The organism is Ureibacillus acetophenoni (genome assembly GCF_900220965.1).
In the GTDB taxonomy this organism is placed as follows: domain Bacteria; phylum Bacillota; class Bacilli; order Bacillales_A; family Planococcaceae; genus Ureibacillus; species Ureibacillus acetophenoni.
Genome location: NZ_OBQC01000017.1, coordinates 1 through 55,756 on the forward strand (window position 1 = coordinate 1; position 55,756 = coordinate 55,756).

A 55,756-nucleotide genomic window follows, 5' to 3' on the forward strand; every position below is an offset into this window, starting at 1 on the left:
TAATATATATTAAATTACATTTTTTTAAAAGACCTATGCGTTAGCATGTAGTCTATGAAAATTAATATCTAGAAGTTAATGCCTTACAGAAACTAACGGAGGCAATTCTTCAATAAGAAAGATCGTCCTTTTTATTGAACAAAGGGAGTTTAGTTGAACTAATCTTTTTGTATATTGTTACTGTGATTATTGAAAGCAAAGTATTAAATTTAACATAGAATAAGTATTAAAAGAGAAAAAATAGATCGTCTAGATATTTTATTCCTTGTTTTCGTTTTACATCCAAGTTCCTAAATGAGCGAAGGTGAGTGAACATGAAAAATAGAATAAAAACAAAAAGGATAAAAATACTCAGCGGAAACAGGGTAACTGGATTAACCGTTCAAGTTGCAGATACTCAAGAAGAAAGAGAAAAGGGCTTAATGTTTGTTGAGCATTTACCCGAAAATGAGGGAATGTTATTTGTGTTTTCAAGAAAAACATACGGTGGCTTTTGGATGAAAAACACATTAATTCCTTTATCGATTGCTTTTCTTGATTCCGACGGGGAAATTCTAAAAATACTTGATATGGAGCCTTGTATAGGGAATGAATGCCCTACCTATAATCCCAAACTTTCTTATCATTATGCAATCGAAGTGAACCTTGGATGGTTTGATAAGAATCAAATCAAAGAAGGGGATTATGTAAAGTTTGATTGAATACATCTCACCTCTAAAAACTAGGACCATTTCTATTAGGTTTTTTGTTAAGTTAAAAGTGGCTATTCTTCAATAAGAAGAGTAGCTTTTTTGTTGTAAACTAACGAGCAAAATACTTTAAGAAAGATTCTTGAATTTTATGGTATTCTTTAGGGGAGATAGATTAGGGGGATGCCAAATGGACAAGTTCACGAAATGGTTTATAGCATCATTTATATTAGGGAGTGTAGGGCTAATAGCAGTATTTTTCGTGGAAGATATTGCAAGAGTAACGGGTGAATTGAATCGAAGCATTTTGTTAGTTAGCACTATAACAATATTCTTTTTAATTCTATCTTCTATATTTAGTATTGTTAAAGCGAATTCAAATAGAATACAAGGGGAATTAGTTCTCTCTGCCCTTATTTCCATAATTCCTCTATCAGCTTTAGTCATAAATGGGTTAATTTTTACGATTTATTTTGTAGGTAAGTAATGTGGCTATTGTGAAGAAAAGTGCTTAAAGTAACGAGGCGTTTCAGGAATAAGCAGGAGGCAGTTTATTAGAAGGTTTGGTCAGGAGGCACTAAAGTTTGAAAAAAATTATTTTATTTTTAAGCGTGTTATTTTTAGTTGCTTGTTCTAGTGAAGAAGTGAAATATGATGGAGCTCCACTAAATATTGCAGTATTTGGTGATCTTCCAGAAGTTAAAAATAAAAATATCCATTTTGAATTATTAACACTAGAAACGCTAAGCGAGGATACATCAAATATTGCTTTAAACTTTAATGCAATTATGATAACACCTTCAGTATTTGAAGAAGCATCAGACGATAGATTTGTAGAAGTATATAAAAGTTTAGAAACCCCAATTATATTTTTTGATACAAATAAAAGGCATTATCCTTTTGTAAATGAAAGTATTACTTATGAATCCGCGTATTTTGATGTTTTAGATAATGGTTCCCACACTACAATTTACATAGCTGATACCAAACTGAATAGAGAAGATGCTTGGTATTTTTATTTAGAAGATAAAAAAGACGTTAATGTACTATACTCAGAAATCTTTAAAAAGATTGAGAATTTATAGCGAATAAATCATTCCTTATAACACAACAGGATTAGAAAACAACGATTTGAAGACTGCTGAAGTCAAAAGCAATTAAATAAGTAACAGGGGGATTTTACAATGAATACGATGTGAAATCCCTTTTTTCATTTTCATTTCATTTATTGATGGTATGACTTGCCACACATATTAGAGTGCTCAAAGATACATGGCGCTAGCTTCTTATTCAAGTAAAGCGAGCGTAGACTAACGAGGTAAGTCATTTCAATAAGAACTTTGAATAATTTATATAAAGATTGCAGTTTAAATCGGTAAAGGGGGTTTGCTTTGTTTAGAAAAAACATTATTCCGTTATTAGTTATTCTCCTTTTATTAAGTGCTTGTTCAAATTACAAAACGCGTGTTTATAAAGGCGAAACAAGTGATTGGAAGGCTGACTATGTTTATAAAGAGACTTCTACCAAAGGATATGAATATATATTTCAATTAACTTACAAAAATGATGTTAGTGGACTTTCAGAGTTAAAAGATTTTACGATCAAATTTAAGGCTGGTTCTGGTGAAACCGGTGGCACTTTACCTATTAGTATTTTAAAAAATGGGGCATTTACAAGCAGTGGTGCATACGAGGGGACTAGTTTATTACGAGAGGATTCTCAAATTAAAGTGTATGTTAATTGGGGGACCAACGAAGATTCGTTTGTATTAGAATATAACGATTAAAAGCTATAAACACTTATCCACATAGGTTATTCGGATAACGGGGGCGTTGATCCGAGAAGGGGTTAATGCCTTTTATATTGAATTTTTTTACTAACGGGGCAGGTTAATTCCACAGTAACTAATAGGTATTATTATAAAATAATTGAAATAGGGGTTTATGGAGGGGAAATATGAATAAAAATTTTGTATCTTTTGCTTTTATTTTCTTTGGATTATGTATTGTTTTCAGCGCCTTTTATATTTCTTCAGCATTAAAAGAAATTGCGTATAATCAAAATCCTGATAATATTTCAGTAACACAAGATAATAATGACTGGGAACTAATAGTGGTTAATGAAAATAACATCATTCTTTTTAACAGTTATACTGGTGAGTATTGGCGTAAATCTATTGAAACTAATGAAGGAGAATCTTATTGGGAAAGAGGAATTTTACCTGGTGAATAAATAGATATCGCATATACGTGATGAACTCTAAATAAAAGGTTTATCGAAGTAACTGGGCTTAAATTGAATAACAAATTCAGCAATCAAGCGCTTTTCCAGAGGGGAAATGCGCTTTTTCTTTATGTATCAAGGTATACTTAAAGGGTTGACTAATAGAGAGTATTTGCAATGGGGAAATCAATACACATAGTGATGAGGCCCACAAATCTAGTAAAGGGGAAGGTTTTCATAAAAATAGTAGAAGTAGATGACAAAGTAACTATTGATGGCTTTGGATTTTATGGTCATGTTGACCGACAACGTTGTTCAACCTGTAAGTGTAATTTAGTTTATTATGAGGAATTTGATGCGTATTTTTGCCCTAAATGTAATAATTGGACTGAATCCAAATGCAGTGACCCTAACTGCAAGTATTGTCCGAATCGACCACAAAATCCATTGCCTAATAAATAGCTTAGTTGAAGAACAGACCGATATTATCTCTACCTATCTTGGAGTATATAAAGGGGATTTAATGAAGAAGTTAAAACGAATTTATAATGGATAATGACCGATCTACAAATTCTAGTAGCGTTTATATATATATATATAGTACATACTTATCCACAAAAGACGGCGGATTTGCGGTCTTTCATGACTTGGGATTACTGATAATATACAGGTGTTATTTGGACAAATCACATTGATATCATTGCTCCATTTCTAAAAGAAAAATAATTGAAACTGTCCAAAACAAAGTAACTACTGGTAAAAAGTACTTCTTGGAATGAACTATTATCAATAGGTGAACTATGTTAATCTATGTAAGCGTGCCAAGATTTTTAGATTGAACAACATGAAACTACTAGGAGAATACTAAAATGAAAAAGAAAATGAATTATTTATTGTTCCTTTTAATGACGATCTTTATGGTTGGTTGTACCGACGTTGAAGATGTATCAAATACAGATGTAAAAACAGATTCACAAGAAGAAGTAACAACAGAAAATACTATTGAAAATAGTGAAACAGAAGAAACAATTCCTACGACTGTTGAAGAACCAGTAGAAGAGGAAGCACAAACCCAACCAAATACTGAATTATTCGCAGGATACAAACTGATTGAAGTTGATGGTGGAGATTTATCAGGATATCGTGAAGCTAACGTTGTCGTTAACATTGGTTTTGGGGAACGTGATTATTGGGCATTTACAAATGAACACGGCCAACTAGTACGTGTCATTGCTGACGAAATCATTCTACAAGACGACAGTAACGAACCTGTATTATCGACTGGAAGATACTATTCTGATGAGGCGAAGGTTCCAGGTGTGGAAAGTAAAGATTTAGATGAAGGACATGTTATCGCGGATTCTCTTGGGGGAGTATCAAATGCATACAATATTACACCGCAAGAAAGTACGTTAAATCGCCATGGTGACCAAGCCTATATGGAAGACGCAATTCGTAAAGCTGGTGGAGCGACTAATTTCGAAGCAATTATCACATATCCAAATACGCAAACACAGATTCCTTCAAGCTATAAATATACCTATACTATAAAAGGTAACAAAGTCGTTGATACATTTGACAATGTAAACCCTGATAAAGTAAACGAATCACTTGGCTTAACAGGCAGTAAGCCATCTAATTCAACTGGCTCGAATTCAGGTTCAAACACAAACACAAACACAAACACAAACACAACAGGTTCAACTACTAACCATGATATTTCTTCAGTTGATACAAACGGTAATGGCCAAGTAACTATTAAAGAAGCAAAAGCAGCAGGTTACAAAATGCCAATAACAAGAGATCATTGGTTATACCCTTATATGGACGACCGTGATAACGACGGGATGGTAGGCGAGTAAACCCGTAAAACAAATAGCCGATAGCATTTTACAAGGGTAGATGCTATCGGCTAATTTTTTTCATTTCTAGGATAAGCCATGCTTCTATGTTAATTTCTAGTCTGAAGAATAAGAAATAGGGGGAAAAATTACGCTTATCTCCAAAATAAAATAGAAAATAGCCAAAATAGATGGAGAAATCCCCGTTATTCCCCTTAAAAATGAGAAAATGTGGTGTTATATTTCGCATAGAGGGAAATTTTACCCTTATTTGCCCTTAAATCGAGCATCATTACACCTATAAAGGGAAAATCTCCACTTATTTATCTAAGCTAGTTTGTCCCAGTTGCCTCATTCTCATTTCTTTCTGAAAATTCTACCATTTGATATGATGGGATTGGAATAAATAGAATTGTTAGAGGGAGTGGTTAAGAATATGGAATACATAACACTTAATAATGGGTTGAAAATGCCAATAGTAGGTACAGGGACAAATACTTATGGAAAAGAAAATAACGATTATAACGGCGAGGTGAAAAATGAAATTCCTGAACTCGTATCAGCACTTGAGTTGGGATACCGCTCAATAGACGCAGCGATTTCTTATAGAAACGAAGAACTTGTCGGAAGAGTTTTAGCAGAAAGCACAGTGCCTCGAGAAGAGTTATTTATTACAACAAAAATTCCAGCCAACGAAGAATATATTTCTTCAAAGGAAGCTACTCGAGCAGCAATCGATAACAGTCTTAAAAATTTCCGAACAGACTATCTCGACCTACTTCTTATTCACCACCCAATCGAAGACAAAGAACAACTGAAAAACACTTGGGAAGTCTTTGAAGAGTATTACGAAGCTGGGAAACTAAAAGCAATCGGCGTTTCAAACTTTGGAAAAAATCAACTAGATGATCTGAAAAAATTCGCTAAAGTAAAGCCAGCTGTGAATCAAATACAAATTAACTTAAAAGAACCGAACAAAGAGCTCCTTGCAATCTTAGAAGAAGAGGGCATTACACCAGTTGCATGGGGACCTATGAAAACCGAAGCTCATCAACAAGAAGCATTAGATGAAATAGGTAAATCTTATAAAAAGTATGGTGCACAAGTCTTATTAAAATACCAAATCCAGCGCGGTGTGGTTGTGATTCCTAAATCACACAACCGTGAAAATCAAGCAGCGAATATCGATCTTTTCGATTTCGAATTATCTGCAGAAGATGTAGAAAAAGTTGAAAACTTATAATTAGTTGGTCCTTCATCCTAGAGATACGAATAATGTCAATAGGATGAAGGATTTTTTCAAAACAATGAGATTGGAGAAGTGCTGTTTTATATTGAACTAACGGGGCAGATAAGTTTAATAAGAAATGGTATAATTTTCAAAAAAAGATAAGGCAAAGGGGAAGAGAAAAATGATAGATTATAACGGTCGTAGCTTTGTATCAATTGAAAATACAGATAATGGCGAAGTTTCTTCAAAAACTATTTTTGATTACAAACAAGAGGGGCAGATCATCTCAGCAACATACAGTGGCGGAGAAATTGTACAAGGGACATTAATTGGAATAGTCAGAGAAGACGGTTGCTTAGAGTTTAGATATAACCACGTTAACAACAAAAATGAAATTAGAGGTGGACAGTGTATTTCTACTCCTAAAATCTTACCAGATGGGAGAATTAGGTTATATGAAAATTGGAAATGGCTTGATTCTGAAGCTACTGAGGGAAATTCAGTTATTGAGGAAATTAGTAGATAAAACTAACGAACGTACTATATTATCCTTATTGTGCTAACGGAGGTGTTTCTTAAAGATATTAAAATGCCTTTTTTTATTGAACTAACGGGGCAGGATAGTTGAAGAAGCACTTTGATTAATATTATTAAGGTAAGGTGAATAAGAACAATGGTACGCTTAAAAATTGGAGATGTATTTGGGATAGAAACTTCAAAAGGGTTAGCATATTTTCACTCTGTTCATAAGGATGAGACCATTGGTTCGCTAATACGAATATTACCGAGTTTACATGAAGGTACTCAAAATGAGTTTTTAAATGACTTAGTTAAACAGAAAGAGTTATTTTTCATTCAATTTACTTTAGGTCCAGCATTAAGTAGAGGAATTGAAGCCGGACAGGACGCGCCGCTTGTCGGCGCTGCGCTTTGCCCTTGGGGACGGGAACGGCGTTACGGGGGCAAAGCGCAGCGAATTTATATTTTCGGAAGTAGGGAAGAAAAATGATTGAATTAAGAAAAATTACCCACGATAATTTTGAGGCAGTGTTGAAGTTAAGCATAACAGACGAGCAGAAAGGAAATGTGGATTCCAGCATATATTGTTTGGCTAAAGCCTATGTAAAGATACTCAACGACGAAAAACCTCCTATGATCTTCGCTATATGCAACAATGATGAAGTCATAGGATATGTCGATATTGGATTTTACGAACTGGCAGAAAGTGCATTTTTATGTGAAAAATATGGAGATAAATCTACTTATGGACTTAATCGCTTTATGATTGATAAAAAGCATCAAGGCAAAGGATTTGGCAAACAAGCAATGATGAAAGTTATTGATTATATAAAGTCGTTTCCACAAGGAAAAGCCGATGCAGTTTCTACATCATATTGGATGGTAAATGAAGCCGTTCGGAAGTTGTTTGCGTCTGTCGGTTTCGTTGAAACAGGAGCGATATGGGACGGACAAACAGGGGATAATTGGAATGCAGAAAGAAAAGATATAGAGTATGCAGAAGTAGGTGCCAGACTCGGATTATAAAGCTAACAATTTGAATAGTGCATCGTACAGTATAAGACCAACTATGCGAAGTCAATAGCAAAAATGCAAAAAGAAAGCACAACATTAGCCGTGCAAAAAAGTGCACGCTTCCGCGAACCGTAATGTAGAGCAGTTTACTTCAATAACAATCTTCAACAATCGGGCGCGATTGTGGAGAAACATATTTTCTTTATTGAAGTAACGGAGGCTTACCTTTTAGAAGGTGAAGTCCTCTATTTTGTTGAAGTTATTGTACTAACGGGGCAGTTTAGTTGAAAAAGGTGATAGATAAAATATTATTAGAACAAACTTGAAATGGGGTGAAAATATGAAGTTAACATTGGCAACAAATGTTGAGATCGATACACTTCATTCAAAGTTTAAAAAGTTTAATGTTCATCTTCTTGAAGAGCCAAGTAATCTATACAATTATATCGGTATTATGGATGTATTTAATCGTGTGCTTAATGAAGAAGAGGCAAGTGAGTTGTTAGGGATAAGCCATAATATAAAGCACAGTGCTAAATTTGTTAGTACCTTTACAAATCTTTTTCATATTGAAAAAGAGGTATATGTACACATTAATAAAAAGGCTGTTAGAAAAGAAGAGTTGAAGTATATATTGAGCTGTTTAAATCGAAATGAAGCAAGTTTTTTTCGGAAGCTGTTTTCCAATAACAAGGGAATTTATAAAATCGGTGACGTTGAAACTCTTGTCTTTTTAACGAAACTCTCAGTGAATGAACTGTATTTTGCAGATTTTTTCTTTCCATCTCTTGAAACAGTGATAATTGGGAATTATGATATGTCTTTTCCTGTTTATTCTAAGACGGCAATAGGATTTAAAGAATGCAAGAAAATTATAGAAGAGAACGGCTTATTTATAAGACAGTCTATGAAGTAACAATTTTCTTGTTCAACTAACGAAGGCTTTAGTTTAACAAGAAATACTTAAATGATGTAAAAGAAAGTTAAAATTAAAGTAAAAGAGCGCAACTCAAATTGCACTCTTTGTTTTGTAGGATGTCTTTTTCTTACTCTTAACAGAAATGTTAACAGTAATTAAAGATAAGGTGATTAATATTCCGCCTGCAAATGGATTTACCTTGACTGAAAGTGTATCTACGATTCCAGCTCCAATAATTGAACCAACAGCAACACCTAAATGAAGAGCAGAATTATTCAAGCTTTGCTGAATTTCAGATGATTCAGGCGCTATTTCAATTAAATAAATTTGCATTGCCGGCGAAATTGCCCAACTGAGTATCCCCCATACGATAATGATGATGAAATAAACTGGTAAGAAATCTGTTGAATATGGGAATACAAAGAATAAAGCACTAAAAATAATTAGAGCAATAACCATTGTTTTTCTAGAGCCTAATTTGTCTGCCAATACACCGCCAATTCCTCCGCCGAATACAGCAGCAATACCAAAAATTAAATAGATGATACTAATCCAATTAGCATTAAAATCAGTGGTTACTTCTAAATATGGTTTAAAATATGCATACATAATAGTATGCCCTGTTATATACAGGAATGTCGTTGTTAACCCTAATGTGATTTTGTGATTTTTAAATGCTGAAAGCTGTTGCTTTAAGGGAATTTGAGGCTTTGGCTCTATACGTCCCATAAATAAATGAACACCAATTATTGATAATGCGGTCAATACAGTTATTAGAACGAATGGTGCTCTCCAGCCAAAACTATTTCCTAGGAGTAGCCCGATCGGTACCCCTAAAACTAATGAAGCACTTACTCCCATAGAGACAATCCCAATGGCTCTACCTTTATACTGTTCTCCTGCTAAGCTAGGTGCCATAACTAAACACAATATGATTAATAGAGCACCGCTTAATGCTAAAATAATTCTTCCAATAAACAATATAGTGAAAGTAGGTGCAAATACTGTTACGATACAACCGCTAAAAAATATGTATAAACAAACTAATTGTAACTTTTTCCTCTCTACTTTAGCTGTCATAACAAGTAAAATTGGCGATGCAATTGCAAAAATTAACGCAAAAACAGTGATCAACAAACCAGCTTGTCCGATGCTTACATTAAAATCTTCTGCAATTAAATCTAAAATGCCGCCAATGATCAGTTCAACCATCCCTATTACAAAGGATATAATCATTAAAAAATAAATACGCTTATCCATGTTTAACCTCATTTCTAACTATATCCCAACCTAAATACTATCTCTTAATGAAAGTTTGCTCAAGAATAAGATAACATTTTCATAAGAAAAAAATAATTACGTAAATCCACAAGAATTGAAAAATATATACAATTAAATTTGCCAGTAAGGGCGAAATATTAAGCATTTTAAATTTGTGGGATATCTTCCTATCTAATCTAATTGGTAGAAAAACGAATAAATCTTTATTTGAGTTAATTCTTATTCAACTAACGAGGGCGTTTCTTCAAGAAAGAGAAATGCTTTTTCTTACTGAAGTAAAGGGGCAGGTTAGTTGGAGAAGGAGTTTCTTTTGGTGTTGGGGAATGGTTATGTGTAGACGATTATTAGGAGTGATAGATGAATGAATAACAAAATAATCCAGCTAATCTATAGATGTTACTGGATAGGATTGTTGTTAGGCACGGTAATCTTTACTGCTGGATGTCAAATGGTAGAAGAAATCGGTTATAAAGATAAAGTTGAAGATAAAGAGATGAATTCTACTGAACAAAAGTCTATTGAAATTTCAGAAGATAACGGAAAGTTTTACTTAAATGGTATTACACTAGGAGATACTAGGGATCAAGTAATTGAATTATTAGGAACAGATTATCTTGAAACTAACAAATCTCAAGAAGTAATAACTAACAAATCTCAAGAAATGCTTCATGAATCGATGCTTGATTATGGACATCTAATTGTTAATATCCAGAACGATGCAGTTAACCATATCACTGTTCCAAATATGAATGAGAAGTATTACGAAGAAATGTTCAATTTATACATTGAAGATGGGATTGTTTATACAAATGGTAAGGACTTAAACACTCATAGCGGTGCTAGAATTTTCTACTCTGAAGGGCATTCCCCAATATTACTAGCTAAGTATAACAATGATATGAAGTTATTTTTATATTTATATTATCCAGAAGGGAATTTTTTAGAGTCTATCGAATCCGGTGATATAAAAAAAATCTCTATCAACGAATAGACTCATAGAACCAGTTGGTGGAGGGTACTCCCTTGATGGAAAAACTCCTTAATGAAATATGGGATTAATGATTGGTTATTCAACTAACGAAGGCGTTGATCCAAGAAGGATTAATGTCTTTTTTTATTGAACTTAATGTACTAACAGGGCAGTAGATTTGAAGAAAGAATTTCTAATTTATAGTCTAATTATTTTATAGGGATGTATAGGGGGGCTTTAGATGAATATTACCATTCGTAAGATGCACTACCAAGATACAAAACAAGTTCAAAACATAGCGAAAACAACTTGGAATGCTACATATGAGGGCATAATTCCATTGGAAGTACAAAATAAATTCTTAAGTTTAAATTACAATGATGAAAGTATGAAACAACGTATAGAACGTTCTATTGTTTATGTCGATGGGAAATTTGTAGTAATTGGAGACTCATTTGACCCTAGTAATCTTTGCCAACCCATAGTTTTCAATAAACTTACATATGATTTTCTTCAAAAGGCAAGATAACTAAAAGAGGGGGGAAATTATGCATTGGGGAGATATGGTTATTGAGTCCAAAATTTTTAGGCTAATTATTAAAGGAGCCTTTTGGACTTCTATTGCCCTAGCTATACTTATTTTACTTATGATAAGTAATTTCTTTTTCAAAATCATATTTTTAGATTATCGATTCGATGATGGCGAACTACATCCACCCATTGAGGTTTCGATAAGTAATGGCTACCTAACTAACATTGACATTGATCCAAAGAGGGATTGATGTCTTTTTCGTTGAAGTTATTAATGCAATGAGTATTAAATTAATTAGAATTTCCCTAACATGTAACTTTGCATTTTCTTAAACTACATAAGTTGTATGTGTAAAATATCGCTTAAAAAAGTGCAAAATACCTCTTGAAGCAACCCGTCCTAGTAAGAACGGGTTAGCTTTACTCAGATCATAAAATTAAAGAACTAGGATTGTAATTCTATATTCCTTCATCCCTGGCTAGGTTGAGTCTTTCTCCACCCATAAAATTGCATAACGTCTTTGGATCATATAAATCATCTCAATCTCCACCTTTCATGTTTTTTTATGAACAAAATTAAAATTGACGGAAATAATTTTCTACTTTGCTTCGGTTCTCTTCAAAGATTTTTTTCACACGTTCATTATGAAGTGCTTTCTCAAGAGAAATTTCACGTTTTGTAATAGTGATTGTTAAAGAAAAAATGTGCAATGTCATATAGTATCACCTCCTAAAAATACCCCCAAAATGGAAAAAACCGTAGAGAGAATCCCCCTACGGTTAAAAAAAGGCACAAAAATACCGTAGGGACACAATTCTCCCTACAGTATGGGTATGCTTAATGATAAAAAAAGTCTTAAGCGATCCATTCCGATCTGGTCGAATTTGTGATTTTCACTTTTGATGAAGTTGTATCTGCTAATGAATGTAATTTAACGATAACGATCATTTTATTCGACCTCCTTAAGAATTTTTTATTTACTTTGTAATTATATCCATCTTTAAGTTGTTTGTAAACATTTTTTGCCAATTTTCCTGAAATATGCTAATGGTTGGAGAAATTGTTAGGTGATTAGTGAATACAATGTATTAAATTTAAAACTAAAGAATAGGTATTAAAAGTGAAAAACAGATTACCTAGTTATTTTTTCTTCATGTTTTCGTTTTATATCCAAATTTCTTTCCTGCTTATTATATGAGCGAAGGTGAGTGAACATGAAAGATAGAATAAAAACAAAAAGGATAAAAATACTCAGCGGAAACAGGGAAACTGGATTAACCGTTCAAGTTGCAGATACTCAAGAAGAAAGAGAAAAGGGCTTAATGTTTGTTGAGCAATTACCCGAAAATGAGGGGATGTTATTTGTGTTTTCAAGAAAAGTATATGGTGGCTTTTGGATGAAAAACACATTAATTCCTTTATCGATTGCTTTTCTTGATTCAGATGGGGAAATTCTAAAAATACTTGATATGGAGCCTTGTAAAGGGAATGAATGTCCTACCTATGATCCCAAACTTTCTTATCATTATGCAATCGAAGTGAACCTTGGATGGTTTAATAAGAATCAGATCAAGGAAGGGGATTATGTAAAGTTTGATTGATTTGTCTCACCTCTAAAACTAGGGGTGAGGTGGTATTAAAGGCTTTCACTAACTATAAATGAAATCAGAGCTTCCTCAATTGAGGAAGCTCTTTAATGCTCTAATAGGTGTTATGAATATGCTAGTCTAATATTTTGACCTTTAATTGTTTTACTCCGAAATTAATTGCATCTTGTTTAGATGGAACAAAGACATCAATTCGATTGCCTTTAATCGCCCCGCCAGTATCCCCAGCGATGGCTTCACCATAGCCTTCAACATATACTTTACTACCAAGTGGAATGATAGACGGATCAACTGATATTACTTTTGCATCCGGATTTTCTTTTAGGTTAATTCCAGTAGCAGTAATACCTGAACATCCCTCACATGTAGCGGTATAGGCTGTAGCCTCCACTGTTATTTCCTTTACATCAGCTTTAGTTGTTGATGGAGCAGATGGTTCAGTTTCTGCTTTATTAGTAGATGGAGTTGCTTCAGCTTCCGCTTTATTTGTTGGCGGAGCAGTTACCTCAGTTTGTACTTTATTTGAAGATGGTGTAGTCTCCACTTTTTTTTCTTTATTTGTTGACTGAGCGCTTACATCAGGAGTAGTTTCCTTTGATTTTGATGCTACAAGTACTACCTGCTTTTCAGCATTACTATTCTTTATACCTTCAAAGATTACTAGGTTTAACCCAGGTTTTATGAGATCCGTCTGTAATTGGTTCCATTCTTTAATTTGCGAAACTCTCACTTGATGATCTCGGGCTATTTCCCACAATGTGTCACCATTTTTAACTGTATACTGTTTTTCCGTTACAATCGCTAGGACATCCCCAGGGTGTATAAGGTCTGTAGTAAGGTTATTAAATTTCTGTAAATTTTCTACAGTTGTATTATTAGCACGAGATAAATCCCATAGGGTATCTCCTTTTTCTACTGTAACCGTTTCAGCTTGTGCACTAGTACCTAAAGTTAACGTAAGTGCAGCTACTGGAATAATTGAAATCATTTTTTTAAACATCATTTTGCCTCCATCTTCTTAGGTTGCGATTCTATAATAATCGTAGCATAGAATTTTCTGAGAAAAAGAACAGGGAGGTGTTAATTCGTTTACGTCCATGGCAGTTATATTGCAAGACCATGTCCATGTTACAAGATATAAGTAATGCAAGGCATTAATCAAGAAGGATTAATGCCTTTTATGTGGAAGTTACTGAACTAACGGGGCAGGTTAAGATTTTAAGATTGTTAGTTATTATTAAATTAAAAAAGGGGAGTGTAAGAAATTAAAATTAGGTTTATTCAATTTTTATTTCTTAGTTTGATATTTTTAGTTGCTTGTTCAGAACAGACATACGATAAAAATGAGGTTATAGCAACTTTAAAAGGTGAAGATATAAAAGTAAGCGATATACTTACACAGTATCCGATTGAGGATGAATATATAGAAAACTTCTTAAAAGAAGAAATCGTAATACACGAAGCTAAAAATATGGGTATTACAGTATCAGACGAAAAGATAGAAGAACTAAAACAAACGTATTACCCAAGAGGTGAATTTACTATAATAGAAGATTTTCATAAAGAACAAGCTGAAGTCTTAGGTATCACAGCAGAAGAATACTTTGAAATTTGGTCTTTAACGTACCTTAAAAGAAATGAATATATTCAAGAATATATAAAAGCCAAATTTAATGAACCATCTTCTATTGAAGAAGGTGAAAAATGGGGTGAAGAGATTGAGGCGCATATTAACAATCTATTTACCCATTATAAAGAAAACAGAGATTTGATAATAAAGTAAAAAGTGGAACATAATATCTTCTTTTAACTAATAGGGATGTTTCTTTGTGAAAGTGAAATGCCTTTTTTATTTGAGTATCAGGGTAGCCCATTGAAGAATAAATAGATTTGTTCCACAATCGGGCCGATTGTGGAAAAGTTTTTGTAGAGGATTCGATATTTTATGTTAGAGTAAAGGTCATGGAGGTAGTTATCAATTCATGTCAAAACCAAACAAACCATCAATTGTACAAGAAAGTATTTTTTTAGTCGTCACAATACTTATAAATATACTTGCCCTTCCAGCTGCTTTAGTCATTGGAGTCATGGCTACTGATTCACCAGGTAGTGGCATGAAAGAACTGGTAATGGGTTTTCTATTTGTTCAGGCAGTGCCTTTAATCCTATTTGCAGGCAGTTTAATTCTGTTCATTATCAAGATTCGAGAAATCAGAAATAATAATGAAATTTCTACATAAGGAAATGGTGAACTAATAAAGTTCTATAAACGGTTCTTAACGAGGGCATTGATCCAAGAAGGATTAATGCTTTTTTGTTGAAGTGAAGGGATAGCTTAGATCAAAATCAATTTAAACTAATGTATAATTAAAAAATAATATTTATCTGAAATTCAGGAGATGTAGCAATTTGGATATTTTTGGTTTTATCGCACTCGTAATAGCAGGCTTTACTGCTTGTGCTGAGTTTACTTCTTACGCTTTAGTACATCCAGTTATCCGTCAATTACCTCAAAAGGAACATATACGTTTTGAACAAGGTTCACTGAAATCATATGGCCTGATTATGCCAATATTTATGCCTCTAAGTGTTATCCTAACCTTGTCCACGCATTATTCTCTTATGAAATTGGTGGTATTGAATTGATTAGTCGTTTTTCCTCCGCCGTAATGTTTATATTAGCAACAATAATAACTATTAGATATAACGTTCCTATTAACAAAGCAATGAAACAGTGGGATGCGGACAATCCACCCACTGATTGGAAGGAAATAAGAAAACGATGGATGTTCTTTCAATCTATTCGTTCTTGGATCCTTCTTGCTGGCTTTGTGTTACTTTGTTTCACAGTCACAATTTGATTAATATTGAATTCTTTATTACATTATTGTGCTAACAAGGCTATTCTTGGGGTAAAGAATAGCCTTTACTATTTGATGTATTAAGTAAGAGACAAAAAAGAGTAACGATCCTTTTTAATTTACGTCAAATAAGCTAAGGGAGATTTTTTATGTTCAAAAGAGCACTTTTATCAGCCATTTCATTATTGTTAGTTTCGATTACACTAGTTGGATGTAGTTCTTCATCAAACGGATCATATCAAGGGATTCTGTCGGTGAATGGAGAAAAGTATTTCTTACGAGGTGAAATGAAGGATGCTGAATTTACCCTCGGCGAAAAACTAGGCAAAGTACAAAAAAAGGTAAATCCAAAGATCAATCCGAATGAGCATTTGTCATCGAACTACCTTGAAATAGGTGAAGAAATTTACACTTCGAACGAAGATAGTGAGGTGCTTATTGTAAAGCGGGAAAATGGGGAATTGGAAATAATGGTAAATGAAAGCTACTATAATATTGAAGAAGGTAACTGAGATTAGTAGCGTTATCAATAAAATCTAGGTGAGGGGAAGTTAGTTATGAAGTTTTTTAATACATTGGATATAATATATTTTTTTGTGATGTCGCTTTTACTAGTTTATGATTTTTTCCCTAACTTCCCATTTGCTGACTCTGTTCCAACAAATGTTTTAATCCCACTGATTTTAGTGTTAATGGTGTTGAGTATTTTATTAAAACAATATAATGACAAAAGCAAAAAGGATTTATTAAAAGCGCAAATATTTTGGACCATTTATCTACTTCTATTGATAGTAATCTTGACTGTATTAGGTGGTCAATCTAAGACTGGTATAGCGTTAGATAATGGAGTTTTGTGGATTGCCGTTTTAATTTCATTAGTAGGACCATTGTCTCGATGGAGAAAGTTAAAGAATTCAGAAGAATAGATTTTAAGAGGTAGGCATTTCTTTTTGAAGGAGAAATGCTTTTTCTTATTGAAGTAAAGAAGCAGAAGTATTTTATTAACACATTTAAATCGAGGAGCTTAACTCATATGTGGACTAAAAACAGATTTTCAATTTCTACGAATAAAGATGATTTAGATTTAACAACGATTCATCAATTTTTAAGTGAAGAAGCTTATTGGTCAAAAGGGATCCCTAAGGAAACCGTGAAAAAGGCAATTAAAAATACAACTTTTTGTTTCGGTGTCTATAAAGGGGAAGTAGGTAAGGAAGACGTTGTTCAAGTTGGTTTTGCAAGGGTAATTACGGATTTAACGAGGTTCGCATATCTTTGTGATGTATTTATTTTACCGGAATATCGAAAGTTAGGATTATCTAAATGGTTAATGGAAGTAATTACAAACCATCCTGACTTAAAGGAAGTTCGTAGATTTATGTTAGCTACGAATGATGCACATACCTTATATTCAAAATACGGTTTTGAAAGCATTGATCATCCAGAACGCTTTATGCAGAAGGTGCGTCAAGACCCTTTTTAAGACAAATAATCATTGCAGCAAAGGAGCGCGGCAAAATTGAAATTAAAAATGTTAGATTCAACGTTTTCTGTAGTGAAAGTTCCACCAACTGAAACCATTCCATTGTGGGCAATAAATGCCGATATGTTTTCTATTACCAAAACTGATGAAGAACTATCCATCGTTTGTCCTTCCGAATGTTTACCGTCGAATGAGGAATATAAGTATGTTGAAAACGATTGGATGTGTATCAAGGTTGAGGGAATCTTAGACTTTAGTTTAACGGGAATCTTATCTTCATTAGCCAACACATTAGCTAAAAATCAAATAAGTATTTTCGCCATATCAACCTATAATACGGATTACCTTCTTATTAAAAGCCATTCAATTGAAAAGGCAAAAGTCGTTTTAGAGAATGAAGGACACACTTTCTCGTGAAAAAAAGTGTGTTCTTTCAAATAGAGGGGTTATCCCAAAATGGAATTTAATATGAAGCTTTAAGTAATTTAAGTTTATTTTTAATACAATGTTTTATATAATTGATATTGATTGATTAATCAATCAATCAATCAATCAATATAATGTTGAGGATGAACTTTAATGTCTGGTGAAAATCAAAGTAGATCAATTGAACAGAAGAAAGAAAACGTATTACAATGTGCCATTAAACTTTTTGCTGAAAAGGGGTATGATGCCACAACCATTGGAGAAATCGCTAAAGCAGCAAATGTAAGTTTTGGCCTTGTTTCAACATATTACGGAAATAAGGAACAGCTTTTTACTGCATGTATCTCGATTCCAGCCGAAACATACTTAGCGGAGATGTTGATGTTCGAAACAGAACCTCTTTCATTCAAAGAGGAGATCACACAAATGATAAAAAACCATATCCATATCATTTCTAATAGGAAAGACTATTTACAATTGTTTGTCCAGGTGAATAGTCAGTATGAACGTTTTCCAAAAGCCTTTGAAGTCGCAAATATCTATACACAAAAACTAACTAGAAATATTGAGGAACTCATCAAGAACGGAAAGTTGAAGGATCAATTAATCACAGGAAATGCAGAAAAAATTGCAATTGCCTATGTTAGTTTGCTATTTGGTCTGCGATTATCCTATTCCGATGATCCAACAACAGAAGATTGGAATCAGTTTGTTGATATCGCCTTACGTTTATTTGGACCGAAATAATTGGTCCATTTATTTTTAGTTTTTATTGATTGATTAATCAATCAATTCTAAGTTAATGAAATTATTGTCGCTTAACAAAGGGGAAATGTTATGAAAATACTATTCACATTTAACAAAACGATTCAGATTCGAATGATACTAAACTTTATCTCAATCACTGGTTCAGCTATGGTAATGCCTTATGCAGTTGTATATTTTACAAATAAGATTGGTGCAGCATTAACTACCATTACAATATTAGTGATTGGGATTCTTAGTTTGTTAGGATATTTAATCGGGGGCCGATTTACAGATCGTATCGGTAGGAAGAAAGTGATACTAGTGAGTGAAGTAGTTTCAGGTATTTGCTTTCTGATCATCAGTTATTTTGATTCATTCGATTATTTCTATGCTCTTCCAATAATCATTGCATTTATGATTATGTATATTTTTGAAAGTGCTGCTAATCCGGCATACTCTGCACTAATCATTGATGCAAGTGATGAGAAAAATAGAAGTGTAATTTATACATGTTTTATGTGGATTTCCAATATTGCATTTGCTGTTGGAAGTGTATTAGGGGGATTCTATTTTGAAAAGTATTCAGCAGTTTTATTTTTTATAGTTGGTGTCTCGTCTATTCTTTCAGCTATATGTACTTATTATTTTATAGTAGATATGTATGTTAATAAAATCGCGACAAAAACATCTAAAGAGAACTCAATAATTAATAAAGCTCCATTTAGCATATCGGCTACATTTGCTTCACGAATTTTTCTTTTCTTATGTGTAGGTATTTTATTATTGAATTTATTAAGTGAACAATTTCCAAACTACTTATCCATCCGGGTTGTATCAAATTATCCAATAGGAAATATCTCTGGGTTTAATATGATTGGCTATCTACATTTAGTAGATACTCTAATAACAGTCTTCGCAGTTGGAGTCATTTTGAAAGTTACAACTAAGCTATCTGAAAAAGGAAAATTAATGATAGGTTTAGCATTGTTTAGCCTTGGATATATTTGTTTAAGTTACTTTATACAGCCGTATTTCCTACTTTTAGGGATGATACTTATATCTATAGGAAGATTAATCTACTACCCAACTTTACAATCCATTACTGCAAAAGTAATTCCGGAAGAAATGAGAGGATCCCATCTATCAATATTAGGTTTACTGTCTGCGATGGGAGGGATGTTATCTAGCTTATTTATTTTAGGTATGGAATACATCTCTGAATCTAGTATTACCATTATTTTCATTTGTATAGGGATTTGTATAATATTAAATTACTATTCTGCTTATAAATTTATAAATTAGTAGAATGGAAAAATAAAATAATTCTTCTGATATTTATTATGTCTGAATATTTGAAAATTAATTATTAAATGTTAAAATAAACCATAATATTAGATGCGAAAAAAACTGAGATTTGATAGGTGGTTGTACATATGAATGATAGGAAAATGGGGAAATTTCAAGTCTTTGTAATTGTTTTACTGGTATTACTATTGGCCGCAGCGTTCGGTTCATTGTTCTTAGGTGAATATGGTGTGGCGTTAGTTTTAATTGGAGTTTGGATGGCATTTGTAAGTTCTATTTGGATGGGAACTACGAATGAGGTTTATTAATAAAAAGTGTGAACAGAGGCGTTGATCCCAAAAGGATTAATGCCTTTTTTGTTAAATTAGTTTAGAAGACATGTGCTTTTGGCATCCTAATAAGATATATCAATATAAGGGATGGAAAAAATGATATTAAATATAATTCTGGTATTTGCATTGCCCTGGATTGTATGTCTGTTTCATATTTTTAAGCATGATAAAAGGCTTGTTGTTACAATCAGTACATTTTCAAGTGTAATAGGATTCACGGTAAATGAAATTGGAGAATACTTCGGCTTTTGGCGTGTCTACCCATTCCATAAAAGCCATATATCAACACTACCGTTTATTTTGGGTGTTTATTCAGTCTTAGGAGTATATTTAATATATTTTTTGAGAAAATACAAACGTCCGTATTTTGTCATTTTTCTTTTCACTTTATGTACAACTATTTTAGAGGGTATCTGGTTCCTAATGGGTAGGGTTATGTTTGGAAATGGTTGGAATATCGGCTGGACATTTGTATCTTATTTATTTCCGTACATCTTTGTCTATTTATATTATTTAGGTTTAAAAGGATTAAAAATCTTAGAATAATTTAGGGCATTTCTTTTTGAAGGAGAAATGCCTTTTCTTATTGAAGTAAACGAGCATGGGATTAATACATTAAAAGTGGTGATAATATGACGCTGAAGTTAGAACTAAAAAACTTAGATAAAACTTTACACCAAGGTAATCTAGACAAATTAATCGATAGCATGGTAGATCATATTGGATCAGTTGACCCTGAACTTAGGGATACTCTGATTTATAATTCCTTTGGAAAATTGATTCTAGAAGATTATTTAACCAAAGATCAGCTTACTCATATCTTTGAAGTTTGTCTTGAAAAGTTATTCATGGGTATTGGTCAAAAAGAAGATGACTCCGTTTTTACACGAACTTTTTCCGCATTAGTGCTAGTTTTAATATTACAAAAAGATAGGGAAACGAGGTTTTTATCACAGAATCAATTGACTCAAGGGTTTGAGGGAAGTATTAACTATTTGAAACAAGAAGTAGATATTCGTGGCCATGTAGATGGAAAGGGTTGGGCTCATAGCATAGCGCATGGAGCCGATTTATTAACAGCAGCTATCAGCCATCCGGATTTTGATCTGACATTATTCCATGAATGTCTCCATACTATTAAGCTTTGCTTATTTAAAGAGAGTACCAGAGATATACCTTATGTCGATGAAGAAGAGGAAAGATTGATCTTCGCAGTAGAAGCCCTTCAAGAAAAGGGTATCACTGATCAAGAAATCGAATCCTTGTTATTAACGATTTCTAATCAGCTCATTGAACTACTAGAAAAAGAAGACTATAGCTTAAATTTCTTCTGGAAGAAATCTAATGTGATCAACTTTTTACGAGGTTATTATTTCAGACTCTTGTTTAAAAATGAAGGCGTAAAATTACGAGAAACAATCGCCATGATTTTAGAACAATGGCATAAAAGAATGTACAGGTAGCATGTAAAGGAAATAAGGGAAATACATAAATCACGACCATGATAGGCATAAATAGGGGGTGATTTTCTAGTGCGAAAATGGGGGATCTTAATCATCATCATTATTTTAGGGGGAGCAATATATATTGATTGGCTTTCAAAAAAAGAATTTGAGGTTATTGGATATATTTTAAATACGAGCCCCGATATTGATTCGATTTCTATTAGGGATGGTAAAACAAAAGAAGAACTCTTAGCATTTTCAAAGTCAGATTCTGCTTTTTCAGAATTAGGGCTTTTTTACAGAAGTATTCTTCATCTAAATGGAACCGAGAAAGATATATTGAATGGAGAAACTTTAGCTGAAATCGACTACTATGAAAACGGCGAAGTAAGATATACTGTGAGTATTTATCAGCTGGAAGATGATATCACGGTGAACCGACCTGTTTCGAATTTATATACTTACCAATATACTCCGAAAGGAATAACTAGCCCTTTTGTCTTTGCACTTAAAGATAACTATATTCTCTTTGGTGTAAATCGAGGAATGAAAGATCTAGTGAATCTATTAATTCAAGAGAAAGCCTTGTATAAGTAAGGGGGAGAACTTTATATGGTAAATGAACCTACAGAAAAAGATATAGCAGATATGGCAGTGAAATTAGGATTAAATAAAACTGAACCTTTAAAGAATCCTCTGTTCCATGGTGACTTTGGACACACTATTAACCTTCCTTTACTTATCTCAACGATTATCCTAACTTTAGCGGGGTTTGTTCTGATTTTTTATTGGAAGATAAAAAGAAATTAAATTCAGATTATTATGATTCCTTCGCAACATTTAACTAATGAAAGCGTTTCTGTAATATACAGGAACGCTTTTTCACTAAGTGCAGCGAAATATGGAGTTTTTAAATTATACGAAGGGGGAAGAAAGTGAGGAACCTATTCTTAGTAGTCATTTCGTTACTTTTATTAGCTGGTTGTTCAAATGAAATAATGAATGATGACCAATTTATAAAAGTTCAACTATGGGATGAAGACGAAAACCAATATGAAGATTTCAAAGAAATTACAAATAATGAAGAAGTACAAAAAGTGAAAGAGATCGTATTTGATATTGAATGGGAAAAAGCAAAGGTACAGATGGAACACCCTGCTGATTATAGATTTATATTTCAGTATAAAAACCCTAATATAGAAGCGAAAGCAGTAACTTATAAACTCTGGATTAGTTCTAATAATGATCTAGTCGAAATTGTAATGGAAGATAATGCATACGCTAAACTGAATAAGGAAAATTCAAGAACTTTAATTGATGTATTAACTGTTGAAAACTCTGCGAATTAAAAGAATCTTCTTCAACAAACGGCGTAGGGGCAGTTTAGTTGCACAAGAGTGTTAATTATAAACGGTAAAGGATGATTAAGTTTGGAAAGTATTAAACGAACTTTCCCATTAATTTTAATATTTTTGTTGATAGGATGTTCTAAAGAACTTTCTCTTGAGGATGAAATCTTAAAAATTCTTGAAAGCAGTGAAGGTAAAGATTATGAAAGAGTGATTGACTATGACATTAAAGACGATTATATAGTTGTCATTTATAAGAGTAAAAAAAATGAACAGTTAAATATAGGATTTATCAAATTGAACGATGGTAAATTAAATTGGGAGATTGGTATAGGGGGACCAGAATTAAGTGGTGGCGATAGTTTTATTTCTGACCCATTGTATGTGAATGTTATGATCCCAAAAGAGTCTGGCGTAAAGCATGTAAAAGTTTTTGGTGAATATGCAAGACAAGTAATGTATTCTAATGAAATTAATTATTGGATTTCATATACGAATAAATCACCAAACAGCTTAGATGTTGAATACATCAAATAACTACAGTCTTATTAAAAAGGATTGATGGAGGGATAGTTATGTGGATCATATTTGGGGTAATTGCAATAGTAATAACTTTTATAAATCTTTATTTGTATATAGTAGGTAAGGATTATAAGATTGCTATGGCGTTAGGATTATCATTTACAGCATTAACACTATGTGCAGAATACAGTCTTATATCGATGTGGGTAGAAGCAGAAGATTGGGCTGCTTTAATGGATGTAGTACCTGGTATGGAAAGGGCATTATGGTTTTTAACAATAGTTTCTATTTTACTAAATATAGCACCTATATTTTTAGAACGTAGACGTAAGAAAAAATGACTTATTGTTTTATTCAATAGGCCTAACTAACGGAGGTTTTAATTATTACTAAAACTGATCCACCTAAAAGTGGATCTTTTTTTATTATTCTCAAATATAAAATGATGAGTATTAATGTTACTAAATTAGGCAGTGCCGGTTCAAGAAGGAGTAACGTCCCTTTGTGTTGAAGTATTTGTAATTCCTGTTATTACTTGCAATGGGAATTAGTGAACCATAAAAACAGACTCAACTTCAACGATAGAGGGTGTTTCATAAAGGAGAAGAAATGCCTATTCTTATTGAAGTAAGTGAATCACTAACGGCGGAAGCATAGTTTCATAGAAATTGTGTTTACATTAAGTATTGATTTTGGAGGAATTATTATGGAGATTGAGAGAATTTATAGCGAATTACCAATATTAGAAACTGAACGACTTATTCTTAGAAAGGTTACATTAGAAGACGTTGAAGATATGTATTTATACGGTTCTGATGATGAAGTAACAAGATATGTCACTTGGGATACACATAAATCCATTAACGACTCAAAAGGATTTATTCAATTCATTTTAAACAGGTATGAAAATCAGCAAGTCGCTCCGTGGGGAATTGAATATAAGGAAAATGGAAAATTCATTGGAACGATTGATTTTGTTTGGTGGCAACCAAATCATAAAACTGCTGAAATCGGTTATGTTCTAGCAAAAGAGTATTGGGGAAAGGGTTTAACTACAGAAGCGGTAAAGGAAATCATAAGATTTGGTTTTAATGAAATGGATTTAGTTCGCATTCAAGCAAGATGTTTAGTAGAAAACATCGGTTCATCCCGCGTAATGGAAAAGTCGGGAATGCAATTCGAAGGAACCATTAGAAAAGGGATGTTTATTAAAGGAAAACATCAAGATTTAAAAATGTATTCGATATTAAAAGAAGACTTTTAAATATCTATATATAAAACCACTAACTGATTTGACTAACTAGGGCGTTGATCTAAGAAGGATTAATGTCCTTTTTTGTTGAAGTGATTGTAAAGAGAAGGTGATTAAATTGAAGATAACGATTAAGAAATATGAGAGCAAAGATGAAGGTAAGTTTATAAATTTAATAAGTCTATGTCATGAAGATGAGTATTTAATAAATATTGTTAATAGTCCAAAGTTGAAATTTGCATACTCTGCTTTTTTTGAAAATGAATTAATAGGTATTATATTCGGATGGACAAGTAGTTTTCATCCTTACTGTACATATTTCAGGATTTTATAGAGGGATTAGAATCGAAGGAAAATTGTTAGCTGAAGTTGAAAAAATGGAGACCATAAATCTTCCTCTCCAAACTTCTATTTGGGAAACTTCGGTTAACTTAAAAAAGTTTTATGAGGACAATGGTTTTATTGAAATTCGAAGAACCTATATGCCGCTGTTAAAGGTATCTGATGCTAAGAAAGTATTATCTAATACTAGCAATAATGTTGCAATAAAATCTTTAAAAGAAGTTATGTCTAATGATTTGTTAGTTGAAAGTCTAACGCATAATGTGAAAAGAAACTATGAAAATACACACCTAGTAAATCCAGTAGCAACAATGGGAATAGATGAATGGAAGGATTTGATTTTTGCAGATGATCTAGTACTCAGTGGAAGTTACGTTTATTTGGATAACGATGAAAAGCAGATTTTAGCATATTCTTTTTTACATGATTCAGAAAAAGAAAGTACCTTAGAATTAGGTTGGTGTGGCACAGCAGGAAGTGAAAATATTGAGTTGATTCCGCAATTAGTATATCAACAAATAAGATATGCATATAAACATGATATTCAATTTATTTTGGGAGAATTCGATACAACTGACAAATATGGTATGGAGGTTCTAAATTACTTACTATTTGCTCCATGTCCAACTTGGATTACTTATCAAAAGAAGTAAAACAATAAGGGATTTGATCTGTTACGGGGCAATTAGTATATTAAGAAATGCAGAATATTGGGGTGAATATATGAATATAGAAATCCATACTGATTTTAATAATGCAGATGTCGATGAAATGAAAGAAGTTTATGTGTCAGTTGGGTGGAAGAAGCATACAAATGAGATTATTCAACAAGTATTCGAAGCGAGTAATGTCATAGCGATACTAAAAATAGATGGTAGAATTGTAGGTTTCGGTAGAGGAATGACAGATGGTATTTTTAATGCTGCAATTTATGATGTAGTGGTACATAAGGATTTCCAAGGGCAAGGAATAGCGAAAAAGATTATGGAGTTTTTGCTTGAGAAACTAAGCAATGTTTCTTGTGTTCATTTAATATCAACAACTGGTAACGAAAGATTTTATAGTAAACTAGGATTTAAACAATTGAAAACTGGTATGGCAAGGTATTTAAATCAGAGTCTAAGTGATGAGTATTTAGAGTGATGCACTTTATGTTGAAGATATTGAATTAACAAGGTAGTTAATTGGAGGGGAAACAAAATGGATTTCTCTGAAATAATTATGATTATGCTTGTTTATGGCGGTCTTTTTTTATATGCATTACAAATGGTTTCTTCTAAAAACAAAATGGTAGGTTTTGTAAAATCAGCAATCCTAATAATTTTGTTTGGTTTTATTTCTACTACGATCTGGCTAACTTATAAAGCAGAAGAATACCATATCAATAACCATAGCGGATATGAACCAATTAGTTTTACACATCATGCAATTCTTATGATAGTTGGTTTAAGCATTTATAGTGTAGTTTTGTTTTCGTTAAGTATTCTTTTGAAAAAGAGTAGGTATTCTTAAAGTATACGAAAAACTAATTCTTTATAAGAATGATAGAAAGTCTTAAATAATAATATTCAACTAACTAGGGTGTTAATCCAAGAAGGATTAATGCCTTTTCTTATTGAAGTAAACCTACAATGGAGTTAAATTCTGTAAAAAGGGCGCTACGATTTTAGAACAATGGCATAAACAAATACACATAGAATATGTTTTCTACAAGGAGGTTTTTCCGTGAAAAAAGTAATTTTGATTTTATTAGGATTTATTCCGTTACCTATAGGGTTTTTAATGAATTCATGGTTGATGGAAAATCAAGATAGTATATTACCGTTTCTATATATAGGAATACTCTTTCTTGCATTCTGGGCATTGCTTGGATTCATCACTTGTAAGTCTGAAAAGACACCATATCATTCGGCACTCTTTATTCATACACCTGCAATAATCGCATTTTTATTATTATCTTATCAAGATAGGGTGTTAGAACAAATTTGGCCCAATATGATTGGAATCGCTACCCAAAATTTTTACTTACCTTTGATTAACCTTTCTAGCATTATTATTGGTGGAGGATTATATGTTGAGATGTGGTTAGCAAGCGGAATCGCTTTTTTACTAATGTATGGTTCATATTATTTAGGGTGTTATTTGAATATGATCCTTAGCAAACAGTGAAGTGTGTCTAGCATGACAGTTTAATTGAATAGAAGAAGACAGAAAGGTTGAAGGATTGAAGAAAATTTACTTTTTCATCTTTTGTTGTAGTCTGCTTTTGATCGGTTTGTCTGCTTGTCAGGTGGATAGAGGTGAAATAAAAGGTGTTTTTATTGAAAGTTCCTCAGTTGAATTTGGCTCATTACAAGATCCTGATGATAGGGCATTACATTTCCGTGTGCAAATTAGTGACTATGGCAATGATCCAGAACTTGAATATAAAGTTAGATTCCTTATTCAGGATCCGTACATTAGTGACCTAATTGGGGAGGGGAAAATTGAAAATAATGTGCCCTATAAAACACAACCGTTGCCTAATGATGGGGAAGTGGGAATGGTTATAGGGAGTTCAAGGGAAATCATAAAAGAATTTGATATAGATGAAATCAGAAAATCAATAGAAAACGAAAAAGCAGTAATTGTCGAACTCTATCATCTTGATAAAACAATTGATAGAGAAGAAATTACGATTTTTAAAGCAAACATAGAGCCGTTGGTAAAGATTAATCCAAATTCAAGAATAGAAAACATTAATTTAAACGAAACAAATAAGATATCCATCTTTAGAAGAGTAGTCAGTGATTCAACAAAACAGCAAAGTATTTCTTATATTATTCAACCCAAATATACTTTCAAGCTTGATAATGAATCATATTTTCTTTGGATTACTGAAGATGAAGGGTACATTATGAACATAAAAGACACTTTTGCAATTTACAAACTTTCGAAAAGTTCGCTAAAAGAAGTGAAAGAAGTAATTCAAGAAGATTAACAAGGGCAATCTACTATAACACGGATTGCCCTTTGCTTTTTGAAATGAATAACTAACGGAGGGGTATTTCCAACAAGGATTTACTCCTTTTCTGAACAGGGAAGTAATGTTTGAAAGGGGTAAAAACATGGGATACATACAAGAGTTAAGGAAAATTGTTGGCCATGTGGCAACCAAATCACAATATTACTGAGATTGGTTATGTTTCTATCTAAAGAGTATTGGGGAATGGGTTTAACTACTGAAGCGGTAAAGGGAAATAATAAGATTTGGTTTTAATGAAATGGATTTAGTTCCCATTCAAGCGAGATGTTTTGTAGAAAATATTGGTTCATACAGCGTAATGGAAAAGTAGAGAATGCAATTTGAAGGGATTATTAGAAAAGGGATGTTTGTTAAAGGAAAACATCAAGATTTAAAAATGTATTCTATATTAAGAGAAGATTTTAATTAACACTTAGGCGCGTATTCTTTGGTAGGCATTACATAAGGCATTAAGTCGGGGCTGTTAATTTAATAAGAGTAAAGAACTAACTGATATAATACATATAAAAAAACAGACAGAATGAGATAATTCTGTCTGACTTTAGCTTTAAAATGAATATGATTCGCCATCATTTGGTACTAACACATTAGACGTAATTTTTTTTTCTTTAATAAAGTTCTTTAATTCTTCCCTTGATAATGTCCAATGATTTACAGCTTCCATGTGGACAGCAATGACTTTCGCCTCTGGTGCAGCCTTAACTACCTCATTGACATCATCTTTCCCCATTACAAGAGAACCACCCACTAGGAATTGATTATCACCAGCATTAACAACAATGATTTCTGGTTTATGTGTTTCAATAACTTCTTGTACCGCATCATACCAAACTGTATCGCCAGCAACGTATAATGTTTTCTCATTTACATGCTTAAAGACAACACCACAAGTGTGACCAGCATGCTCTAAGATTTCTCCTCTGCCATGCTCGGCTTTTGTTTTAATTAATTGAATCCCTTCATAAATTGTATCCTCTTGTAACACTACTACATTTCGAAAACCAGTGTTTCTGATTACTGTTGCATCTTCTTCATTTTGTGCAAATAATTTGATGTCTTTTGACAATGCTTCAATTGCGGCTTCATCCCAGTGGTCAGGATGTAAATGAGTAACAATAACAGCATCAATATTAGATATAATATTGTCAATGCTTGTTGGTAAACTCACTAAAGGATTATTTTGATCTTCTCTTGGTGCTGGGGGTAAACCAACACCTGTTCCAAATGGTGGCATAGTTCCTTTTTCTGCTAACATTGGGTCAATCAAAAACTTTTTCCCTGCGTATTCAACAACGATTGTTGCATTACGAATGTGGTGTATATTCATCTATATAAACTCCTTTTTTTACGATTTACTTTGAACAATGTATAGTCTAAACTATGACCTCCAGTGGAATACATAGACTAAATAAAGTTTTTTGACCGTTTGACTTTAATAATGAAAGGAGTTAGCGAATGCTAGATCATACAGACATGAAAATCATAGAAGAACTCTCTAAGAACAGTCGAATTACAATGAAAGAATTGGGAAAGATAGTTCATTTAACAGGTCCAGCTACATCAGCTAGAGTTGCAAAATTAGAAGAAAGTGGAGTTATTGAAGGTTATACCATTAATGTAAATCAAGAAAAATTAGGATATCATATACATGCTTTTATTACCATTATTACAGAAAGCATATTTCATCAGCCATATCTGTCATTCATCAAAACACAAGAGAAGTATCTAGTAAATAACTTTAAAATCAGTGGAGATGGTTGTTACATTCTTGAATGTCAATTTCCATCCACTGAAGTAATGAATCAATTTCTAGAAGAATTAAACGTGCATGCAAACTATAAATTATCCATTGTTATTGATAAATAGTAATTGAATACAATGCAAAGTATGTCAATATATTTGCTTAAACTAAAGAGGTGTTGATCAACAAGGATTTACGCCTTTTCTGTTGAAGTTAATGTACTAACAGGGAAGTAATGTTTGAAAGGGGTAAAAACATGGGATACATACAAGAGTTAAGGGAAATTGTTGGCCATAGACCAATGATATGATATTTGTAGGTTCGGTAACAATTTTGATAATTTGGGTTTTCTTCTATCCTCATGAACTGCCTTAAAAGTCATAGGATGATTTTAGATGAATTTTTAGCGAAACACTATTCAAAAGAAAAGATAACAAAGGGTTAATGTCAAAGGGGTGTCTTTATGTTTTCGTTCAAAGTTGATGAGGAAATATCAATAGAATTATTACAGCAAAATAATAAGGAAGAGTTATATGAACTAATCGATACAAATCGTGAACATCTTAGAAAGTGGTTACTATGGGTGGATAAAAGAAAATCAGCTGAGGATTTTGAATCGATAATTCCTATTTGGATTAAGAAATATGCAGACAATGATGGTTTTGATGCAGGTATTAGATATAAAGGGAAGTTAGTAGGTATGATAGGGCTTCATTTTATAGATTGGAAAAACAGTACAACCAATATTGGTTATTTTCTGTCAGAAGCATATCAAGGTAAAGGTATTATTACAAGATCTGTAACAGCATTGCTAAACTATTTATTTGAAACTTTGAATATTAATAGAGTAGAAATTCAATGTGCAGCAAGCAATCAAAAAAGTAGAGCAATTCCCGAAAGATTAGGCTTTGTTAAAGAAGGTATTAAAAGAGATGGCCAATGGTTATATGACCATTACGAAGATGTAGTTACATATAGTTTATTATCTAGGGAATGGAATAAATAGGCTGTGTTAATCCAATGATTAATGCACTAACGGGTCAATTAGTACAATATTGGAGGGGACCTATGGAAAAAGTAATAGGTAAGGTTACATGCTTTATTACTAGAGAAATAGATAACAAATTAGAACTACTTTTAATTCAACATCCTAGTGCCGGTATTCAAATACCAGCAGGTACAGTAGAAATAAATGAGGAATATGATAAAGCAGCAATTAGAGAAGCAATTGAAGAAACAGGTCTTAGAGAATTTGTTTCTTGTAAAGTTATTGGTAGCCAAGAACAATACTTAGAAGGTAAGTACATCATTTTTGAAAATGCAAAAGTATATTCAAAACCAGACAAGTCTAGTTTCCACTGCGCGGAAATTAGAAGAGGAATTACTGTTATTCATGAACGAAGACAGGGGGAATTTCTACAAATTTCCTATAAAGAGGGAGATAAATATCCTGAGCCGAACTATATATCTTATCAGATAACTGGTTGGGTAGAACAATCAAAATTAGCATCCAAAGTTACCAGACAATTTTATCATCTACGATCAAACAGTGAGTCAAATGAATGGGAAATTGAAACAGATAATCACAAGTTTAAATTATTTTGGTCCACATTAGAAAACTTACCAGAAATAGTTTCCCCACAAAATGAATGGCTTGATTACTTTTTAAAAGAAAATATTTACTTTCAAAGATAAAATAATATCACAGGAAATCACTGGCAGGGAAATCAAATTGTAATGGGTATCAATAAGAATAACAGGAGTGAATAAGGTGAAACAGGAAGTTTGGGAAAAAGAATATCGAAATGTGGATAACTTGTGGGGATTTACTCCAAACAATATATTGCTAAAATATATTGACCTTGTTCCTAAAGGTGGAAAGGTATTAGATGTTGGTATTGGGGAAGGTAGAAATGCCCTCTTTTTTGCTAAGCAAGGGTTTGTGGTACAAGGTATAGATATATCTGAGACTGCAATAAATAGGTGTCTGGATCTTTCAAAAGAACACAATCTTAAAATCGTTGCGAAAGTTGATGACATTAGAAACTATGAAGTAAAGAAAGACCAATACTCATTAATCATACTTTCTAACGTACTTAATTTTTTCCCAGATCACGAGATTAGTGAAATAATTGCCAAACTAAAGAATGGGTTAAAAGAAAACGGTTTAATATATATCAATGTATTTGATAATGAAGAACCTAGCTTAACGAAAGCAAAGGAAAGATGTAAGCAGATAGCCGATTTCACTTACTACGACGAGAAAAATGAAATGTATCATCATTATTTTACTCAAGATGAGTTAAAAAACTTAGTGGCTGAACATGAAACTATCAGTCTGGTTAAATCTCGATTTTTAGATATGACTCACGGACAACCACACTATCACAGTACATTAGAGATTCTGTCTAAAAAGACTAATGAATATATACCTTGATAACGAGGGGAAGTTAATTGAAAATCGATGTTTACCTTGTGTATCACAAGATAGGAACGGATTGTGGCACGTATGCTAAAATCAAAGATGAATAAGTTATAAAGGAAGAACGATTTTAATGAAGGTTAAGAACAAAAATTTAATTATGGTTTCAGTAATCATTTTCTCATTTATTGTAATATCCATTGTTGCGAATTATAACTCTCTTGAAAATGCAAAAGATAGTTGTGTAGAAAATAATAAGACTCCTAGTATTGAACAAGACTTTCTAGCAATTAATTGGGCTGTTTCTTGTGAATAATAAATAATTATCTAGCGCTTGTCTTTAATGAGAAAGCGACTTTTTGCATAGATAACACAAATAAGATTATTTCACCAACGAGGGTATTTCTCAAGAAGGAGAAATGCCTTTTCTTATTGAAGTAAGGGTTAGTTAAAGAGGTATGACAAAACCAAGTAGAGGGGAAAAGAATAATAACGAGTCAAAAGGTGAAATTTATTGAGTTTGGTATAGGTAATACTTGGCTAATAAGAACTGAAGTTGAACTTAAAGATGGTACGGAATATGAGGTAAAGGGCATTAAAGGTCCAATCGAATTTCAATCATTATATTTAAGAATTTGGATTGGTAAAACTGTCTTTATCTTTGATTTAAAAGATGGGTTTAAAAAAGTTAAAAAGAATAGAAAAGAATATAAATTGATATTTGGTATTGTAAGCAAGTAGTTGTTGAGGCAGATCAAGTTAAAGTTATTTGGAAAGATGGACATGAACGTATCGAGACTATAGACAATCGCCACGCATTAATAATTCCTTATGATAATAAAACTGCAAATATATCAAAACAGGTTTCTAAAGTCTATTTACTAGATGAGAGTGGGGAAATTATCTTTGAAGTTTTATAGTTGTTATTTTCTTTACTTTTACTAGACGAAAATAAAACACACCTCAAGTATTATACAAAAGGTGTGTTTTTCAAGTTTATTTCGCTTCAATTAACCCTGATTCAATAAGAAACTCTCTTGCGACAAGTTCGACCATCATGCCATCATTGTCGACTTTTCCATTCATAATTTGCATTGCCTCTTCATCGATCTTACCTTCAAGTAGACGTAGTACTTCTTCTAGCTCAGGATATTCGTTAAGCGTTTCCTTGCGAACGAGAGGAAGCGCATGGTATGGCGGGAAATATGATTTATCGTCTTCTAACACACGTAAATCATATATTTGAAGCTGTCCGTCTGTTGTATATGAGTTAATTACATCCACTTCACCCGCGTTAATAGAACGATACATCATACCATGGTCCATCCCTTTAACGTCTTTAAACTCAATATTGTATTCCTTCTGAAAACCTGGCAGTCCATCAGGTCTATCGATAAACTCGAATACTGCACCCAATCTGAAGTCCTGGGAATACTCGGTGAAGTCGCTAAACGTTACAATACCAAGCTCTTCTGCTTTTGATTCATCTAATGCAAGTGTATACGTATTGTTAAACCCAAAAGTGTTAAAAGCGACAATATCATCAGTTTCAACAAGTCGTTTTGTTGCTTCTAACGTTTCCTCTGCTGTTCCTGGTTCTTCATGGTAATAAGTAACAACAATCGTTCCTGTATAATCCGGAATTACATCGATATGTCCATTTGTCATTGCGTTCCAAACAACGTTGGAACCTCCGAGGTTTTCTTTATAAAGGACATCGATTCCTAATCGGTCTTCAATCAGTTGTCCCATGATATTTGACAAAATAATACTCTCCGTATTATTTCTAGATCCGAGTCTGAGTGTATCTTTCTCTATAAAAATACAACCTGATAGTGTACTTATTAGAAGAAACATAAGCATTACTAGTGAAAGTTTTTTTCTTACCTTCATTGTATTATCTCAATCCTTTCGGTGTTGTCCAGCGTTCAACAGAACTAAAGAAAGTTTCGATGACAATCGCAAGAAGGGTAGCTGGAATTGCTCCGAGTAAAATTAACCCATCAATTCCACGTGTAATGCCTAGGAAAATAAAGTCACCAAGTCCACCCGCTCCAATAAAGGCAGCGAGAGTTGCATTTCCGACATTAATAACAGCAGCTGTACGGATACCAGCCATAATAACAGGAATTGCAAGAGGGAGTTCCACTTTAAATAAAATCTGCATATTGGTCATACCTAAACCTCTTGCCGCCTCAATAGTGGCCTGGTCAACATCTTTAATACCGGTATAGGTATTTCGCATAATCGGAAGTAATGAGTAAAGAAACAATGCCGCAATGGCAGTATATACACCAATTCCAAAAATCGGAATCATAAAACCAAGCAATGCTAAACTTGGTATTGTCTGCAGGACACCTGTTCCGCCTAGTACGATGGTCTTAAGCCAAGGTACACGTGTTACTATTATTCCAAGCGTAACTGCTAATACAGTTGCAATAATCATTGAGAAAAATACGAGTTGAATATGAACAAATGTTGCTTCAAGTACTTCTCCCCAACGTAACTGTGTTTGCTCAACGAGTTGTTGCCATATATTCATATTATTCATCTTGATCTTCCTCCTCCGTTTCTATCCACTGACTAGATAATGCGGAAAGTAAGGAGCCCCGTGTGACAAGTCCTACAAGTTTATGGTCTTTGTCAACAATCGGAATCATTCCAAAAGGAGCAACATCAATCTGAACAATAGCATCTTTTGCTGTTGCAGTATCAAGTAAATATGGCTCTGCAGGTTTCATGATTTCATCAATCGTTTTGACGGTACCCAATCCTTTAAGTAGATCATAAGCAGATACAATACCTAGTAATCTACCATCCGTGTCTTGGATAATAAGGTTCGTGATTTTCCGTTGGCGAGTTAGTGCAATCGCCCTTTCAGGAGATTTCTGAGGAGAAGAAGTAACAATGGATTCTGCCATAATTTCTGTAACAGGCATTAGTTCGGGATTCTGGGTAATACGGTGTTTACCTATAAACTCCTCTACGAATCCGTGAGCTGGTTCATGTAGTAATTTTTCTGGGGTGTCTAATTGAAGTATGTCTCCATCTTTCATAATGGCGATACGGTCGCCCATTTTCAATGCTTCATCGATGTCATGGGTTACAAATACAATTGTCTTTTTTAGTTTTTTGTGTAATGTAATTAGCTCTGCCTGTAGTTGTTCGCGTGTAAGTGGATCTAACGCACTGAACGGTTCATCCATTAAGATGATATCTGGATTAGAAGCAAGTGCCCTTGCAATGCCGACACGTTGTTGCTGTCCACCTGAAAGTTCTTTCGGATACCGAGTAGCATGAATTTCGGGATCCAGTCCAACTAATTCGAGCAACTCTTTCACACGGGAACTAATGTCTTTCTCTGCCCAACCTTTAAGCTGGGGAACAATCGCAATATTCTTTTCGATTGTGTAATGGGGGAAAAGTCCAATTTGCTGAATTACATAACCGATATTCCTTCGAAGTTCAGCAACATTATAAGAGGTGATATCTTTGCCGTTAATCGTAATTCGCCCGGTGGTATGTGGGTTAATTCGGTTAATCATTTTCATGGTAGTTGACTTTCCCGAACCACTCGGCCCAATCAGTACAAGCAATTCTCCCTCATGGATTTCAAAGTTTAGTGATTTTACAGCTTGAAACCCACTTTCGTACACTTTTGAAACATTTTCAAATTTAATCATAAGAACCTCCAATTCTTTTAAACCACATTAATCATAACATATATCGACACCGTCCGATGTCACTATTTTGAAAATTCTGACTTTGTTACCAAAATTTCAGCCCAATTTACACGGAGTCGTAATGTGAAAATACATCACTCTTAATAGAGTAATATGTTAATACTGTAACATTAAATTTTTGTAAGGTTCAAATTAGGTATTTAGACTTACGTATATATATGTCTGTAAATATGTGCTAAATAAAAAACTTGAATAAAAGGGGAAATCCATTTAATAAAATGTTTACAAAATGCTGATTAGGTATATGTTATCTGTTTCAAATAGATTTATAAAATTTAGGGAAATAAAATTATTCTATTTAACGTTTTATTATTAAGGTTAAAAGGATTGAAGGGTATTAATAACTATAAAATACGTAGGTAAAATAATCCCTTTTACATATGTCGAAGGGAGGGGGGGAGTGGTTAATTCTGGAATAAATATTACTTAATTAATAATTGGCGCACAAATTTCTAGAAGGATTAATCCGTTTTTTATTGAAGTTAATGTTATCAGCGTAGTTTAAAAGGAGAACTCTATGAAACTAGAAACTACAGAATCTATTCGAGAAGATATTTTCGATTCCATTAGGAGCCTATTCGGGTTCACGATTACCGACTTTACAAAAATTGAGCTAGGTTTTCGAAATGTAAAATGGAAAATTGAGACCGATCACGGTGTATTTTTTGCTAAGCAATATAATAAAATCCGATATCCTGAGCATATGGTTCAGGGGTTGGAAACTGCATTAAACCACCAAGTTCATCTATATAACAAAGGAATCCCTTGCCCAAAAATTTTAACGCATAATGGTAACTATGTAATAAGAACTGCTCAAGGTGAACGTTATGTTTTAATGGGGTTTTGTGAAGGTAGTATTATTCAGGCAGGAACAGGAAACGTAGATCAAATGTATAGTTTAGGGAAAATCGTTGGGCAAATGCACACCATCTTAAACAGTAACCCTACAACTCGATTACCATTACACTGGGAAATCCGGTCAAAGGAAAGTATGCTTGAAAATTGGCAATCACGATGGGAAGAGGCAGTACGTTTGGACAGTGAACATACACTAGCTCACTTGGAAATACAAAGAAACATCATTGAAAAGTGTGATTCAAATATATTCTCTCAATGTGAAACAGGGTGGGCTCATTGGGACTTATTTGTAGATAATATCTTATTTCAATCGGATCGTGTTTCTGCCATTCTTGATTTTGATCGAATGCATTATGTATATCCGGAATTTGACATATCAAGACCGATTTTATCCTGTTGTTTAGAGAATGGACATATACATTTAGATAGGGTATCGGCGTTTGTAAGAGGATATCAGGAGCATCTAGAGCTTACACATAAAAAGTTAGTACGCTCCATCAAATTAACATGGTGGAAAGAAGCAGAGTGGATTCGCGCGGAATACACCAATTTAACATCTCCGTTAAAGAGGTTCGTAGAAGAGAATGTTTGGGTAGGGGAGAATTGGGATCATTTAGATGAGCTATTCTCTAAGTTATTGTGAATGAGAAATTAGGCGGGTTAATGTAACGAAGGTATTTTGAGAAACTAGAGGAGCGAAGAAATGCTAATTACAAAACTATTATTATTTGCAGCAATGTTCTTTAGTTTGAAATTTCTATTAAAAATGGCCCTTATTAATATATTCAAAGTTGAAAAAGAGTTTTATCATAAGGATTTTGTTCACAAGAAACATAAAATCATTAATGTAATATTAGGAACAATTTTAATTCCTATTTTTATTCTACTATTTTACTTTTTGCAAAAAGGATTTATCTCACAGATGTCAGTATTAGGTATCTTTCTTTTACTTGCAGCTGTACCATTAGTGATCGAATCGTACTTTTGGTGGAAGCAAGATCCCGACTCAAGATATTACGTTTTATGTATTGGTGATGCAATATTCTTTATTATTTTTGCGGTAATTGTATGGCAGTTTGGGATCTTTGGACTTACAATGATTTAATTTGAAATATGGTATGACAAAGTTGGTAATCTGGGAGGAGTAATTGGATGCATTTTAATATGGACGAAGCTATAGAGGTGCTAGAACGAACACAGCAAACACTTGAGCATTTTTTAGCTGGGTTATCGGAAGGATGGCTACAATGCAATGAAGGCGACGGAACTTGGAATTCCATTGAAGTAGTGGACCACCTGATTGAAGGGGAGAAAACAAATTGGATACCAAGATTAGAACATATTCTCCAAGAAGGCTGTAATAAACCATTTCCTCCATTTGATCGATTCTCACACTTAAATGATAAGTCTTCACAATCAATTGACCAAAAGTTACAGGAATTTAAAGCAATAAGAATGCAAAATATTAATAAACTAAAATCACTTATTGACCCTGATATACATCTAGAGTTGGAGGGTTCACACCCTGCATTTGGAACAGTGAAGGTAAGAGAATTGCTTTCAACTTGGGTAGTCCATGATCTAACACATATTGCCCAAATTGTAAGGGTAATGGCTGAGCGATACAGAACAGACGTAGGGCCTTGGAAAGAATATTTAGGTATTTTGAAAAGAGCAGGCGAATAAACAATAAACTAGATTCTAATAACTCCGCGATTTTTCTAATAACTCCATCAGTTTTTCTAATAAGTAGTCATTTTTGTCTAATATCAGCAAGATAGGGTCTTAGATTTAAGATAGATTCTAATACAACACCTGCAATTTTAAAAATAGGGCTGATTTTTGGCAGGATGAAAGGAGGAGTTTCTGATTAAATCAAAGATTAATTATATTTGGATATATTTCATCATATTTTTTGCCTTATGGAGTTTCAGAGAACTATGGTTTGTCCAATATTTAGATTTGTTGGACCCCGTTCCAAGAGCTATAACATCAGCCACAATTAAGATAGCTGTTTGGATCGTTCCGGTAATTTTTTTAGTTAAATTAATAGAAAAAGAGGAACCATTCTCTTACTTAGGATTACGTCATAATTTTCGAAAAGGTTTGAAGTGGGCAGGTTGGGTAATCTTAATCTTGCTATTCTACTCTGTTATTAATATTACCGTTTTAAAAAACGATCTCGATTTTCAACTAGACTTTCATGAATGGCTGAATGTTGTCCTACTGGTTGGAATTACTGAGGAAATTGTCTTTAGAGGGTACCTATTAAGAAAACTGATGGATTCTTATAAGTTCTGGATAGCCAATACGATTACATCTCTACTTTTTGTCTCGATTCATTTTCCTATTTGGATTTATAAAGGTCTAATTGAATTCCCGACTATTCTAGGTACTACAGTATCTATTTTTGTATTGAGTATGATTTTTGGGTTTATCTATAAGAAAAGTAATTCTCTTTGGTCAGTCATTATTATTCATTCTTTGTATAATTTGATCGTGTTACTCTTCAATTAAATGACGAGTCTTATAGTTCCAAAACTCGCCCGTAATCATAAGATGTTCATATTAGTTAGAGAAAAGAGGTAATTGTTTGAAAAAACATTTAGATTTTCAATATTATGATGGGCTAACCTTACCGACTGTAAGATATCAGTACCCGGAAAATGGTATTAATCCGTTTGACTTAAATAATGAAGGTGCATTTTTTATCATCGCAAGTGGAGAAAGTCTGTTATCAAGTGATGTTGAGTTTTTTAAAGAACCATACAAAAATTCATTAGTTGTAAAAAATATACCAATGGGATACAAAAATGTGAGTGTGTTCTATCGTGTTCTTGTTGTAAGGGATGGGATTGTTTACAGGGAATTTTCTGAGGACTACGAAAAAGTACTTAAGATTAATCCACACTTTGAAAAAGAATCTTTAAGCAAAGGATCTAATACGGGAAGATACTTTATTATCCAATCATCAGAAAGTGCGTACATTGAAGGGATAAATACTGACTATACGGTTGCCCGAAAACGAACAATCGAATTATCAAAGGATAACCCAAACAATGCATTCATTGTAGCTAGAGAACTCATTAATGTATATTGGCATTAATCAATTAGCTTTGTGAGTAGACTGTTAATAAAGAGAAACAGATTGGAGCAATCTATGATTATTTTAATTAGTGCTGTAGGTAGTACGGGTAAAACCTTAATGGCCCAAAAGTTACTAGAAAAATATCATATTCCATATCTCTCAATCGACCATTTAAAAATGGGCTTGTATAGAGGGGATAAGAATTGTGGATTCACACCGATGGATAGCAATGAGGTAATAGGTGATAAGATTTGGCCTATTTTAAAAGGATTGATTATGACCAATATTGAGAATAAACAACACATCATAATTGAAGGGTGCTACATATTGCCTCACTATTTGAAGGACTTTGACATCAACTATTCAGAAAAAATAGTTCCAGTTTTTTTGGGTTTCTCGACAAACTATATTAAAGAAAACTTCGAATCGAAAATCGTGCAACATAGGAATGCGATTGAGCAGCGGAGTTGGCCGGAAGATAGAAGTATAGATAAGCTCATCAAGGAACACGAAGAATTTAAAGCAATCTGTCTAGAATCAGGTGTTAAGTACTTTGAAATCGATGAGGACTATGACAATGAAGTAATCACTGTTTATAATTATATTGAAGCTGAAAAACGGAGAATGGATGCTTTATAAATAGCGTATTCAAGTTCGAATACGCTATTAAAGTCATTTCGGATATTCCTGCGTGACGTATTCCACACCTTCTGAATCTTTAATTTTTCGCTGCGCAACTTTTTCAAACTCTAAAGTAGTCGTTTCATCAAGAGTGACATAGTATTTTGTACCCGTTGTTTCAATCTTTCCTTCGGAATAAACTTTACTAAAATGTTTATCATTTCCTGCATTTTCTTTCTCAAGAACTTTATCTAAGCTGCTCTTTTTTTCAGGTGAATGAAGTGTTCCACTAACTAATATGCCAGCATCCTCAACTATAGCTATAATCTGACCTTTCGTATTTGTAAATCCTGAATCCTCAAAGTCAGACACCTTTGCCTCAAATGCATCTTCAGTATTTACACAAGCTGTCAGGATCAAAGCTGTTAAAACAAACAAAATTAGTTTTTTCATTGAATCCCTCCTGTGTTTTATTACTACTTATTTCATTTACGAATAGCAGATTAAAAAGTTTCTAAATTGGTATCTTTTTGAAAAGGAACAATAATAAATTATATAGAAGTAATTAGGAGATAGACCATGTTTAGGGGGGATTAAAATTACACGTATTGCAATAATTACCGACATCCACGGTAACGCAGCTGCCTTAGAAGCAGTCCTTACGGAAATTGATAAAAATGAAATTGACCATATTTATTGCTTAGGGGACATGATTGGCATTGGACCTGATACGAACGAAGTATTACATATGCTATTTTCAAGAATGGATCTTTCAATGATCACTGGGAATCATGATGAAGCTATTTTAGCTTTAGCAAAGGGAGAAGAGTATCCGAACAATCACCCTCACGTTAAAGTACATCATCAATGGATCTTAAATAAAATGGATCCATCATTCATTCCTAAACTAGAACAATTACTTCGAACGATCAACCAAACGATTGACGGTCGTTCTATTCTATTTACACATTACCAATTTAAAAAGGGTAAATTACATGAGCACATCAGTAAAAATCCATTTAGTTCAATAGTGGAACCAAGCCTAGTAAACTTAGAATCTTTATTTGTGGATAATAATGAAGACTTAATTTGTTTTGGTCACCATCATCCACTTCATTATTTTAGAGGAGATAAATCTATCTATTTAAATCCTGGTTCCCTCGGCTGTAATCATAAACCGACCGCACCTTATGCAATTGTAAGTGTGTCAAACAATGAGATAGAAATTAACCTCGAAGAAGCACCATATGATAACACTGCTTTCTTAGATTCATACCAGAAGTTAAAAGTTCCAGAACGAGAATTTATTTTAAGAGTATTTCATGGAAATCAAATTTAATAATAATTACTGGGGCATTTCTCAAAGAAGGAGAAATGCCTTTCTGTATTGAAAGAGATTGATAATACGAGACTTTCCACAGAGGGGATAAATTATGAGTAAAAGTAATGTTGAAATCCCTTTACGAAGTAAGGGAATTGCGGTCGTTTTATTGAAAAGATTTGGTCATGAATATAAAGTGCTTTTATTAAAACGAGCAACGCCTGTGTTGCAAAATACATGGTGTTATATTGGCGGGAGTATTGAAGATGGGGAGACAGCATGGCAATCGGCTTTAAGGGAAATTAAAGAAGAGACGGGGATAACAAATGTTTCATTGTACACTTCAAATACATTTGATCAATTTTACTCGCCGATAGAGAACTATATTTATATTGCACCAGTATTTGTAGGGTTTGTGGATGCTGATCAGGATGTCATTCTAAACTATGAACATAGTGAATATAGATGGTTAAGTTTCGATGAAGCGATTGAACTTGTTACGCTGCCAGGTAACGATGAGGTGCTTAAATTTATTGAAAAACATTTTGTTAAGAAAGTTCCAGCAGAGTTTTTACGAATTGGAAAGTGAAGAGGGGTTAATAATGAACGATTTATTTACAATCGATAGTGGAGATATTATTCTTAGAGAATTCCGAGTTGAAGATGTAGATGCTATCTACGAAATTACTTCACAACCGGAAGTCAATGAATTTTTACCAGATTGGAAATCAACGAGAGAACAGCGTTTGGATTGGGTAACAAATTACGAAATCCCTTCAAACAAAAGCTTTTTATCTGCAGTACCTAATATTGATGAAGAAAATTACCTGAAACTAGGGATTATATTAAAAGAATCTGGTGAATTTATAGGTTTCTGCAATACAGGAATAAAAGAAGAGTTACCTGAACCAAATAGAGAGATTGTCTTCGCAATTTCAAAGTATTATAGAAATAGAGGCTACACAACGAAAGCAGTAAAAGGGCTCATTAAGTATTTGTTTCATCAAACAAATACTGAACAATTAAATGCCGTTGTTCTTATTAAAAATGCTAGCTCCAGCAGAGTAATTCAAAAATGTGGATTTAAATATGTAGGGAATATAGAAATTGAAAAACAGATCTATCAGCATTACATTCTTCATAAAAGTGAATGGGAAAACTACTAGTTTATGGGATAATAATTATAGAAAACTTGCGAAGGAAAGCATCTTTCACAGATGCTTTTTTTATATGAAAATAATAAATCTATTAAAATTTGAACCTAATATGATTTGGCAATCGTCTAATAGCAGAATTTGAAGTAGGTTGGGAGGGTAGTAGATTGGACAGAGAAGAAAAAGATTTCCTACTAGAAAAAATAATGATTGAATATGGTAATGAACTAGTACGATTGGCCTTTTCATATGTGAAAGATGCTGAGACAGCTAAGGATCTCGTTCAAAATACGTTTATTAAATGTTACAAAAACCTAGATACCTTTCAATTCTGTTTCAGAAGAATTAACCACGTTTAATTGAAAATGATTATGAGGGTATTAATCCATTTTGATTAATACCCTCAATTACACTTAAAAGCGCCCACTTCTTGCAATTATCTCTAGAATGTAGCTCATATCTTTCTTTAAATGGTTGGCCATTAATTCGCCGGCAAGTTGTTCGTTTCTATCCTTAATAGCATTGTAGATCTCTTCGTGCTCATCTATTATATGTGGACGTTTATAAATATTAAGTTTTAAACTAAACAAATAGAAAATGGTTTTTGCTATTTCTAATCTTTCAATCATTAATGGATTGTGGCACTCATTTGCAATCAAGTCATGAAAGTGTTGGTTTACATGATACATCTTTTTGTACTGCTCGTCCGAAAAAGCTTTATGTGCTTCCGTAATGGTATTCTCTAATTCTTTAATCGTTTCTTCTTTCATATTTTCTGCTGCTTTTTTCGCTGCATAACTTTCTATTAGTATGCGTAATTCATATATGTAGATTAAATCCTGAGCAGAAGGATTATAAATTCTTTTATTTCTAATCAAACCTTCTTGCTCCAGTCTTCGGATGGCTTCACGAATTGGTGTACGGCTCACACCAATTTCTTCCGAGAGGCGATCTTCAATAAGCTTCATTCCACCTTCATAAGATCCATCCAACATACGTTCTCGAATATATTCATAAGCGTATTTATATGCATTCTTTTTGTCCGAAACCATATCGCATCCCCTTGGAATTATATTAATAGAACTTATTATACTTTAAAAATGACACTTTATGAAGGATACTACAACATAGAGCAGTTATGATTAGATTTTAAGCAATTTTTGGAACTTACATCCAATTAGTACGTAAAACTAATAAAAGCCTTGGGGGAGATAATGATCATGAAATTAAAATTATTAATTTGGGTACTATTTCTCCCATTATTAATATTCTTCGCAGCAATGTTTTACATCGATGTATCACTCTCTTCAGGATTTCCCGGTACATCTTTTTGGATATCTTTAGGGGATGAATGGTACGGTTCAATTTGGTTTTATGCAATTGTATTGATTTTATCCTTCTTAGTATGTTTCTCGATTCTACATAAACCAAAATGAGGCAAAAAGGGGAGAGAGTTTTGAAGAAACTAATGCTTTTAATAGTGATAATGACTGCTGTTTATATCAAATTGTAGGTAAGAGCAATGGAATGGAATCCATTGTTTTTTTTATGTTTTAAAAAAATTACTAATATCATAATCAAGGGTTTTCCTGTTTTAATTTAATATTCAATGTAACCTTACGTTCATTTTCTGTTCATCTAAGAGATGTACTCTAAGGATGTCAAATAGAAAGTGGAGGAATGAAATATGAATCTTGCATTTAAAGAAATCAAAAGGAATAAAGTAAGATTTTTAATATTAGGTTCAATAGTATTTCTAGTAAGTTTACTAACGTTTATTATTTCGGGTTTAGCGAATGGCTTATCGCAGGATAATGCTTCTTTAATTAAAGATTTACCAGAAGGACAGTTTTACATGAATGATGATGCAGAGGAAACTTACACTTTGTCTAGAATCGATAGTAGTTTACAAGATGAGCTTCTGACCAACTATAAAGACGCTACGGCATTATCAATTCAAATGGGAATATTAAATAATCATAATGGCAAACAACAAAGCGTAGTTTTTGTTGCTTCAACCGAATCGAAAAATTTTAAGGATGTTAAAGACGGTGAAATTATATTAGATCAGTCAATGGAAGAGAAAGGAATTAATGTGGGAGATACTTTGACGAATCCTCAATTTAGTGGTGAGTTTACTGTAAAAGGTTTTGTTGACCAAACAAAATTCAGCCATGCAGCAGTTGCATTTATTAATATAGAAAACTACAAAGAGATCTATAGAGTGAATGAAATGCAATTAGTATTTGTACCCAAAGATAATTCACCCCAAGAAATTTCGGGATTACAATCCTTTTCAAAGCATGAATTTTTGAAAACAATACCTAGTTTTAATGCAGAACAGATGACATTAAACATGATTGTTTGGTTTTTAGTGGTCATAAGTGGTATGTTGTTTGCAATCTTTTTCTACATGATGAACGTTCAAAAGATTGGGTTATTCGGCATATTAAAAGCAATTGGTTTAAAGACGAGCAGGTTATTTACGATTATGTGGACACAGATGATTTTTATTACAATTACTTCACTTGCACTGTCCATTGCAATAAGCCAAGGATTTAATTTAATTGCCCCTGAAGGAATGCCATTTAGTCTAACGATAGAAACAACAATGAATTTATCCGTTGTATTCTTAGTCATCGGATTTATTGGTACTACCATCGCAAGCTTACAAATTAAAAAAATCGAACCATTACAAGCCATTCAACAAGGAGAGATATAATATGTCTTTATTTACACTTAATGAAGTGAAAAAAACGTTTACTATTGGAGAAGTAAAGGAAGAAATATTAAAAGGGGTAAATCTCTCTCTTAGAGAAGGGGAAGTAACAGCGTTAGTAGGTGCATCAGGATCGGGTAAGAGTACATTACTGACAATAGCCGCGGGATTACAATCTGCCTCAAATGGGCAGGTAATATTTGAAGGTAACAATCTTAGTCAAATGGAAGAAGAAGGTATTCGAAAAATACGTGCAAATCATTTTGGTTTTATCTTTCAATTTGCTCATCTTGTTCCTTTTCTCACAGTAGAAGAACAATTACTATTAATGTTAGATGTTTCGGAATCGAAATTAAAAAAACATGAACAAAAGAGTGAGGTAAATCGAATTCTACAAGTAGTTGGAATGGAACATAGAAAACAGGCTTATCCATCTTCATTGTCAGGTGGGGAGAAACAACGAGTTGCTATTGCACGTGCAATTATTCATAAACCAAAAGTACTTTTTGCTGATGAACCGACCGCAAGTTTAGATTCAAAAAGGTCTAAAGATGTGATGGCGTTAATTAGGGAAATCACGAAAACGTTGAACATTACTACGCTAGTTGTAACTCATGATGAAGAGATGCTTGTCTTTGTGGACCATATTATTAAAATGAGTGATGGCTTGATTGTGCAGCATAGTTAACTAATTAATACTAAGAGACAACATACCATTTAGCCCGGTTTTTGTGCTGGGCTTTTTTCACATTACAATTGTCAACTGTAAGGAGCTATCATAATGACAAAAATTTTAGTTGTTGATGATGATGTCCATATTTTAAACCTTGTATCCATTCACTTATCTGAGGAAGGGTATATTGTATTCAAAGCAACAGATGGAATTAGCGCATTAGAAATTCTTCAAAAGGAAAACTGTCATTTAGCCATCGTAGATGTGATGATGCCATTTATGGACGGTTTTGAACTAACAAAGGAAATCAGACAGCAATTTAATATCCCCGTTATTCTTTTAACAGCCAAAAGTCAAATAGAGGATAAAGAGAAGGGTTTTCAAGCTGGCACTGATGATTATGTAGTAAAACCATTTGAGCCGAAAGAATTGAGCTATCGTATAAAAGCCCTCTTGAGGAGATATGACAATGTCTCGGAAGAATCTATTATTCGTATGGGAAATACAACAATTAATAAAAAAAGCTATGAGGTTCAGATTGATGATCGTATGTTCCTTTTACCTTTGAAGGAATTTGAACTTTTGTATTTTCTTATGGCTAATCCTAAGCAAGTCTTTTCAAGAGAGCACCTTATTGAACAAATTTGGGGGATTGATTATGAAGGAGACGAAAGAACAGTAGATGTTCATATCAAAAGATTAAGGGAACGTTTTTCACAGTTAACAGATGACTTTCACATTAAAACTATACGCGGGGTTGGCTATTCGCTGGAGGCAAAGCGGTCATGAAATCTCTATACGTAAAATTCGTCGTTGTTACGGTTGGAATCATGATATTGAGTAGTATTTTAGCCTTTTTAATATCCAATACCTACTATCAACAAAAGTTAAAACCCGACAATGATAGTAAAATCACAAAAATTGCAGAATCCGTCACAACTTATATTAACGAGCAACCAGAAATTAATTTAGAAGAATACTTCAATCATATTTCCTCGATTGGCTATCAGCTCTACTTGATTGATGGAGAGGGAGAAGATGGTTACTGGGGTGCAGAATTTAGGGATAAAACTCTGCCATCCTCAACAATAGAACACGTATTAAAGGGAAATACGTATCATGGAATTCTTAACTTTCCACAAGAAACTTTTGTAACAGGCTTTTTTGCAAATGAATTGAAAAATACAATAGGAGTTCCATTTAAACATAACGAAAAAAAGTATGCTCTTTTCATCCGGCCAGATATTAAACTTCTCTTTAATGAAATGCATCTTTTATTTGGCTGGTTACTTGTATTAACCATATTTTTAAGCATCGTTATAGTCCTTTTTAGTACAAAATATTTAGTAAAGCCCATTTCAAAACTCACATCTGCCACAAAATCACTTTCAAATGGCCATTTTAATGTGGAACTTGATATTAATCGTAATGATGAGCTTGGGGAGCTTTCCAATAGTTTTTTAAGTATGGCTAGAAAACTAGAACAAATGGATGACGTAAAAAAGGAATTTATTTCGAATATTTCTCATGATATTCAGTCACCATTGTCTAATATAAAAGGGTATACAAAGCTGTTGGAAAATGAATCGATTAGTCAGCAGGAAAAAGGGCAGTACGTTTCAATAATTAATGACGAAATAAGCAGATTATCGAATTTAACGAAACAACTGTTACTCCTTGCCTCACTAGATCGTAATCATGATATTTTGAAGAAAAAATCATTGAATGTTGGTCAACAAATAAAAGAATTAGCGCGAAGTTATCAATGGTTAGTAGGCGAGAAAGGGATAATGCTTAGCTACACTCTGCCAGATGTTAACTTCTTTGGTGATCCATCTTTACTTAATACAGTTTGGGATAACTTACTTACAAATGCCATTAAATATAACAACCCAGACGGCAGCATTGAGATAGCACTAGAAGAAAAGGAAGATTCAATCATTATTCGTTTCAAAGATACAGGTATCGGATTAAACAAAGTTGAAATTGACCGGATTTTCGACCGATTTTATCGTGCAGATACCTCTCGTACACGGACAATTGAGGGAACTGGCTTAGGCTTATCTATCGTTTGGACAATTATTAAACTGCATGACGGTCATATTCAGGTGGAAAGTATAGAGAATGAAGGAACGACATTTATTGTAGAGCTACCTATTCATAAACATTTGATGCCATCCATTGAAGATTAATTAACAATCTGCAATGGATGGTTTTTTGTAACCTCTTATTCATCCTCTGTTCATATTAATGGAGTAAGTTATAGAAGTGGATAGGAAGGGTATGAAAAGGAGGGATACTAGTTGAGTAATTATAGTTTAGTACTATTACGATTTGCTAGTGTATTTGGTTTAATAGGGGCGATATTAGGTGCTCATATGGCTGGTGCTGGTTCTTATGCCTTTCGCCCAGTTCATGCACATATACTAGTGGTTGGATGGTTAAGTTTATTTGCATGGGCTGTATATTATAAGGTTTTTCAGACAAAAAAGACGGTTATGGCAAAAATCCATGTTTGGACTGCCATAATAGGTACGGTTGGTCTTACATTAGGCATGTGGTTATACATGGTTAAGCCATTTAATCTACCAGAAGGTATAACATTGGTCCTTTATATTGGTGGCGGGGTTACCTTACTTTTAAGTTATATAATCTTTTGTTTCAATACTCTAATTTACAGAGAAGATAGATAATATATTTGAATGATTAAAGCTTAAAAATTAAAAATGGGCGTGTATACTCTGTCAAAGTTTTAAGTTACTAATTATATTGGATGAGGTTATAGAATAGGGTGAGAATGGTTGCAACAGAATTTACAAAAGGAAGCCAGAGAGTTTATTAAAGTTTGTTATAGTGAGCTAAATAAAAGTGAGAGGGAAATAGAGAAAAGACTGGCCCAGATTAATAAAGAAATTAATAGCTTTGGGTATTACGAACATACTCCAGAGGAATTAGAACATGGGGCTAAAATGGCTTGGAGAAACAGCAATCGGTGTATCGGGAGATTATATTGGGATAGTCTGACGGTTTTTGATAAACGTGATCTCCGTACTGAGGAATCTATTCATGAAGCGTTATTAAATCATATTGAATTCGCGACAAATAAGGGGCGTATTCGTCCAACCATAACCATTTTTCAGCAGAAAAAGAATAATGAGTCCATTCGGATCTGGAATCATCAATTAATTCGTTATGCCGGTTATCATACAGAAAGTTCTATTATCGGAGACCCTGACTCTATTGCTTTTACTGAAATATGTAAAGACTTGGGCTGGAAAGGGAAAGGTACTCAATTTGATGTGCTTCCATTAGTGATTCAATTAAATCAAAAGGACCCAAAAATATTTGAAATACCAGAGAGGCTTGTACTTGAAGTTCCTTTGCGCCATCCTTCTTTACAATGGTTCGAGGATTTAAACTTGAAATGGTATGCTGTTCCTATCATTTCAAACATGACCCTTGAAATAGGCGGGATTGTTTATTCAGCAGCACCTTTTAACGGTTGGTATATGGGAACTGAAATCGGCGCCAGAAATTTGGCTGATGATTTTCGATATAATATGCTGCCAAAAATTGGCGCTCTAATGGGCTTAGATATTTGCAAGAATAGTTCTCTTTGGAAAGATCGAGCGTTAATAGAATTAAATGAAGCTGTTCTATATTCTTATAAAGAAGATGGTGTCAGCATTGTCAATCACCATACAGCGGCGAAGCAATTTAAACTCTTTGAAGAAAAAGAAATAGAAAATGAAAGAGGTGTCACTGGAGATTGGACTTGGTTAATTCCCCCCGTCTCTCCAGTTGCTACCCATATTTTTCATAAATCTTATAAAAATAAAATATTGAAACCAAATTATTTTTATCAGCCGTTGCCGTATTAGTCGTAATAGCTATGAAAAGAATGGGGTTTACCAGTAAAAGTAATTATTGTTAATAACGGCTCTCTCGGAATGGTCCGCTAGTGTAAACTGTAAAAAATCCCTTAATGTGTTTCCTTATAACACATTAAGGGATCATTTTAATTTTATTGAGCTGTGAAACCACCATCAACTGTTAATGTATTCCCAGTCATGAATGAAGAGTCGTCAGAAACTAGGAATAACACAGCTTTTGCCATTTCCTCTGATGTACCTAAACGTCTCATTGGAGTAACATCTCGTAAAGTTTGTTTATAGTCTTCAGGGATAATTGGTGTATCAATGTATCCTGGGCATAGGGCGTTTACGCGAATATTACGAGTTGCGTATTCAAGTCCTAATGAACGTGTTAAGTTAATCACTCCACCTTTAGCAGCGTTGTAAGCGGCACTACCAGGTGATCCAACCCAACCGTACATAGAAGCAGTATTAACAATCACGCCACCACCAGTTTTTAACATCTCTTTAATCGCATGTTGGGCAACTAAAAATGTACCATCTAAATCGACTGCAACAGTTTTACGATATTCAGCATAAGTTAATTCTTCCGTTGGTTTTACTGCGCCAATCCCAGCGTTATTGAATAAAATATCTACCTTACCAAAAGTATCAATCGTTTCTTTATAAACATTTGCCACATCTTCTTCACTAGCAACGTCCGCTTTTACAAAAATTGCTTCGCCACCTTGACCTGTCAATTCGTCAACAAAAGATTTAGCATTTTGGTCATTCCAGTCAACAAGAACAACTTTTGCTCCTTCTTTCACAAAAAGTCTTGCTGTCTCCGCACCAATACCTGAAACTCCACCTGTAATAATCGCAACTCTATCTTGTAATTTAGCCATTTTAATACCCTCCAGTTCATTATTTGAAATACACATTTGTATCATGCTCAAAGATCCGCATACTCATTCCAACAGAGGAAGACTATGCTCAACATTTCACAAACTCGTTGAAAAAAATAAAGTTTTTATGTGAAATATTTCACAAACATATTTAAAAAAATATATGAAGAAACTGGCTAGCCCAAAAGAATTCAATACGTTCTTTTAATTTATTACTTGTCTCAAAGATGCTTAATGCTTTGAGAGTTATGATGAGGATCCTTACCATTTAATTCAATTATAACTCGATTAAATTTAAAGTCATTTACCATTAAGGATAATTACTTGCATAATGTTTGGGTCAATTAGATAAGGATTTGTTGAGAGGATAGTAATACTGTCACAAAAAAGGAAATCAAAGATTGAAATAGAATATGAAGCAGTGGGGAAGGGGGATCGGTGATGGATAAATTATTACTTCATAAGTTAGAAAAGAAACTTAAAAGTATTAGAATTGAAGCTTTTGTTGTTCATAAGGGAAGTACACGGATTTTCGAATACGTGAAAAATAAGAAGGTCGTAGAAAAGCCAGCAAAGGTGTATTCCATTACAAAGAGCATTGTTTCTCTATTAATCGGAATTATGGTAGATCAAGGGTTAATAAAAAATATTCACGAACCCATTCAAAACTACTTTCCAGAAATAGCAGAGTCAAATGATCCAAAGAAGAAAGAAATTACAATCTTTCATTTACTAACGATGACTTCAGGGTTACAAGTAAGGGATATTCAAGGATCTAAAAACTGGGTGAAATTCATACTAGAACAGCCCGTTATATATAACCCGGGTTCAACCTTTCAGTACAATTCGGGAGACTCTCATTTACTAAGTGCAATTATTCAACAAGTTTCTGGAATGCCTACTGCTTTATTTGCTGAAAAATATCTATTCGGACCATTAGGAATCAATCAATACAATTGGCTAACGGATCCGCAAGGAATTCATGGTGGTGGATTTAGTATTTCACTAAAGTTTGAGGATATGGTAAAAATCGGGCTGTTGTTATTAAACGAAGGGCGATTTAATTCAAAACAAGTAGTTTCCTCCGACTGGATTCTTCAGGCAAGAAGACCATATAAACATCTTGATACTACAGAAGAAGATACCTACGGATATGGTTATCAACTATGGACATATGAAAATATGAATATTCATCCACCGATTGAATATTACTATGCTAACGGATTATTTGGGCAATACATATTCGTAGTTCCTCAGTTAAATATACTTGCTGTGGCAAAAAGCCATCTACAAAATGACCAGCAATCTGCACCGAGAATTTTTTTCGAAGAATTATTAGGTAGTTGGATGGAAGAGGAGTAAGAAATCCAGTTTGGTAATTTGTGAGGGGAGGGGGATACTGTTGAAAAGCGATAGGGAAGAAGAGAAATTTGATTTACTAACAGTCTGTCAATTTTGTTTAATGGTCTCCATCCTGTTAGTCAGTACATATAATTTAGTGACTTTAAACTTTACCTTAGCGCCATTGATGTACATTCTGTGTAGTGTATTAGCTGTAACATTAGCAATACAAGAATATAAAAAATCTAAAAGTATATTTTGGTGTGTATTTTATTGTTGTCTTTCACTATATTTGTTCTCAGCAATTTTTAGATATGATTGAAATTAGCCTTTCATTAATGAAAAATATTGAAGGTGATAAAATGAAACACAAAGGTTTTAAAACAATTCTTTTAATAATCTCAATTGTTATTTTTGGCTATCATATTTTTAATTTAATTTCCCTGTGGTCGAGTATTCCTGATCGTATCGCGATCCACTTTACTAACGATACGCCAGATAATTGGGGTCCAAAATATGCATTATTAATTATGCCTATTATAAGTCTCCTAGCTTGGTTTCTTATTGGATTGTTAATAAAGAACCCAGAAAAATTAAACTATGTAAATCTAACAGAAGCGAATAAAGAAATTCAATATTCAAGAGCCACAAAATTATTGATACTCATTCAACATCTTAGTTTTCTAGTTTTTATATTTGCTAATGAAGTATTTCTAAACTTCTCGATTGGAACGAATTATAGCCTGCCTTTTATCATCTCGCTCACTCTCTCGGCTATTTGTTTGATTGCTCCAATATATCTTTTAATTTGGGCAGCAACATTGAAATATTAAAGATAAATTAAAGTAAAGAATCATCTGGAGATGGTTCTTATTTATTTTTAGTAATTATGAATATTTTTACATTTATACAAAAATATGAAACTTTCTTTATCCAAAATCTGTATATGAAGTATAGAACTTTTCATATGGAAGGAGAGAGGTTATGCTAAATCGAACATCCCCTAGAACGGTTTTTATTGTTTTCTCTATCTTACTCATCATCTTAGCCCCAGTCTTTGTTTTCATTTTCCCAATTTTTAGTGTTGAAACTTTTCATTTTGAAAAAGGTCAAATTGTGCTTATTCCTTCAGAAAAAAACTTCTATATCGTGTTGATTGCTTTTATTTCAATAATAATCGGGTTACTGATACTTGCTTTTAAAAGAAATTGGATGACCTATTTTCTTTCTGGATTACTTTGTGTAGCGTTTTTTGCACTTATGTATGTTTCTACAATTAGTTACACACTCATTCATAAAGAGTTCATTGTACTTCAAGACATTACAGTGGCAGAAAAATTTGCTTGGGATGAAATTTCTGACGTTGTCTATGAATATGAGGTAGGTCAATTAGGTACGTATAATTTCCGCACAATAGATGGGATAGAGTTTTCGATACTGGAAAACGGCCAGTTTGGAAGAGATGAAACAAGAGAAATAGCACATATCATTAATGTAAAGAAAATAAACTATGAAAAAAAGCAACTGAATTAAATCTACTATTAAAGGAAACAGGAACGAGTACTAGAGTGTTAGTTTTATGAGGAAGGGAGTAGATGCTCATGATCCTGTGGTTCCGACACTTTCCAAAAATCAGCATGGATACAGCAGAATGGAAGCCATTTATAAAAAATGATTGGTTTCGAGTACATTATATGAAGTTTGTGTATCTACTTCAGGCTACACTTATTTTATTTGCTTTTTTCATAGACTTTGGATACCGCTCGATTAATCAATTTACACTTATCTTAATAGGAGTTATTGTCTTTATTATTCACGAAGTACTCCATGTAATTGTTATCTATAATAAAGGTGATATTAGCCTTACATTTTCAGGATTTTTTTGGCTGAATACGAATGCTGTGTTATCCAAAATGAGATTTTGGACTTTTATGAGCCTGCCTCTCATCGGATTATCCGTAGTACCTGCCATATTATCGTTATTTGTTTCAGGTGAAATTCAATCCATATTAATCTATATAAGTTTGCTCAACTTAATCATCTCTGGCTCTGATATTTTTAATTCATTTTTAATTGCTATAAAACCGAAGAACTCCGTGTTTTGCCGAGGGTATTACCGAGTGGAATAGACTCCCTAGTTTGAACGGAATTATTTTTCGAACTATAATAAATGAAACAAGAACTAGGAGAATGTATCATGACGAAGAAACATCGAATCTATACTATGAGTTTCGCAGGTGTATACCCTCATTATGTTGAGAAGGCTGAGAAAAAAGGCCGTACGAAAGAAGAAGTGGATGAAATCATCCGTTGGTTAACTGGATATAGCCAAGAACAATTAGAAGCGATCATAGAAAACAAAACAAACTTCGAAACTTTCTTCGCAGAAGCACCAAAACTGAATCCTTCACGAGAATTAATCAAAGGTGTCATCTGTGGTGTGAGAATTGAAGAAATCGAAGATCCGTTAATGAAGGAAGTACGCTATATGGATAAGCTAATTGATGAATTAGCTAAAGGTAAAGCAATGGAGAAAATCTTGCGCGGATAGTAATGAAATAACACTGATTCTTTATTTGAAAGAGTCAGTGTTTTTTATTTCTCAAAATAAAGGAAAATTGTGCCTGAAAAGAGAAGTGTTAACTCATCACTGTATGGGGGGATTCTAAGTGGGTGAGAAATTAGTAAGAATCGGTACTACATATATTCCAGTAACTGATGTAGAACGTTCAGCTAAGTGGTACGTAAGTAAATTGGATGCAGCATTAAACTATCAAGATGAGGATAAGGCAATTCTAAATCTAGCTAACCAAAGCATTTTTCTAGTGAAATCAAAAGAACAACAAACTGCTAATTTCATAGATAGTTATGGAGAAGAACGTTTTTCATTAACCTTTGAAGTGAATGGTTTAGATGCTTTATTGACTATCCATAAGCAGTTTTTAGATAAAGGAATTCGAATTGGGGAGGTTGAGGACAGAGGGCACGCCGGCAGAAATTTTGTTTTTTATGATCTAGACGGCAATAAGTTTGATGTGTGGAGTGAACTAAGTCCAAAATTTAAATATTTAATTGAAGGCGAATGAACAAAATGAATAAATTAATAGAATTACTTAGGCATCTTTTTCGAATGAAGCCTAAAAATGTAGGAACAACCATCTTTGCACCAATAAAGATTTTGCCAGAGTATTTAGTGGACGAGGGAAATGGCAAAGTCATAGGGGTTGTAAAACATAATGAGAAGGTATATTTAACGGTAGTTGTAGATGTTCTAAATAGAAAAACAAAAGTTCAGGGAAGTCTTCGAAGGATTCGTAATCATACGAATCCTTTTAGGAAGTCCCATTACATAGAAATGATTCAACGTGAAGCTCATCATCTCATTCATACTAATCGT

78 protein-coding genes and 2 pseudogenes (1 of these 80 cut by a window edge) are annotated in these 55,756 nt (G+C 33.3%); 70 read left to right on the plus strand and 10 right to left on the minus strand.

The window, feature by feature from the left end; translation table 11 throughout:
- Positions 1-314 precede the first annotated feature (314 nt).
- From CRO45_RS17105 to CRO45_RS17160, 12 genes are all read left to right on the plus strand, one after another.
- The gene (locus CRO45_RS17105) at positions 315-701 is read left to right on the plus strand and encodes a DUF192 domain-containing protein (protein WP_097150845.1); all 387 of its coding nucleotides are present in this window, start codon (positions 315-317) and stop codon (positions 699-701) included.
- Positions 702-879: 178 nt separating this feature from the next.
- Positions 880-1,176, plus strand: coding sequence for a hypothetical protein (locus CRO45_RS17110; RefSeq protein ID WP_097150846.1), 297 nt, complete (start codon positions 880-882; stop codon positions 1,174-1,176).
- A gap of 97 nt (positions 1,177-1,273) precedes the next feature.
- The gene (locus CRO45_RS17115; protein WP_097150847.1) at positions 1,274-1,774 is read left to right on the plus strand and encodes an amino acid oxidase; all 501 of its coding nucleotides are present in this window, start codon (positions 1,274-1,276) and stop codon (positions 1,772-1,774) included.
- A 306-nt stretch (positions 1,775-2,080) separates the two neighbouring features.
- Entirely contained in the window at positions 2,081-2,476 is a 396-nt protein-coding gene (locus CRO45_RS17120) for a hypothetical protein (protein ID WP_097150848.1), read from the plus strand.
- Between the two features lie 170 nt (positions 2,477-2,646).
- A complete protein-coding gene (locus CRO45_RS17125; protein WP_097150849.1) occupies positions 2,647-2,922 on the plus strand; it encodes a hypothetical protein in 276 nt (91 codons plus the stop codon).
- A 346-nt stretch (positions 2,923-3,268) separates the two neighbouring features.
- Positions 3,269-3,469, plus strand: a complete 201-nt coding sequence (locus CRO45_RS20155; protein ID WP_170949540.1) for a hypothetical protein — start codon at positions 3,269-3,271, stop codon at positions 3,467-3,469.
- 313 nt (positions 3,470-3,782) lie between these two features.
- A complete protein-coding gene (locus CRO45_RS17135) occupies positions 3,783-4,775 on the plus strand; it encodes a DNA/RNA non-specific endonuclease (RefSeq protein ID WP_097150850.1) in 993 nt (330 codons plus the stop codon).
- Between the two features lie 415 nt (positions 4,776-5,190).
- The gene (locus tag CRO45_RS17140; protein ID WP_097150851.1) at positions 5,191-5,997 is read left to right on the plus strand and encodes an aldo/keto reductase; all 807 of its coding nucleotides are present in this window, start codon (positions 5,191-5,193) and stop codon (positions 5,995-5,997) included.
- Between the two features lie 169 nt (positions 5,998-6,166).
- Complete coding sequence (locus CRO45_RS17145; RefSeq protein WP_170949541.1) at positions 6,167-6,511, plus strand: n-acetylglutamate synthase; 345 nt, start codon at positions 6,167-6,169, stop codon at positions 6,509-6,511.
- Between the two features lie 147 nt (positions 6,512-6,658).
- Entirely contained in the window at positions 6,659-6,994 is a 336-nt protein-coding gene (locus CRO45_RS17150) for a hypothetical protein (RefSeq protein ID WP_097150852.1), read from the plus strand.
- The gene (locus tag CRO45_RS17155; protein ID WP_097150853.1) at positions 6,991-7,530 is read left to right on the plus strand and encodes a GNAT family N-acetyltransferase; all 540 of its coding nucleotides are present in this window, start codon (positions 6,991-6,993) and stop codon (positions 7,528-7,530) included. The genes CRO45_RS17150 and CRO45_RS17155 overlap by 4 nt, the downstream gene beginning before the upstream one ends.
- A gap of 328 nt (positions 7,531-7,858) precedes the next feature.
- Positions 7,859-8,434: a hypothetical protein gene (locus tag CRO45_RS17160; protein ID WP_097150854.1), complete on the plus strand. Its 576-nt coding sequence runs from the start codon at positions 7,859-7,861 to the stop codon at positions 8,432-8,434.
- 93 nt (positions 8,435-8,527) lie between these two features.
- Here CRO45_RS17160 and CRO45_RS17165 read toward each other — a convergent pair whose 3' ends face one another.
- Entirely contained in the window at positions 8,528-9,697 is a 1,170-nt protein-coding gene (locus CRO45_RS17165; RefSeq protein ID WP_097150855.1) for an MFS transporter, read from the minus strand.
- A 382-nt stretch (positions 9,698-10,079) separates the two neighbouring features.
- Between CRO45_RS17165 and CRO45_RS17175 the strand changes: the two genes are divergently transcribed.
- The 3 genes from CRO45_RS17175 (at position 10,080) to CRO45_RS17185 (ending at position 11,470) form a co-directional block, all read left to right on the plus strand.
- Positions 10,080-10,709, plus strand: coding sequence for a hypothetical protein (locus tag CRO45_RS17175; protein WP_097150857.1), 630 nt, complete (start codon positions 10,080-10,082; stop codon positions 10,707-10,709).
- Positions 10,710-10,929: 220 nt separating this feature from the next.
- Positions 10,930-11,217, plus strand: coding sequence for a hypothetical protein (locus CRO45_RS17180; RefSeq protein WP_097150858.1), 288 nt, complete (start codon positions 10,930-10,932; stop codon positions 11,215-11,217).
- Between the two features lie 19 nt (positions 11,218-11,236).
- Positions 11,237-11,470, plus strand: coding sequence for a hypothetical protein (locus CRO45_RS17185; RefSeq protein ID WP_097150859.1), 234 nt, complete (start codon positions 11,237-11,239; stop codon positions 11,468-11,470).
- Positions 11,471-11,795: 325 nt separating this feature from the next.
- Here CRO45_RS17185 and CRO45_RS17190 read toward each other — a convergent pair whose 3' ends face one another.
- Positions 11,796-11,936 carry a YrzI family small protein gene (locus CRO45_RS17190; protein ID WP_097150860.1) on the minus strand — a complete coding sequence of 47 codons (141 nt, stop codon included), beginning with the start codon at positions 11,934-11,936 and terminating at the stop codon, positions 11,796-11,798.
- Positions 11,937-12,434: 498 nt separating this feature from the next.
- Here CRO45_RS17190 and CRO45_RS17195 point away from each other — a divergent pair, with 498 nt between their 5' ends.
- Positions 12,435-12,821 (plus strand): DUF192 domain-containing protein, encoded by a 387-nt coding sequence (locus CRO45_RS17195; protein ID WP_097150861.1) that lies wholly within the window; start codon positions 12,435-12,437, stop codon positions 12,819-12,821.
- 121 nt (positions 12,822-12,942) lie between these two features.
- Here CRO45_RS17195 and CRO45_RS17200 read toward each other — a convergent pair whose 3' ends face one another.
- Positions 12,943-13,827, minus strand: coding sequence for a 3D domain-containing protein (locus CRO45_RS17200; protein ID WP_097150862.1), 885 nt, complete (start codon positions 13,825-13,827; stop codon positions 12,943-12,945).
- A 300-nt stretch (positions 13,828-14,127) separates the two neighbouring features.
- On the opposite strand from CRO45_RS17200, the gene CRO45_RS17205 reads away from it, so the two are divergent.
- From CRO45_RS17205 to CRO45_RS20310, 24 genes and pseudogenes are all read left to right on the plus strand, one after another.
- On the plus strand, positions 14,128-14,610 hold the full coding sequence (locus tag CRO45_RS17205; protein ID WP_097150863.1) for a hypothetical protein: 483 nt from the start codon (positions 14,128-14,130) through the stop codon (positions 14,608-14,610).
- A gap of 199 nt (positions 14,611-14,809) precedes the next feature.
- The gene (locus CRO45_RS17210; RefSeq protein WP_235864646.1) at positions 14,810-15,067 is read left to right on the plus strand and encodes a hypothetical protein; all 258 of its coding nucleotides are present in this window, start codon (positions 14,810-14,812) and stop codon (positions 15,065-15,067) included.
- Between the two features lie 169 nt (positions 15,068-15,236).
- Positions 15,237-15,473 carry a hypothetical protein gene (locus CRO45_RS17215; protein WP_097150864.1) on the plus strand — a complete coding sequence of 79 codons (237 nt, stop codon included), beginning with the start codon at positions 15,237-15,239 and terminating at the stop codon, positions 15,471-15,473.
- Entirely contained in the window at positions 15,470-15,688 is a 219-nt protein-coding gene (locus CRO45_RS17220) for a DUF1772 domain-containing protein (protein WP_097150865.1), read from the plus strand. Before CRO45_RS17215 ends, CRO45_RS17220 begins: the two co-directional genes overlap by 4 nt.
- Positions 15,689-15,837: 149 nt before the next feature.
- Positions 15,838-16,200 (plus strand): hypothetical protein, encoded by a 363-nt coding sequence (locus tag CRO45_RS17225; protein ID WP_097150866.1) that lies wholly within the window; start codon positions 15,838-15,840, stop codon positions 16,198-16,200.
- Positions 16,201-16,245: 45 nt separating this feature from the next.
- On the plus strand, positions 16,246-16,614 hold the full coding sequence (locus CRO45_RS17230; protein WP_097150867.1) for a hypothetical protein: 369 nt from the start codon (positions 16,246-16,248) through the stop codon (positions 16,612-16,614).
- A gap of 107 nt (positions 16,615-16,721) precedes the next feature.
- The gene (locus CRO45_RS17235; RefSeq protein WP_097150868.1) at positions 16,722-17,171 is read left to right on the plus strand and encodes a GNAT family N-acetyltransferase; all 450 of its coding nucleotides are present in this window, start codon (positions 16,722-16,724) and stop codon (positions 17,169-17,171) included.
- A gap of 36 nt (positions 17,172-17,207) precedes the next feature.
- Positions 17,208-17,588 (plus strand): ACT domain-containing protein, encoded by a 381-nt coding sequence (locus tag CRO45_RS17240; protein WP_097150869.1) that lies wholly within the window; start codon positions 17,208-17,210, stop codon positions 17,586-17,588.
- 162 nt (positions 17,589-17,750) lie between these two features.
- Positions 17,751-18,344: a TetR/AcrR family transcriptional regulator gene (locus CRO45_RS17245; protein WP_097150870.1), complete on the plus strand. Its 594-nt coding sequence runs from the start codon at positions 17,751-17,753 to the stop codon at positions 18,342-18,344.
- A gap of 90 nt (positions 18,345-18,434) precedes the next feature.
- Positions 18,435-19,646: an MFS transporter gene (locus CRO45_RS17250; RefSeq protein ID WP_097150871.1), complete on the plus strand. Its 1,212-nt coding sequence runs from the start codon at positions 18,435-18,437 to the stop codon at positions 19,644-19,646.
- 131 nt (positions 19,647-19,777) lie between these two features.
- A complete protein-coding gene (locus CRO45_RS17255; RefSeq protein ID WP_097150872.1) occupies positions 19,778-19,957 on the plus strand; it encodes a hypothetical protein in 180 nt (59 codons plus the stop codon).
- Positions 19,958-20,613: 656 nt separating this feature from the next.
- Positions 20,614-21,444, plus strand: coding sequence for a DUF2785 domain-containing protein (locus CRO45_RS17265; protein WP_097150873.1), 831 nt, complete (start codon positions 20,614-20,616; stop codon positions 21,442-21,444).
- 69 nt (positions 21,445-21,513) lie between these two features.
- Entirely contained in the window at positions 21,514-22,023 is a 510-nt protein-coding gene (locus tag CRO45_RS17270; RefSeq protein WP_097150874.1) for a hypothetical protein, read from the plus strand.
- A 15-nt stretch (positions 22,024-22,038) separates the two neighbouring features.
- On the plus strand, positions 22,039-22,236 hold the full coding sequence (locus CRO45_RS17275; RefSeq protein ID WP_097150875.1) for a hypothetical protein: 198 nt from the start codon (positions 22,039-22,041) through the stop codon (positions 22,234-22,236).
- 125 nt (positions 22,237-22,361) lie between these two features.
- On the plus strand, positions 22,362-22,775 hold the full coding sequence (locus tag CRO45_RS17280; RefSeq protein ID WP_235864647.1) for a hypothetical protein: 414 nt from the start codon (positions 22,362-22,364) through the stop codon (positions 22,773-22,775).
- Between the two features lie 81 nt (positions 22,776-22,856).
- A complete protein-coding gene (locus CRO45_RS17285; protein WP_097150877.1) occupies positions 22,857-23,312 on the plus strand; it encodes a hypothetical protein in 456 nt (151 codons plus the stop codon).
- A gap of 38 nt (positions 23,313-23,350) precedes the next feature.
- On the plus strand, positions 23,351-23,638 hold the full coding sequence (locus tag CRO45_RS17290; RefSeq protein WP_097150878.1) for a hypothetical protein: 288 nt from the start codon (positions 23,351-23,353) through the stop codon (positions 23,636-23,638).
- 365 nt (positions 23,639-24,003) lie between these two features.
- Complete coding sequence (locus tag CRO45_RS17295) at positions 24,004-24,561, plus strand: GNAT family N-acetyltransferase (RefSeq protein ID WP_097150879.1); 558 nt, start codon at positions 24,004-24,006, stop codon at positions 24,559-24,561.
- A gap of 365 nt (positions 24,562-24,926) precedes the next feature.
- The gene (locus tag CRO45_RS17300; protein ID WP_235864648.1) at positions 24,927-25,544 is read left to right on the plus strand and encodes a hypothetical protein; all 618 of its coding nucleotides are present in this window, start codon (positions 24,927-24,929) and stop codon (positions 25,542-25,544) included.
- A 70-nt stretch (positions 25,545-25,614) separates the two neighbouring features.
- Complete coding sequence (locus CRO45_RS17305; RefSeq protein WP_097150941.1) at positions 25,615-26,034, plus strand: GNAT family N-acetyltransferase; 420 nt, start codon at positions 25,615-25,617, stop codon at positions 26,032-26,034.
- 57 nt (positions 26,035-26,091) lie between these two features.
- Positions 26,092-26,403: a peptide ABC transporter permease gene (locus CRO45_RS17310; RefSeq protein ID WP_097150880.1), complete on the plus strand. Its 312-nt coding sequence runs from the start codon at positions 26,092-26,094 to the stop codon at positions 26,401-26,403.
- 213 nt (positions 26,404-26,616) lie between these two features.
- The gene (locus CRO45_RS17315) at positions 26,617-27,060 is read left to right on the plus strand and encodes a hypothetical protein (RefSeq protein WP_097150881.1); all 444 of its coding nucleotides are present in this window, start codon (positions 26,617-26,619) and stop codon (positions 27,058-27,060) included.
- A gap of 55 nt (positions 27,061-27,115) precedes the next feature.
- Entirely contained in the window at positions 27,116-27,871 is a 756-nt protein-coding gene (locus tag CRO45_RS17320; RefSeq protein WP_170949542.1) for a hypothetical protein, read from the plus strand.
- A 167-nt stretch (positions 27,872-28,038) separates the two neighbouring features.
- Positions 28,039-28,325, plus strand: a pseudogene (locus CRO45_RS20310) (GNAT family N-acetyltransferase); the annotation flags it as partial.
- Positions 28,326-28,463: 138 nt separating this feature from the next.
- On the opposite strand, the gene CRO45_RS17325 reads toward CRO45_RS20310, so the two are convergent.
- Positions 28,464-29,243 carry an MBL fold metallo-hydrolase gene (locus CRO45_RS17325; protein ID WP_097150883.1) on the minus strand — a complete coding sequence of 260 codons (780 nt, stop codon included), beginning with the start codon at positions 29,241-29,243 and terminating at the stop codon, positions 28,464-28,466.
- 128 nt (positions 29,244-29,371) lie between these two features.
- On the opposite strand from CRO45_RS17325, the gene CRO45_RS17330 reads away from it, so the two are divergent.
- The 6 genes from CRO45_RS17330 (at position 29,372) to CRO45_RS17355 (ending at position 32,820) form a co-directional block, all read left to right on the plus strand.
- Positions 29,372-29,782 carry an Lrp/AsnC family transcriptional regulator gene (locus CRO45_RS17330; protein ID WP_097150884.1) on the plus strand — a complete coding sequence of 137 codons (411 nt, stop codon included), beginning with the start codon at positions 29,372-29,374 and terminating at the stop codon, positions 29,780-29,782.
- A gap of 338 nt (positions 29,783-30,120) precedes the next feature.
- Positions 30,121-30,663 (plus strand): GNAT family N-acetyltransferase, encoded by a 543-nt coding sequence (locus CRO45_RS17335; protein WP_097150885.1) that lies wholly within the window; start codon positions 30,121-30,123, stop codon positions 30,661-30,663.
- 62 nt (positions 30,664-30,725) lie between these two features.
- Positions 30,726-31,352 (plus strand): NUDIX domain-containing protein, encoded by a 627-nt coding sequence (locus tag CRO45_RS17340; RefSeq protein ID WP_170949543.1) that lies wholly within the window; start codon positions 30,726-30,728, stop codon positions 31,350-31,352.
- Positions 31,353-31,428: 76 nt separating this feature from the next.
- Positions 31,429-32,094, plus strand: a complete 666-nt coding sequence (locus tag CRO45_RS17345; RefSeq protein ID WP_170949544.1) for a class I SAM-dependent methyltransferase — start codon at positions 31,429-31,431, stop codon at positions 32,092-32,094.
- A gap of 118 nt (positions 32,095-32,212) precedes the next feature.
- On the plus strand, positions 32,213-32,395 hold the full coding sequence (locus CRO45_RS17350; protein WP_097150888.1) for a hypothetical protein: 183 nt from the start codon (positions 32,213-32,215) through the stop codon (positions 32,393-32,395).
- A gap of 188 nt (positions 32,396-32,583) precedes the next feature.
- Positions 32,584-32,820: a DUF3977 family protein gene (locus CRO45_RS17355; RefSeq protein ID WP_097150889.1), complete on the plus strand. Its 237-nt coding sequence runs from the start codon at positions 32,584-32,586 to the stop codon at positions 32,818-32,820.
- 255 nt (positions 32,821-33,075) lie between these two features.
- Here CRO45_RS17355 and CRO45_RS17360 read toward each other — a convergent pair whose 3' ends face one another.
- The 3 genes from CRO45_RS17360 to CRO45_RS17370 are packed head-to-tail and all read right to left on the minus strand — an operon-like array spanning position 33,076 to position 35,762.
- Positions 33,076-33,972: a glycine betaine ABC transporter substrate-binding protein gene (locus CRO45_RS17360; RefSeq protein WP_097150890.1), complete on the minus strand. Its 897-nt coding sequence runs from the start codon at positions 33,970-33,972 to the stop codon at positions 33,076-33,078.
- 4 nt (positions 33,973-33,976) lie between these two features.
- A complete protein-coding gene (locus CRO45_RS17365; protein WP_097150891.1) occupies positions 33,977-34,630 on the minus strand; it encodes an ABC transporter permease in 654 nt (217 codons plus the stop codon).
- A complete protein-coding gene (locus tag CRO45_RS17370) occupies positions 34,623-35,762 on the minus strand; it encodes a betaine/proline/choline family ABC transporter ATP-binding protein (protein ID WP_097150892.1) in 1,140 nt (379 codons plus the stop codon). The genes CRO45_RS17365 and CRO45_RS17370 overlap by 8 nt, the downstream gene beginning before the upstream one ends.
- 577 nt (positions 35,763-36,339) lie before the next feature.
- Here CRO45_RS17370 and CRO45_RS17375 point away from each other — a divergent pair.
- The 6 genes from CRO45_RS17375 (at position 36,340) to CRO45_RS17400 (ending at position 40,407) form a co-directional block, all read left to right on the plus strand.
- A complete protein-coding gene (locus CRO45_RS17375) occupies positions 36,340-37,323 on the plus strand; it encodes a phosphotransferase (RefSeq protein ID WP_097150893.1) in 984 nt (327 codons plus the stop codon).
- A 60-nt stretch (positions 37,324-37,383) separates the two neighbouring features.
- The gene (locus tag CRO45_RS17380; RefSeq protein ID WP_097150894.1) at positions 37,384-37,785 is read left to right on the plus strand and encodes a DUF4181 domain-containing protein; all 402 of its coding nucleotides are present in this window, start codon (positions 37,384-37,386) and stop codon (positions 37,783-37,785) included.
- Positions 37,786-37,832: 47 nt separating this feature from the next.
- Complete coding sequence (locus CRO45_RS17385) at positions 37,833-38,366, plus strand: DinB family protein (protein ID WP_097150895.1); 534 nt, start codon at positions 37,833-37,835, stop codon at positions 38,364-38,366.
- A gap of 450 nt (positions 38,367-38,816) precedes the next feature.
- The gene (locus tag CRO45_RS20475) at positions 38,817-39,197 is read left to right on the plus strand and encodes a CPBP family intramembrane glutamic endopeptidase (RefSeq protein ID WP_408057169.1); all 381 of its coding nucleotides are present in this window, start codon (positions 38,817-38,819) and stop codon (positions 39,195-39,197) included.
- Positions 39,198-39,273: 76 nt separating this feature from the next.
- Entirely contained in the window at positions 39,274-39,786 is a 513-nt protein-coding gene (locus tag CRO45_RS17395; protein ID WP_097150897.1) for a hypothetical protein, read from the plus strand.
- Between the two features lie 54 nt (positions 39,787-39,840).
- Entirely contained in the window at positions 39,841-40,407 is a 567-nt protein-coding gene (locus CRO45_RS17400; RefSeq protein WP_097150942.1) for a 2-phosphoglycerate kinase, read from the plus strand.
- Positions 40,408-40,440: 33 nt separating this feature from the next.
- On the opposite strand, the gene CRO45_RS17405 is transcribed toward CRO45_RS17400, so the two are convergent.
- Positions 40,441-40,842: a hypothetical protein gene (locus CRO45_RS17405; protein WP_097150898.1), complete on the minus strand. Its 402-nt coding sequence runs from the start codon at positions 40,840-40,842 to the stop codon at positions 40,441-40,443.
- A 163-nt stretch (positions 40,843-41,005) separates the two neighbouring features.
- Here CRO45_RS17405 and CRO45_RS17410 point away from each other — a divergent pair, with 163 nt between their 5' ends.
- The 4 genes and pseudogenes from CRO45_RS17410 to CRO45_RS17425 all read left to right on the plus strand — a co-directional run.
- Entirely contained in the window at positions 41,006-41,728 is a 723-nt protein-coding gene (locus tag CRO45_RS17410; RefSeq protein ID WP_268878137.1) for a metallophosphoesterase family protein, read from the plus strand.
- A gap of 94 nt (positions 41,729-41,822) precedes the next feature.
- A complete protein-coding gene (locus CRO45_RS17415; protein ID WP_097150900.1) occupies positions 41,823-42,299 on the plus strand; it encodes an NUDIX hydrolase in 477 nt (158 codons plus the stop codon).
- 13 nt (positions 42,300-42,312) lie between these two features.
- Positions 42,313-42,876, plus strand: a complete 564-nt coding sequence (locus tag CRO45_RS17420; protein ID WP_097150901.1) for a GNAT family N-acetyltransferase — start codon at positions 42,313-42,315, stop codon at positions 42,874-42,876.
- A gap of 155 nt (positions 42,877-43,031) precedes the next feature.
- Positions 43,032-43,196: pseudogene (locus tag CRO45_RS17425) on the plus strand (sigma factor); the annotation flags it as partial.
- Positions 43,197-43,277: 81 nt separating this feature from the next.
- Here the strand turns inward: CRO45_RS17425 and CRO45_RS17430 are convergent.
- A complete protein-coding gene (locus CRO45_RS17430) occupies positions 43,278-43,916 on the minus strand; it encodes a GntR family transcriptional regulator (protein ID WP_097150902.1) in 639 nt (212 codons plus the stop codon).
- A gap of 168 nt (positions 43,917-44,084) precedes the next feature.
- Between CRO45_RS17430 and CRO45_RS17435 the strand changes: the two genes are divergently transcribed.
- From CRO45_RS17435 to CRO45_RS17465, 7 genes are all read left to right on the plus strand, one after another.
- Positions 44,085-44,300, plus strand: a complete 216-nt coding sequence (locus CRO45_RS17435; RefSeq protein WP_141400337.1) for a hypothetical protein — start codon at positions 44,085-44,087, stop codon at positions 44,298-44,300.
- Between the two features lie 251 nt (positions 44,301-44,551).
- Positions 44,552-45,586, plus strand: coding sequence for an ABC transporter permease (locus tag CRO45_RS17440; protein WP_097150904.1), 1,035 nt, complete (start codon positions 44,552-44,554; stop codon positions 45,584-45,586).
- 1 nt (position 45,587) lies between these two features.
- Entirely contained in the window at positions 45,588-46,271 is a 684-nt protein-coding gene (locus CRO45_RS17445) for an ABC transporter ATP-binding protein (RefSeq protein ID WP_097150905.1), read from the plus strand.
- A 93-nt stretch (positions 46,272-46,364) separates the two neighbouring features.
- The gene (locus CRO45_RS17450; protein WP_097150906.1) at positions 46,365-47,045 is read left to right on the plus strand and encodes a response regulator transcription factor; all 681 of its coding nucleotides are present in this window, start codon (positions 46,365-46,367) and stop codon (positions 47,043-47,045) included.
- Positions 47,042-48,448 (plus strand): HAMP domain-containing sensor histidine kinase, encoded by a 1,407-nt coding sequence (locus CRO45_RS17455; RefSeq protein ID WP_097150907.1) that lies wholly within the window; start codon positions 47,042-47,044, stop codon positions 48,446-48,448. The genes CRO45_RS17450 and CRO45_RS17455 overlap by 4 nt, the downstream gene beginning before the upstream one ends.
- 111 nt (positions 48,449-48,559) lie before the next feature.
- Positions 48,560-48,949 (plus strand): hypothetical protein, encoded by a 390-nt coding sequence (locus tag CRO45_RS17460; protein WP_097150908.1) that lies wholly within the window; start codon positions 48,560-48,562, stop codon positions 48,947-48,949.
- Positions 48,950-49,057: 108 nt separating this feature from the next.
- Positions 49,058-50,137 carry a nitric oxide synthase oxygenase gene (locus tag CRO45_RS17465; protein ID WP_097150909.1) on the plus strand — a complete coding sequence of 360 codons (1,080 nt, stop codon included), beginning with the start codon at positions 49,058-49,060 and terminating at the stop codon, positions 50,135-50,137.
- Positions 50,138-50,280: 143 nt separating this feature from the next.
- Here CRO45_RS17465 and CRO45_RS17470 read toward each other — a convergent pair whose 3' ends face one another.
- A complete protein-coding gene (locus tag CRO45_RS17470) occupies positions 50,281-51,018 on the minus strand; it encodes an SDR family NAD(P)-dependent oxidoreductase (protein ID WP_097150910.1) in 738 nt (245 codons plus the stop codon).
- A gap of 441 nt (positions 51,019-51,459) precedes the next feature.
- Here CRO45_RS17470 and CRO45_RS17475 point away from each other — a divergent pair, with 441 nt between their 5' ends.
- From CRO45_RS17475 to CRO45_RS17505, 7 genes are all read left to right on the plus strand, one after another.
- On the plus strand, positions 51,460-52,380 hold the full coding sequence (locus tag CRO45_RS17475; RefSeq protein WP_097150911.1) for a serine hydrolase domain-containing protein: 921 nt from the start codon (positions 51,460-51,462) through the stop codon (positions 52,378-52,380).
- A gap of 341 nt (positions 52,381-52,721) precedes the next feature.
- Complete coding sequence (locus tag CRO45_RS17480; protein ID WP_170949546.1) at positions 52,722-53,192, plus strand: DUF1648 domain-containing protein; 471 nt, start codon at positions 52,722-52,724, stop codon at positions 53,190-53,192.
- A gap of 151 nt (positions 53,193-53,343) precedes the next feature.
- The gene (locus CRO45_RS17485; protein WP_097150913.1) at positions 53,344-53,892 is read left to right on the plus strand and encodes a hypothetical protein; all 549 of its coding nucleotides are present in this window, start codon (positions 53,344-53,346) and stop codon (positions 53,890-53,892) included.
- A gap of 62 nt (positions 53,893-53,954) precedes the next feature.
- The gene (locus tag CRO45_RS17490) at positions 53,955-54,488 is read left to right on the plus strand and encodes a DUF3267 domain-containing protein (RefSeq protein WP_097150914.1); all 534 of its coding nucleotides are present in this window, start codon (positions 53,955-53,957) and stop codon (positions 54,486-54,488) included.
- 68 nt (positions 54,489-54,556) lie between these two features.
- Entirely contained in the window at positions 54,557-54,910 is a 354-nt protein-coding gene (locus CRO45_RS17495) for a DUF2200 domain-containing protein (protein WP_097150915.1), read from the plus strand.
- A 118-nt stretch (positions 54,911-55,028) separates the two neighbouring features.
- Complete coding sequence (locus CRO45_RS17500; RefSeq protein ID WP_097150916.1) at positions 55,029-55,445, plus strand: VOC family protein; 417 nt, start codon at positions 55,029-55,031, stop codon at positions 55,443-55,445.
- Between the two features lie 5 nt (positions 55,446-55,450).
- Positions 55,451-55,756: the 5' portion of a hypothetical protein gene (locus tag CRO45_RS17505; protein ID WP_097150917.1), read on the plus strand. Its footprint extends 9 nt past the window's final position; the window shows 306 of its 315 coding nt (coding positions 1-306); the start codon lies at positions 55,451-55,453; its stop codon lies off the right edge, out of view.

Bases quoted from the DNA above. Each gene is read 5' to 3' on its own strand.
- CRO45_RS17105 (WP_097150845.1), top strand. From the start codon at position 315: ATGAAAAATAGAATAAAAACAAAAAGGATAAAAATACTCAGCGGAAAC.
- CRO45_RS17110 (WP_097150846.1), top strand. From the start codon at position 880: ATGGACAAGTTCACGAAATGGTTTATAGCATCATTTATATTAGGGAGT.
- CRO45_RS17125 (WP_097150849.1), top strand. From the start codon at position 2,647: ATGAATAAAAATTTTGTATCTTTTGCTTTTATTTTCTTTGGATTATGT.
- CRO45_RS20155 (WP_170949540.1), top strand. From the start codon at position 3,269: ATGCGTATTTTTGCCCTAAATGTAATAATTGGACTGAATCCAAATGCA.
- CRO45_RS17135 (WP_097150850.1), top strand. From the start codon at position 3,783: ATGAAAAAGAAAATGAATTATTTATTGTTCCTTTTAATGACGATCTTT.
- CRO45_RS17140 (WP_097150851.1), top strand. From the start codon at position 5,191: ATGGAATACATAACACTTAATAATGGGTTGAAAATGCCAATAGTAGGT.
- CRO45_RS17145 (WP_170949541.1), top strand. From the start codon at position 6,167: ATGATAGATTATAACGGTCGTAGCTTTGTATCAATTGAAAATACAGAT.
- CRO45_RS17150 (WP_097150852.1), top strand. From the start codon at position 6,659: ATGGTACGCTTAAAAATTGGAGATGTATTTGGGATAGAAACTTCAAAA.
- CRO45_RS17155 (WP_097150853.1), top strand. From the start codon at position 6,991: ATGATTGAATTAAGAAAAATTACCCACGATAATTTTGAGGCAGTGTTG.
- CRO45_RS17160 (WP_097150854.1), top strand. From the start codon at position 7,859: ATGAAGTTAACATTGGCAACAAATGTTGAGATCGATACACTTCATTCA.
- CRO45_RS17165 (WP_097150855.1), bottom strand. From the start codon at position 9,697: ATGGATAAGCGTATTTATTTTTTAATGATTATATCCTTTGTAATAGGG.
- CRO45_RS17175 (WP_097150857.1), top strand. From the start codon at position 10,080: ATGAATAACAAAATAATCCAGCTAATCTATAGATGTTACTGGATAGGA.
- CRO45_RS17180 (WP_097150858.1), top strand. From the start codon at position 10,930: ATGAATATTACCATTCGTAAGATGCACTACCAAGATACAAAACAAGTT.
- CRO45_RS17185 (WP_097150859.1), top strand. From the start codon at position 11,237: ATGCATTGGGGAGATATGGTTATTGAGTCCAAAATTTTTAGGCTAATT.
- CRO45_RS17190 (WP_097150860.1), bottom strand. From the start codon at position 11,936: ATGACATTGCACATTTTTTCTTTAACAATCACTATTACAAAACGTGAA.
- CRO45_RS17195 (WP_097150861.1), top strand. From the start codon at position 12,435: ATGAAAGATAGAATAAAAACAAAAAGGATAAAAATACTCAGCGGAAAC.
- CRO45_RS17200 (WP_097150862.1), bottom strand. From the start codon at position 13,827: ATGTTTAAAAAAATGATTTCAATTATTCCAGTAGCTGCACTTACGTTA.
- CRO45_RS17210 (WP_235864646.1), top strand. From the start codon at position 14,810: ATGTCAAAACCAAACAAACCATCAATTGTACAAGAAAGTATTTTTTTA.
- CRO45_RS17225 (WP_097150866.1), top strand. From the start codon at position 15,838: ATGTTCAAAAGAGCACTTTTATCAGCCATTTCATTATTGTTAGTTTCG.
- CRO45_RS17230 (WP_097150867.1), top strand. From the start codon at position 16,246: ATGAAGTTTTTTAATACATTGGATATAATATATTTTTTTGTGATGTCG.
- CRO45_RS17235 (WP_097150868.1), top strand. From the start codon at position 16,722: ATGTGGACTAAAAACAGATTTTCAATTTCTACGAATAAAGATGATTTA.
- CRO45_RS17245 (WP_097150870.1), top strand. From the start codon at position 17,751: ATGTCTGGTGAAAATCAAAGTAGATCAATTGAACAGAAGAAAGAAAAC.
- CRO45_RS17250 (WP_097150871.1), top strand. From the start codon at position 18,435: ATGAAAATACTATTCACATTTAACAAAACGATTCAGATTCGAATGATA.
- CRO45_RS17255 (WP_097150872.1), top strand. From the start codon at position 19,778: ATGAATGATAGGAAAATGGGGAAATTTCAAGTCTTTGTAATTGTTTTA.
- CRO45_RS17265 (WP_097150873.1), top strand. From the start codon at position 20,614: ATGACGCTGAAGTTAGAACTAAAAAACTTAGATAAAACTTTACACCAA.
- CRO45_RS17275 (WP_097150875.1), top strand. From the start codon at position 22,039: ATGGTAAATGAACCTACAGAAAAAGATATAGCAGATATGGCAGTGAAA.
- CRO45_RS17290 (WP_097150878.1), top strand. From the start codon at position 23,351: ATGTGGATCATATTTGGGGTAATTGCAATAGTAATAACTTTTATAAAT.
- CRO45_RS17295 (WP_097150879.1), top strand. From the start codon at position 24,004: ATGGAGATTGAGAGAATTTATAGCGAATTACCAATATTAGAAACTGAA.
- CRO45_RS17300 (WP_235864648.1), top strand. From the start codon at position 24,927: ATGGAGACCATAAATCTTCCTCTCCAAACTTCTATTTGGGAAACTTCG.
- CRO45_RS17305 (WP_097150941.1), top strand. From the start codon at position 25,615: ATGAATATAGAAATCCATACTGATTTTAATAATGCAGATGTCGATGAA.
- CRO45_RS17310 (WP_097150880.1), top strand. From the start codon at position 26,092: ATGGATTTCTCTGAAATAATTATGATTATGCTTGTTTATGGCGGTCTT.
- CRO45_RS17325 (WP_097150883.1), bottom strand. From the start codon at position 29,243: ATGAATATACACCACATTCGTAATGCAACAATCGTTGTTGAATACGCA.
- CRO45_RS17330 (WP_097150884.1), top strand. From the start codon at position 29,372: ATGCTAGATCATACAGACATGAAAATCATAGAAGAACTCTCTAAGAAC.
- CRO45_RS17335 (WP_097150885.1), top strand. From the start codon at position 30,121: ATGTTTTCGTTCAAAGTTGATGAGGAAATATCAATAGAATTATTACAG.
- CRO45_RS17340 (WP_170949543.1), top strand. From the start codon at position 30,726: ATGGAAAAAGTAATAGGTAAGGTTACATGCTTTATTACTAGAGAAATA.
- CRO45_RS17350 (WP_097150888.1), top strand. From the start codon at position 32,213: ATGAAGGTTAAGAACAAAAATTTAATTATGGTTTCAGTAATCATTTTC.
- CRO45_RS17360 (WP_097150890.1), bottom strand. From the start codon at position 33,972: ATGAAGGTAAGAAAAAAACTTTCACTAGTAATGCTTATGTTTCTTCTA.
- CRO45_RS17365 (WP_097150891.1), bottom strand. From the start codon at position 34,630: ATGAATAATATGAATATATGGCAACAACTCGTTGAGCAAACACAGTTA.
- CRO45_RS17370 (WP_097150892.1), bottom strand. From the start codon at position 35,762: ATGATTAAATTTGAAAATGTTTCAAAAGTGTACGAAAGTGGGTTTCAA.
- CRO45_RS17375 (WP_097150893.1), top strand. From the start codon at position 36,340: ATGAAACTAGAAACTACAGAATCTATTCGAGAAGATATTTTCGATTCC.
- CRO45_RS17380 (WP_097150894.1), top strand. From the start codon at position 37,384: ATGCTAATTACAAAACTATTATTATTTGCAGCAATGTTCTTTAGTTTG.
- CRO45_RS17385 (WP_097150895.1), top strand. From the start codon at position 37,833: ATGCATTTTAATATGGACGAAGCTATAGAGGTGCTAGAACGAACACAG.
- CRO45_RS17400 (WP_097150942.1), top strand. From the start codon at position 39,841: ATGATTATTTTAATTAGTGCTGTAGGTAGTACGGGTAAAACCTTAATG.
- CRO45_RS17405 (WP_097150898.1), bottom strand. From the start codon at position 40,842: ATGAAAAAACTAATTTTGTTTGTTTTAACAGCTTTGATCCTGACAGCT.
- CRO45_RS17415 (WP_097150900.1), top strand. From the start codon at position 41,823: ATGAGTAAAAGTAATGTTGAAATCCCTTTACGAAGTAAGGGAATTGCG.
- CRO45_RS17420 (WP_097150901.1), top strand. From the start codon at position 42,313: ATGAACGATTTATTTACAATCGATAGTGGAGATATTATTCTTAGAGAA.
- CRO45_RS17430 (WP_097150902.1), bottom strand. From the start codon at position 43,916: ATGGTTTCGGACAAAAAGAATGCATATAAATACGCTTATGAATATATT.
- CRO45_RS17435 (WP_141400337.1), top strand. From the start codon at position 44,085: ATGAAATTAAAATTATTAATTTGGGTACTATTTCTCCCATTATTAATA.
- CRO45_RS17440 (WP_097150904.1), top strand. From the start codon at position 44,552: ATGAATCTTGCATTTAAAGAAATCAAAAGGAATAAAGTAAGATTTTTA.
- CRO45_RS17445 (WP_097150905.1), top strand. From the start codon at position 45,588: ATGTCTTTATTTACACTTAATGAAGTGAAAAAAACGTTTACTATTGGA.
- CRO45_RS17450 (WP_097150906.1), top strand. From the start codon at position 46,365: ATGACAAAAATTTTAGTTGTTGATGATGATGTCCATATTTTAAACCTT.
- CRO45_RS17455 (WP_097150907.1), top strand. From the start codon at position 47,042: ATGAAATCTCTATACGTAAAATTCGTCGTTGTTACGGTTGGAATCATG.
- CRO45_RS17470 (WP_097150910.1), bottom strand. From the start codon at position 51,018: ATGGCTAAATTACAAGATAGAGTTGCGATTATTACAGGTGGAGTTTCA.
- CRO45_RS17475 (WP_097150911.1), top strand. From the start codon at position 51,460: ATGGATAAATTATTACTTCATAAGTTAGAAAAGAAACTTAAAAGTATT.
- CRO45_RS17480 (WP_170949546.1), top strand. From the start codon at position 52,722: ATGAAACACAAAGGTTTTAAAACAATTCTTTTAATAATCTCAATTGTT.
- CRO45_RS17485 (WP_097150913.1), top strand. From the start codon at position 53,344: ATGCTAAATCGAACATCCCCTAGAACGGTTTTTATTGTTTTCTCTATC.
- CRO45_RS17490 (WP_097150914.1), top strand. From the start codon at position 53,955: ATGCTCATGATCCTGTGGTTCCGACACTTTCCAAAAATCAGCATGGAT.
- CRO45_RS17495 (WP_097150915.1), top strand. From the start codon at position 54,557: ATGACGAAGAAACATCGAATCTATACTATGAGTTTCGCAGGTGTATAC.